At 65.0% G+C, this 56,050-nt stretch carries 54 protein-coding genes (1 of these 54 only partly in view); 24 read left to right on the top strand and 30 right to left on the bottom strand.

Going from position 1 to position 56,050, the window contains the following annotated elements; translation table 11 throughout:
- Window positions 1–136: 136 nt before the first annotated feature.
- Window positions 137–259: a hypothetical protein gene (locus AC1VNY_RS10930; RefSeq protein WP_304499952.1), complete on the bottom strand. Its 123-nt coding sequence runs from the start codon at window positions 257–259 to the stop codon at window positions 137–139.
- A gap of 34 nt (window positions 260–293) precedes the next feature.
- On the opposite strand from AC1VNY_RS10930, the gene AC1VNY_RS10925 reads away from it, so the two are divergent.
- Window positions 294–614: a hypothetical protein gene (locus AC1VNY_RS10925; RefSeq protein ID WP_482405143.1), complete on the top strand. Its 321-nt coding sequence runs from the start codon at window positions 294–296 to the stop codon at window positions 612–614.
- A 20-nt stretch (window positions 615–634) separates the two neighbouring features.
- On the opposite strand, the gene AC1VNY_RS10920 is transcribed toward AC1VNY_RS10925, so the two are convergent.
- A complete protein-coding gene (locus tag AC1VNY_RS10920; protein WP_482405142.1) occupies window positions 635–1,888 on the bottom strand; it encodes a class I SAM-dependent methyltransferase in 1,254 nt (417 codons plus the stop codon).
- A 258-nt stretch (window positions 1,889–2,146) separates the two neighbouring features.
- Here AC1VNY_RS10920 and AC1VNY_RS10915 point away from each other — a divergent pair, with 258 nt between their 5' ends.
- The 3 genes from AC1VNY_RS10915 to AC1VNY_RS10905 all read left to right on the top strand — a co-directional run bounded on the left by AC1VNY_RS10915 (window position 2,147) and on the right by AC1VNY_RS10905 (window position 4,234).
- Window positions 2,147–3,079, top strand: coding sequence for a hypothetical protein (locus tag AC1VNY_RS10915; protein WP_482405141.1), 933 nt, complete (start codon window positions 2,147–2,149; stop codon window positions 3,077–3,079).
- 91 nt (window positions 3,080–3,170) lie between these two features.
- Window positions 3,171–3,776 (top strand): TetR/AcrR family transcriptional regulator, encoded by a 606-nt coding sequence (locus AC1VNY_RS10910; RefSeq protein ID WP_482405140.1) that lies wholly within the window; start codon window positions 3,171–3,173, stop codon window positions 3,774–3,776.
- Complete coding sequence (locus AC1VNY_RS10905; RefSeq protein WP_482405139.1) at window positions 3,773–4,234, top strand: PaaI family thioesterase; 462 nt, start codon at window positions 3,773–3,775, stop codon at window positions 4,232–4,234. The genes AC1VNY_RS10910 and AC1VNY_RS10905 overlap by 4 nt, the downstream gene beginning before the upstream one ends.
- Before the next feature lie 130 nt (window positions 4,235–4,364).
- Here the strand turns inward: AC1VNY_RS10905 and rplI are convergent, their stop codons facing one another.
- The 4 genes from rplI to rpsF all read right to left on the bottom strand — a co-directional run bounded on the left by rplI (window position 4,365) and on the right by rpsF (window position 6,827).
- Window positions 4,365–4,967 (bottom strand): 50S ribosomal protein L9, encoded by a 603-nt coding sequence (gene rplI, locus AC1VNY_RS10900; protein WP_212057593.1) that lies wholly within the window; start codon window positions 4,965–4,967, stop codon window positions 4,365–4,367.
- Between the two features lie 51 nt (window positions 4,968–5,018).
- Window positions 5,019–5,987, bottom strand: a complete 969-nt coding sequence (locus AC1VNY_RS10895) for a YybS family protein (protein WP_482405138.1) — start codon at window positions 5,985–5,987, stop codon at window positions 5,019–5,021.
- A gap of 126 nt (window positions 5,988–6,113) precedes the next feature.
- Window positions 6,114–6,353 (bottom strand): 30S ribosomal protein S18, encoded by a 240-nt coding sequence (gene rpsR / locus AC1VNY_RS10890; protein ID WP_016844287.1) that lies wholly within the window; start codon window positions 6,351–6,353, stop codon window positions 6,114–6,116.
- A 6-nt stretch (window positions 6,354–6,359) separates the two neighbouring features.
- Window positions 6,360–6,827, bottom strand: a complete 468-nt coding sequence (gene rpsF / locus AC1VNY_RS10885) for a 30S ribosomal protein S6 (protein ID WP_026192679.1) — start codon at window positions 6,825–6,827, stop codon at window positions 6,360–6,362.
- A 338-nt stretch (window positions 6,828–7,165) separates the two neighbouring features.
- On the opposite strand from rpsF, the gene AC1VNY_RS10880 reads away from it, so the two are divergent.
- From AC1VNY_RS10880 to gmk, 9 genes are all read left to right on the top strand, one after another.
- Window positions 7,166–7,882 (top strand): TetR/AcrR family transcriptional regulator C-terminal domain-containing protein, encoded by a 717-nt coding sequence (locus AC1VNY_RS10880; RefSeq protein ID WP_482405137.1) that lies wholly within the window; start codon window positions 7,166–7,168, stop codon window positions 7,880–7,882.
- Window positions 7,879–8,904, top strand: a complete 1,026-nt coding sequence (locus AC1VNY_RS10875) for a fatty acid desaturase family protein (RefSeq protein ID WP_038383697.1) — start codon at window positions 7,879–7,881, stop codon at window positions 8,902–8,904. The genes AC1VNY_RS10880 and AC1VNY_RS10875 overlap by 4 nt, the downstream gene beginning before the upstream one ends.
- Before the next feature lie 265 nt (window positions 8,905–9,169).
- Window positions 9,170–10,123 (top strand): ACP S-malonyltransferase, encoded by a 954-nt coding sequence (fabD, locus tag AC1VNY_RS10870; RefSeq protein WP_482405136.1) that lies wholly within the window; start codon window positions 9,170–9,172, stop codon window positions 10,121–10,123.
- Window positions 10,124–10,144: 21 nt separating this feature from the next.
- Entirely contained in the window at window positions 10,145–10,882 is a 738-nt protein-coding gene (gene fabG, locus AC1VNY_RS10865) for a 3-oxoacyl-[acyl-carrier-protein] reductase (RefSeq protein ID WP_024581467.1), read from the top strand.
- Between the two features lie 289 nt (window positions 10,883–11,171).
- The gene (locus tag AC1VNY_RS10860) at window positions 11,172–11,411 is read left to right on the top strand and encodes an acyl carrier protein (RefSeq protein ID WP_002716125.1); all 240 of its coding nucleotides are present in this window, start codon (window positions 11,172–11,174) and stop codon (window positions 11,409–11,411) included.
- 96 nt (window positions 11,412–11,507) lie between these two features.
- Window positions 11,508–12,773, top strand: coding sequence for a beta-ketoacyl-ACP synthase II (gene fabF, locus AC1VNY_RS10855; protein WP_482405135.1), 1,266 nt, complete (start codon window positions 11,508–11,510; stop codon window positions 12,771–12,773).
- Window positions 12,774–12,900: 127 nt separating this feature from the next.
- The gene (mltG, locus tag AC1VNY_RS10850; RefSeq protein ID WP_482405134.1) at window positions 12,901–14,151 is read left to right on the top strand and encodes an endolytic transglycosylase MltG; all 1,251 of its coding nucleotides are present in this window, start codon (window positions 12,901–12,903) and stop codon (window positions 14,149–14,151) included.
- Window positions 14,152–14,365: 214 nt separating this feature from the next.
- Window positions 14,366–15,253, top strand: coding sequence for a YicC/YloC family endoribonuclease (locus AC1VNY_RS10845; RefSeq protein ID WP_482405133.1), 888 nt, complete (start codon window positions 14,366–14,368; stop codon window positions 15,251–15,253).
- Between the two features lie 3 nt (window positions 15,254–15,256).
- Window positions 15,257–15,910 (top strand): guanylate kinase, encoded by a 654-nt coding sequence (gene gmk, locus AC1VNY_RS10840; RefSeq protein WP_482405132.1) that lies wholly within the window; start codon window positions 15,257–15,259, stop codon window positions 15,908–15,910.
- 61 nt (window positions 15,911–15,971) lie between these two features.
- On the opposite strand, the gene AC1VNY_RS10835 is transcribed toward gmk, so the two are convergent.
- Complete coding sequence (locus AC1VNY_RS10835) at window positions 15,972–17,036, bottom strand: hypothetical protein (RefSeq protein WP_482405131.1); 1,065 nt, start codon at window positions 17,034–17,036, stop codon at window positions 15,972–15,974.
- A gap of 139 nt (window positions 17,037–17,175) precedes the next feature.
- Here AC1VNY_RS10835 and AC1VNY_RS10830 point away from each other — a divergent pair, with 139 nt between their 5' ends.
- Window positions 17,176–17,703 carry a hypothetical protein gene (locus AC1VNY_RS10830; protein ID WP_482405130.1) on the top strand — a complete coding sequence of 176 codons (528 nt, stop codon included), beginning with the start codon at window positions 17,176–17,178 and terminating at the stop codon, window positions 17,701–17,703.
- A 46-nt stretch (window positions 17,704–17,749) separates the two neighbouring features.
- Here the strand turns inward: AC1VNY_RS10830 and AC1VNY_RS10825 are convergent, their stop codons facing one another.
- The 8 genes from AC1VNY_RS10825 to lptF all read right to left on the bottom strand — a co-directional run bounded on the left by AC1VNY_RS10825 (window position 17,750) and on the right by lptF (window position 28,007).
- Complete coding sequence (locus AC1VNY_RS10825; protein WP_482405129.1) at window positions 17,750–19,072, bottom strand: caspase family protein; 1,323 nt, start codon at window positions 19,070–19,072, stop codon at window positions 17,750–17,752.
- Window positions 19,073–19,259: 187 nt separating this feature from the next.
- Window positions 19,260–20,318, bottom strand: a complete 1,059-nt coding sequence (locus tag AC1VNY_RS10820) for an alcohol dehydrogenase (RefSeq protein WP_212057601.1) — start codon at window positions 20,316–20,318, stop codon at window positions 19,260–19,262.
- A gap of 19 nt (window positions 20,319–20,337) precedes the next feature.
- Window positions 20,338–21,192 (bottom strand): 16S rRNA (adenine(1518)-N(6)/adenine(1519)-N(6))-dimethyltransferase RsmA, encoded by an 855-nt coding sequence (rsmA, locus tag AC1VNY_RS10815; RefSeq protein ID WP_482405128.1) that lies wholly within the window; start codon window positions 21,190–21,192, stop codon window positions 20,338–20,340.
- Window positions 21,193–22,194 (bottom strand): 4-hydroxythreonine-4-phosphate dehydrogenase PdxA, encoded by a 1,002-nt coding sequence (pdxA, locus tag AC1VNY_RS10810; RefSeq protein ID WP_482405127.1) that lies wholly within the window; start codon window positions 22,192–22,194, stop codon window positions 21,193–21,195.
- A gap of 17 nt (window positions 22,195–22,211) precedes the next feature.
- The gene (locus AC1VNY_RS10805; protein ID WP_482405126.1) at window positions 22,212–23,159 is read right to left on the bottom strand and encodes a SurA N-terminal domain-containing protein; all 948 of its coding nucleotides are present in this window, start codon (window positions 23,157–23,159) and stop codon (window positions 22,212–22,214) included.
- Between the two features lie 86 nt (window positions 23,160–23,245).
- Complete coding sequence (locus AC1VNY_RS10800) at window positions 23,246–25,669, bottom strand: LPS-assembly protein LptD (protein ID WP_482405125.1); 2,424 nt, start codon at window positions 25,667–25,669, stop codon at window positions 23,246–23,248.
- Between the two features lie 77 nt (window positions 25,670–25,746).
- Window positions 25,747–26,844, bottom strand: a complete 1,098-nt coding sequence (gene lptG, locus AC1VNY_RS10795; protein WP_028335173.1) for an LPS export ABC transporter permease LptG — start codon at window positions 26,842–26,844, stop codon at window positions 25,747–25,749.
- Complete coding sequence (gene lptF, locus AC1VNY_RS10790) at window positions 26,841–28,007, bottom strand: LPS export ABC transporter permease LptF (RefSeq protein ID WP_016847429.1); 1,167 nt, start codon at window positions 28,005–28,007, stop codon at window positions 26,841–26,843. The genes lptG and lptF overlap by 4 nt, the downstream gene beginning before the upstream one ends.
- 371 nt (window positions 28,008–28,378) lie before the next feature.
- Here lptF and AC1VNY_RS10785 point away from each other — a divergent pair, with 371 nt between their 5' ends.
- The 3 genes from AC1VNY_RS10785 (at window position 28,379) to AC1VNY_RS10775 (ending at window position 31,009) form a co-directional block, all read left to right on the top strand.
- A complete protein-coding gene (locus AC1VNY_RS10785) occupies window positions 28,379–29,884 on the top strand; it encodes a leucyl aminopeptidase (protein ID WP_482405124.1) in 1,506 nt (501 codons plus the stop codon).
- A 15-nt stretch (window positions 29,885–29,899) separates the two neighbouring features.
- Window positions 29,900–30,352 (top strand): DNA polymerase III subunit chi, encoded by a 453-nt coding sequence (locus AC1VNY_RS10780; protein WP_482405123.1) that lies wholly within the window; start codon window positions 29,900–29,902, stop codon window positions 30,350–30,352.
- Between the two features lie 102 nt (window positions 30,353–30,454).
- Complete coding sequence (locus AC1VNY_RS10775; protein ID WP_375764465.1) at window positions 30,455–31,009, top strand: hypothetical protein; 555 nt, start codon at window positions 30,455–30,457, stop codon at window positions 31,007–31,009.
- A gap of 252 nt (window positions 31,010–31,261) precedes the next feature.
- Here the strand turns inward: AC1VNY_RS10775 and AC1VNY_RS10770 are convergent, their stop codons facing one another.
- The 3 genes from AC1VNY_RS10770 to AC1VNY_RS10760 all read right to left on the bottom strand — a co-directional run bounded on the left by AC1VNY_RS10770 (window position 31,262) and on the right by AC1VNY_RS10760 (window position 33,890).
- Window positions 31,262–33,124: an ABC-F family ATP-binding cassette domain-containing protein gene (locus AC1VNY_RS10770; protein WP_482405122.1), complete on the bottom strand. Its 1,863-nt coding sequence runs from the start codon at window positions 33,122–33,124 to the stop codon at window positions 31,262–31,264.
- Between the two features lie 107 nt (window positions 33,125–33,231).
- The gene (locus AC1VNY_RS10765; protein WP_482405121.1) at window positions 33,232–33,402 is read right to left on the bottom strand and encodes a hypothetical protein; all 171 of its coding nucleotides are present in this window, start codon (window positions 33,400–33,402) and stop codon (window positions 33,232–33,234) included.
- Between the two features lie 224 nt (window positions 33,403–33,626).
- Window positions 33,627–33,890, bottom strand: a complete 264-nt coding sequence (locus tag AC1VNY_RS10760) for a hypothetical protein (RefSeq protein ID WP_018271306.1) — start codon at window positions 33,888–33,890, stop codon at window positions 33,627–33,629.
- Between the two features lie 347 nt (window positions 33,891–34,237).
- On the opposite strand from AC1VNY_RS10760, the gene ndk reads away from it, so the two are divergent.
- Window positions 34,238–34,660 carry a nucleoside-diphosphate kinase gene (gene ndk / locus AC1VNY_RS10755; protein WP_016847423.1) on the top strand — a complete coding sequence of 141 codons (423 nt, stop codon included), beginning with the start codon at window positions 34,238–34,240 and terminating at the stop codon, window positions 34,658–34,660.
- Between the two features lie 110 nt (window positions 34,661–34,770).
- Window positions 34,771–35,610, top strand: coding sequence for a TerC family protein (locus AC1VNY_RS10750; RefSeq protein ID WP_028344814.1), 840 nt, complete (start codon window positions 34,771–34,773; stop codon window positions 35,608–35,610).
- Between the two features lie 24 nt (window positions 35,611–35,634).
- On the opposite strand, the gene ppx is transcribed toward AC1VNY_RS10750, so the two are convergent.
- The 4 genes from ppx to AC1VNY_RS10730 form a co-directional block, all read right to left on the bottom strand.
- Window positions 35,635–37,137, bottom strand: a complete 1,503-nt coding sequence (gene ppx / locus AC1VNY_RS10745) for an exopolyphosphatase (RefSeq protein WP_304499968.1) — start codon at window positions 37,135–37,137, stop codon at window positions 35,635–35,637.
- A 12-nt stretch (window positions 37,138–37,149) separates the two neighbouring features.
- Window positions 37,150–39,354, bottom strand: coding sequence for an RNA degradosome polyphosphate kinase (locus tag AC1VNY_RS10740; RefSeq protein WP_482405120.1), 2,205 nt, complete (start codon window positions 39,352–39,354; stop codon window positions 37,150–37,152).
- Between the two features lie 132 nt (window positions 39,355–39,486).
- The gene (locus AC1VNY_RS10735) at window positions 39,487–40,164 is read right to left on the bottom strand and encodes a P-loop NTPase family protein (RefSeq protein ID WP_482405119.1); all 678 of its coding nucleotides are present in this window, start codon (window positions 40,162–40,164) and stop codon (window positions 39,487–39,489) included.
- Window positions 40,165–40,252: 88 nt separating this feature from the next.
- Window positions 40,253–40,795 (bottom strand): CDP-alcohol phosphatidyltransferase family protein, encoded by a 543-nt coding sequence (locus tag AC1VNY_RS10730; RefSeq protein WP_016847415.1) that lies wholly within the window; start codon window positions 40,793–40,795, stop codon window positions 40,253–40,255.
- Between the two features lie 160 nt (window positions 40,796–40,955).
- On the opposite strand from AC1VNY_RS10730, the gene purM reads away from it, so the two are divergent.
- Together purM and purN are read left to right on the top strand one after the other, a co-directional pair.
- On the top strand, window positions 40,956–42,041 hold the full coding sequence (gene purM, locus AC1VNY_RS10725) for a phosphoribosylformylglycinamidine cyclo-ligase (RefSeq protein WP_461193177.1): 1,086 nt from the start codon (window positions 40,956–40,958) through the stop codon (window positions 42,039–42,041).
- Window positions 42,038–42,688: a phosphoribosylglycinamide formyltransferase gene (gene purN, locus AC1VNY_RS10720; RefSeq protein WP_482405118.1), complete on the top strand. Its 651-nt coding sequence runs from the start codon at window positions 42,038–42,040 to the stop codon at window positions 42,686–42,688. Before purM ends, purN begins: the two co-directional genes overlap by 4 nt.
- A gap of 79 nt (window positions 42,689–42,767) precedes the next feature.
- Here purN and AC1VNY_RS10715 read toward each other — a convergent pair whose 3' ends face one another.
- Window positions 42,768–42,971, bottom strand: coding sequence for a cold-shock protein (locus AC1VNY_RS10715; protein WP_016847412.1), 204 nt, complete (start codon window positions 42,969–42,971; stop codon window positions 42,768–42,770).
- Window positions 42,972–43,331: 360 nt separating this feature from the next.
- A complete protein-coding gene (gene rnd / locus AC1VNY_RS10710; protein ID WP_482405117.1) occupies window positions 43,332–44,480 on the bottom strand; it encodes a ribonuclease D in 1,149 nt (382 codons plus the stop codon).
- Window positions 44,481–45,255: 775 nt separating this feature from the next.
- On the opposite strand from rnd, the gene AC1VNY_RS10705 reads away from it, so the two are divergent.
- Window positions 45,256–48,720, top strand: a complete 3,465-nt coding sequence (locus AC1VNY_RS10705) for an ATP-binding protein (protein ID WP_482405116.1) — start codon at window positions 45,256–45,258, stop codon at window positions 48,718–48,720.
- Window positions 48,721–48,869: 149 nt separating this feature from the next.
- On the opposite strand, the gene AC1VNY_RS10700 is transcribed toward AC1VNY_RS10705, so the two are convergent.
- From AC1VNY_RS10700 to AC1VNY_RS10680, 5 genes are all read right to left on the bottom strand, one after another.
- The gene (locus tag AC1VNY_RS10700) at window positions 48,870–50,018 is read right to left on the bottom strand and encodes an acyltransferase family protein (RefSeq protein WP_482405115.1); all 1,149 of its coding nucleotides are present in this window, start codon (window positions 50,016–50,018) and stop codon (window positions 48,870–48,872) included.
- 76 nt (window positions 50,019–50,094) lie between these two features.
- Window positions 50,095–51,312: a chromate efflux transporter gene (gene chrA / locus AC1VNY_RS10695; RefSeq protein ID WP_482405114.1), complete on the bottom strand. Its 1,218-nt coding sequence runs from the start codon at window positions 51,310–51,312 to the stop codon at window positions 50,095–50,097.
- Window positions 51,313–51,758: 446 nt separating this feature from the next.
- A complete protein-coding gene (locus tag AC1VNY_RS10690; RefSeq protein ID WP_482405113.1) occupies window positions 51,759–52,280 on the bottom strand; it encodes an OsmC family protein in 522 nt (173 codons plus the stop codon).
- A gap of 175 nt (window positions 52,281–52,455) precedes the next feature.
- A complete protein-coding gene (locus AC1VNY_RS10685; protein ID WP_028344824.1) occupies window positions 52,456–52,950 on the bottom strand; it encodes a YciE/YciF ferroxidase family protein in 495 nt (164 codons plus the stop codon).
- A gap of 25 nt (window positions 52,951–52,975) precedes the next feature.
- A complete protein-coding gene (locus tag AC1VNY_RS10680) occupies window positions 52,976–53,179 on the bottom strand; it encodes a hypothetical protein (RefSeq protein WP_482405112.1) in 204 nt (67 codons plus the stop codon).
- A gap of 331 nt (window positions 53,180–53,510) precedes the next feature.
- Between AC1VNY_RS10680 and AC1VNY_RS10675 the strand changes: the two genes are divergently transcribed.
- Window positions 53,511–54,197: a hypothetical protein gene (locus AC1VNY_RS10675; RefSeq protein WP_482405111.1), complete on the top strand. Its 687-nt coding sequence runs from the start codon at window positions 53,511–53,513 to the stop codon at window positions 54,195–54,197.
- 50 nt (window positions 54,198–54,247) lie between these two features.
- On the opposite strand, the gene AC1VNY_RS10670 is transcribed toward AC1VNY_RS10675, so the two are convergent.
- A complete protein-coding gene (locus AC1VNY_RS10670) occupies window positions 54,248–55,720 on the bottom strand; it encodes a protein adenylyltransferase SelO (protein WP_482405110.1) in 1,473 nt (490 codons plus the stop codon).
- Window positions 55,721–55,921: 201 nt separating this feature from the next.
- Here AC1VNY_RS10670 and aspS point away from each other — a divergent pair, with 201 nt between their 5' ends.
- Window positions 55,922–56,050 carry the start of an aspartate--tRNA ligase gene (gene aspS, locus AC1VNY_RS10665; protein WP_482405109.1) on the top strand. 1,647 nt of this gene lie beyond the right edge of the window, so the window shows 129 of its 1,776 coding nt (coding positions 1–129); its start codon is at window positions 55,922–55,924; its stop codon lies beyond the right edge, outside the window.

Below are 56,050 nucleotides of genomic sequence, written 5' to 3'. Positions count from 1 at the left end.
TTGACGGGGGTTTTGTCCGAAACCGGGCGGGACCCGGCCGATCAGCACCGTCGTTGGCAAAAATCGGACGCAGCCTGAACCTTTTGCCAGGCGAGCGGACCCATGGAGAGGCGAGGCGGCTGTTGGCGTCGATTTCTCAGACCAAAATGAGGAAGGCCAGCGCGATCAAGGCGGCCACCACGCCAGTGGCGATCAGGGCGTAGTCGGTCGCGATATCGCGCTGCGGGTCCAACATCGTCTGGCGTGTTTCTCGGGTCATTCCGGACCACTACGACAGCCCGGGACAGACCTCTGTGAAGCAGATCACATGCGCCGCACTTTTTTTGCGGCAGGTTCGCGGGAACGACCCGGCGGATTCCGGGTTGTCTCCGCTCAGGGAAGATACGGCGGCGATGGCTCGAGAGTTTCAGACAGCGCGATCAAGGCTTGGCCGGGCAGGTGGCATGGACCGCCGCTGGCTGGCGGCGCTTGTCGATGCCATGGAGCAGGCGGCGCGTCCGGAGGTCCGCAATGTTCCCTGCGATGCCCGGTTGATTTCTGCCGCGGCGGCCCATCTGGCGCGTCCCGCACCGACCTTCGTCCATTGCAGGTCGGTCTACAGCCTGCGCAACTAGCAGCACCTGTTCCTTCAGGCCTATTCGCCGGCGAGTTGCAGCCGGGGCTTGGCCGCGCCGGCCTCCTTCAGCCGCAGACGGGCTTCTTCGCCGCCGATATAGTCGCGGGTGATCGGGACGATGCCCTGGCGCTTGGTGAGCTGCAGCTGGAAGTTCATCATGTTCTGCACGCGGAACGACATCTCCGAGGCTGCCAGATAGAATTCCCACATCCGGGCAAAGGTCTCGTCGTAGAGCCGCACGGCCTCCTCGCGCCGCGCCATGAAACGCTCGCGCCACGCCTTCAGCGTCTCGGCATAGTGCAGGCGCAGGATCTCCATGTCGCAGATCAGCAAACCGGCCTTCTCGATCGCCGGCATGACCTCGGAGAGCGCCGGAATGTAGCCGCCGGGGAAGATGTATTTCCGGATCCAGGGGCTGGTGACGTCGGGGCCGGTCGAGCGCCCGATCGAATGCAGCACCATGACACCGTCGTCGCTCAAGAGTTCGGCGCAGCGCGCAAAGAAGGTTTCATAGAAGGCGACCCCGACATGCTCGAACATGCCGACCGAGACGATGCGGTCGAACGGTCCGGGGATGTCGCGGTAGTCCTGCATCAGGAAACGCGCGGAGTGCGCCAGGTTCCGCTCCGCCGCCCGCGCGCTGGAAATCTGCAGCTGCTCGGTCGACAGCGTGACGCCGGTGACGTCGGCGCCGCTCATCTCGGCGAGATAGAGCCCAAGGCCGCCCCAGCCGGAACCGATGTCGAGGATGCGGTGGCCGGGCTTGATCAGGAGTTTTGCGGCGAGGTGACGTTTCTTGGCGAGCTGGGCATCGTCCAGCGTCGCGTCCGGTGTCTCGAAATAGGCGCAGCTGTATTGCTTGTCCGCGTCGAGGAAGAGGGAATAGAGGCGGCCGTCGAGATCGTAATGACGGGCGACATTGCTCCTGGATCGGCCGCGCACATTGATCTGCTGGGCGCGGCGTCCGAGGAAGCGCACCCAGGCCTGCAGCCGGGCAAAGTTCGGCAGCATGGCTGCCTGACCCATCAGGACCGCCAGCACGTCGGCGATGGTGCCTTGCTCCACCACGAACGTACCGTCCATGAAGGCTTCGCCGAGATAAAGTTCGGGATCGACCAGGATGCGGAGTTCGGCCGCCCGCGTCATGAAGCGCACGGCGACCGGTACGCCCGTGCCGTCACCGCAGCTGAATTGAGCGCCGCTCGCGGTCGTGAACGTGATCGAACCGCGGCGGATGAAGCGCCCCAAGAAGTATCGCAACAATCGGTCCATCGAAACACCAACGGAACGGCAAGCTGCACACCGACACCACCGGAGCTGATCACCCCAATGTGTCCCCAACCTCAAGATAGGCAGGGAATTAGATCGCGCTATTGCGTTGTGGTCAAAGCCGATATTCCAAAATGTGACAATTGCGTGGATGCGTCATGGGCGCGCTTCCATTCGCGCGATAATCGGCTAAAAGGTGACCGCCGCGGCCGATCCATCAGGCGCTGGCGGCGATTTTTCCGGAATCTGGAGACTTAAGGAATGTTGAGCCGAGCCCTCAGTCTGGCGACGGTGGCGCTTCTGATTGGCTGCCTGTCAGCCGTTTCGGCGCAAGCGCAAAACCTCGAGGCCGGCAAGAGCCCCTCCCAGATCTTCGCAAGCACCTGCACAGCTTGCCACAAGAGCCCGCGCGGCCTGCTGAAGTCGGTGCCGGCCGGTTCGCTGCCGGGTTTCCTGCGCCAGCACTACACGACGTCCAGCGACATGGCCGGCGTGCTTGCGTCCTTCCTGATTTCGAACGGCGCCAACGACCCGCGCTATCAGGCCAAGGATCAGCCCAAGGGGGCCAAGGGACGGGACGGCCGGCAGGAAGCCAACCAGTCACCTGACCAGTCGTCCGAGCGTCCGGCCCGCCGACGGCACCAGGATGCAGCGCCGCAGGAAGGTGCCAAATCCGACGCCGATGGCTTGAATCCCGAAGGGCGTCCGGGTCGCCACGGCAAGCGGATGGCGCGCCCGAGCGAGACGCCGGAAGGCGCGAAGCCGGACGACGGCCAGACGCCGCAGGCCGTGGGCGAGGGCAAGCCGTCGCGTCAGAAGCACGGCCGTCGCGGCAAGCCCGTCGACGAGCCGAAGTCCGAGGATGGGTCCAAGAGCGGGGCTGCGACCAGCGACGAGCCCAAGGCAGCCAACAAGCGCGAGGACAAGGGTGAGGCCGAGAAGCCGGCGAAGCCCGCCGCTGAGCCCGACACGGCAAAGGTCGACGCGCCGAAGAGCAATGGCGGCGGCGAACCTGCTGCCGTGCGATCCGATCCGGTTCCGCAGGTCACGCCGGCGCCAGCAGCGGCTGCGCCTGCCGCGTCCGAGCCGGCCGCTCCGGCGCCAGCCGCGCCGCCAGTGACTGCGACCGCGCCGCCGCCACCGCCGCCCACGACGCCAGGCTCCGGCCCACCGGAAGCCCCGACCTCGAAATAATCGCCGACGCCGGGCCGCAAGGTCCGGCGTATTCGTTTGACCACCGTTAGAGTAGTGCTCTAGAGTGTTAATCTAATCAGGAGAGGACGACTTGAGCACGGCGCGCGAAGATCTGCTGGCGGCGGGACTGGTGGTGTTCGACCGCGACGGGTTCGAGGGCGCGACGGTGGCCGAGATCCGCTCCCGCGCCCGCGCGTCCAACGGCAGCTTCTTCCACTTCTTCGCCTCGAAGAAGGAGCTCGCCGGGTCCCTGTTCCTGGAAATCCTGCAGGCCTATCACGCCGCGATCATCACCTCGGTCGACGACAGCTGCGGCGCCGGCGAGGGCGTCGCGCGGCTGATCCACGCCCATCTCGATTGGGTCGTGAGCAACCGGCGCGAGGCGCGCTTCCTGTTCGAGATTTCGCGCAGCGAGTGGGGCGAGGAGGTGCGCGGCGCGCAGCGCAGCGAGAATTCGCGGCTCGCCGATGGCATCGAGCGCTGGCGCGCGCCGCTGCTCGCGCGTGGCGAATTGCTGCCGATGAGCGCTGTGCTGTTCTTCAGCCAGATCATCGGGCCGGCGCAGATCTTCTGCCGCGCCTGGCTGTCGGGCCGCCATACCGGCGATCCGCGCGAACAGGTGGAGACGCTGATCGCCTGCGCGATCCGCGCGGTGGCAGCGCCGGGTGCGCCGGAACGAACAGGAGGAACGTCATGAGCGAGACCGATCCGGACTTTGCGCCGATCGCGACACGAATTCGCGACAATGTCGGCCGGCAGGGCTTCATGGGTCTTGTCGGTGCTGAGGTGGCCGAGCTGTCGCGCGGCACGTGCACGCTCGCGGTCGACCGCCGTCCGGAGCTGTTGCAGCAGCATGGGCTGTTTCACGGCGGGGTGACGGCGTTTCTGGTCGACAACGCCACCACGATCGCAGCGGCGACATCGCGCGGCCAGCCGGCGCTGACGGCGGAGTACAAGCTGAACCTGCTGTCGCCGGCGTCGGGCGATCGCCTGATCTGCCGGGCGCGCGTGATCAAGCCGGGACGTCAGGTCGCCGTCGTTGCGGCCGACGTGTTCTGCGTCATCGACGGCAAGGAGAAGCACACCGCGACCGCTTTAGCGTCGATCGCCATGCTCGACGACAAGGCGGCGGCACGAATCCGAAGCCCGGCCTGATCGAGGCCGGGCTTCGTAGCTTTTTCGAGCGAAGTGGATGCCGGTTCGCGTGAAGAACACGCGTCAAAACCAGAATCGAGAGCATCGGTTCAGAACCGATGCTCTCGTCGGTTGAGCGATGCAGAGAAGCTTACTTCTCTTCGGCGGCCGGAGCCGGCGCGGCTTCCTCGTCGTGCTGGGCTTCCGGATCGAAGAATTCGCCGGCGGCGGCGAGCGCCTCGGCGGCAGCGTCCTGGTCTTCCTGGCGGGTCGAGATGTCCTCGCCGCGCTTGATCCGCTCGGCCTCTTCGGCGGAGCGGGCGACCGTCACGGTGACGCTGGTCTCGACCTCGGGGTGAACCGCGATCGTCACCTTCTGCGCGCCGATCACCTTGATCGGCGAGTCGAGCCAGACCTGCGGGCGGGAGACCGTCACGCCGTCGGCGGCGAGCGCGGTGACGATGTCGCGCACCGTGACCGAGCCGAACAGCTGGCCGGACTCGGAAGCCTGGCGGATGATGACGATGTCGCGGCCGTCGATCTTCTCGGCGACCACGGACGCTTCGCCCTTGGCCTTGATGTTGTTGGCCTCGAGCTCGGCCTTCATGCCGTCATACTTGGCGCGGTTCGCCTCGGTGGCGCGCAGCGCCTTGCCGCGCTTCAGCAAGAAGTTGCGGGCGAACCCGTCCTTGACGCGCACGACTTCGCCCATCTGGCCAAGCTTGGCAACGCGTTCGAGCAGAATGACTTCCATTTTCGTTCTCCTTTAGATGCTAAGTACGGGTTTAAGTGGTTGGATCGAATCTCAAGCCGCGGGCAAAGGCGGCGGTCTTGTTTGCAGATAGCGCTGGCGCAGCCCGAACACGGCGTCGGCGATGCCGAGCGCGAACATCGCAACGATTGGCCAGCCGAACATGGCGACGACGGCGTAGATGCCGCCGAGCCAGAAGCCGCGATTGGCGAGCGACAGCGTCAAGGTGTGCAGCACCGCGAAGCCGACCAGCGCATAGGCGATCACGAGCGCCGTCGCGATGATCTGCGCCAGCAGCGCAAGCATGCCGCCGACGAAGCTGGCGCCTACCGCCACGATCAGCGCGACCAGCGTCACGGCGGGGAGCGCGGTGCGACGGAACTCCGGCCACGGTCGGTTCAGTCGCCCGGAGGTTTGCGTGATCTTGCCGGCGAGCCAAAGGTTCAGCGTCAGCGTCACCATGGAGATGACCGTCGCCGCGAGCGGCGCGAAGATCACCAACGCGTCGACCAGCCGTTCGATGTCACCGCTGGGCTGCGCTTCGCCGGCGCTGAGCATCTTGAGCAGGCCGCGCCGCAGCGTGCCGGTGATGGTGTCGGTATCGGTGCCGAGCGTGAGCAGCGCGGCGGTCGTGGTAATGACGGCGAAGGCTGCAATCCAGAGCAGGATGCGGCCGACGGGGTACCATTCAAGCGCAGGCGGCTGCTGCTTGGCGCTGTCGCCGGTTGCGCCCGCGATCGGCCGTCCGAGCAGGGCGAGGTGGCCGAGCCACCAGCCGGGCACGGCGACCATCATGGCAAACGCGATGCTGTAGGGAAGGCCGAAGATCGTGCCGAGCACGGATGCCGCACCCACTCCACCAATAGCGGCGGTGAGGGGACCCCAGCCGAGCGCCGCCACCATGATCGGCAGCGATGCGAGATAGAACAGCAATATCGAGATCAGCGCGCCCGAACTGATCGAGGCGAACATCAGCGCCGACGCGGCGCCGGCTGCGAGTGCAACGGTGAATATTCCGATCATCAGCTGTCCCGCCCCCTTCGAGCGGTTAGGGGTCCTGCATCGAGAACCCCAACCATCGGCGACCGGACGACCCGGAAGCCTTATGAGAATGAGCGGCCGGCGGCGCGTGCCGCCGGCCGTCGTCAATTAGCGAATGACGTAAGGCAGCAGGCCGAGGAAGCGCGCGCGCTTGATGGCGCGGGCGAGCTCACGCTGCTTCTTGGCGGACACGGCCGTGATGCGGCTCGGCACGATCTTGCCGCGCTCGGAGACGTAACGCATCAGCAGCTTGGAATCCTTGTAGTCGATCTTCGGCGCATTCGCGCCCGTGAACGGGCAGGACTTGCGACGACGGAAAAACGGACGGCGGGCACCAGCATCAGCCATGATTCATTACTCCTCGGTCGCAGCTTCTTCTTCGCGCGGACGGCGCGGGCCACGGTCGCCACGGAAACCACCACCATCGCGGTCACCTCGGAAACCGCCTTCGCGGTCGCCACGGAAGCCACCACCACGGTCATCGCGCTCGCGATCACGGTCGGCCTTGCGCATCATCGCGGACGGGCCTTCCTCGTGCTCTTCGACGCGCACGGTGAGGTAACGAATGACGTCTTCGTTGATGCGCTCCTGACGCTCGATCTCGGTGACGACAGCCGAGGGTGCGTCGATGTTCATCAGCACGAAATGCGCCTTGCGGTTCTTGTTCATGCGGTAGGTGAGGGAGCGCACGCCCCAGCTCTCGGTCTTGGTGACCTTGCCGCCGCCCTGTTCGACGATCCCCGTCATCTGGGCCGTCAGTTCATCCACCTGCTGGGTGCTCGCATCCTGACGCGCGAGAAAAACATGCTCGTAAAGAGGCATGGTTGTCCTTTCCTGTGTTGGCGCGGTTTCCGGCGACAAGCCCTTCGAGACCTTCGGAAAGGACTCGAGCTGCTCAGAAGGCGGGAGCACGGGACGACGGGCCGACTGGCCCTGCCACATCAAAATCAACGGGTGAATTTGCTGAGACCGTCCGTTCAGCTCCCGGCCGGAGCCCACGAATGGCGCGCTTATACGGGTTTTGGCCGCGAAAGCAAGGGTTCTCGGCCTCCGGATGCGCGAGGCGTCGTAGCCCTCCAGGCCGTTTGACGCAACCTCAGGCGTTTTCCCGTTGATTTCTTTGTTTGTATGCCATACAAATATCTCTGGGAGGACGAGATATGGGTTCGGAGACCGCCGGCGGCATGTCTGCGCCCGATCCGAAGCACGCGGTCCGCGCGACGCGGTCGGCGGGGCGCAAGATGCGCTCGCTGCTGCTCGATGCCGCCAGCCGCCTGTTCAAGGAGCGCGGGCTGTCGGGCACCTCGATCTCCGATATCGCCGCGGCGGCCGACGCCTTTCCGAGCCAGATCACCTATTACTTCCGCACCAAGGAAGCGCTGTTCGTCGAGGCGGCCAGCCGCGACATGCTCTATCTCGCGCGCGCGACCGAACAGGCCGCCCTGAATGCCCACACCCCGCGGGACTACACCCACGCCCTGGCCGAAACCGTGACCGCGACCGACACGGTCGCCTTTTTCGCGGAGGCCTTGACCCTCACTCGGCGCCGGCAGGATCTCGCGCCGCTCGTCGAGCGCACCATCGAACGCCTGCACAGCGAGGGCGCGCGCGCCTATGCGGGCCAGGTCGAGCGCCATGGCTGGCGGTCGCTGCGCGCGCCCGAGGAGAGCTCGCGGCGGTTCTGGGCGATTGCGATCGGTGTGATCGTCGAAGGTTTCGCGATGGGCCGCGCTGCCGACGAGATGTGCCGCGAATTGCTGCGCGCGCTCGGCGAGCAGGCGACATCAACTTCGACGTCGGCCAATGATGCGACGCGGTTGCGCCTGGTCGGCGATCCCAACACTTCATCCTCAACGGACGGGGAGACAAGCAGATGACCGCGCTTCGCATGCGAGCCCGCGATTTCCTGACCGAGGACGAATTGGTCGCGGTGCGCGAGCGCACGACGTGGAAGGGCGCAGCCCTGATCGTGCACGCTTGGGCGCTGATCCTGGGCGCGATCGCGCTGGTCGCGTGGTGGCCCAATCCGCTGACCTATCTGCTCGCGGTTGCGATCATCGGCTCGCGCCAACTCGGGCTCGCGATCCTGATGCATGACGGGGCGCACGGCTGTCTGTCGGCGGACGAGAGGACCAATCTGACGCTGAGCCAGTGGTTCTGCGCCTATCCGATCTTCGCGGAGACCCGCGGCTATCGCCGCTATCATCTGCAGCATCATGCGCGGACGCAGCAGGAGGATGATCCCGATCTCGTGCTGTCGGCGCCGTTTCCGATCACGAAGATGAGCTACCGCCGAAAGTTCTTCCGCGATATCACCGGGCAGACCGGCTACCAGCAGCGCAAGGCGCAATTGCTCAATGCGATCGGGCCGAAGGAGTGGCCGTTGTCGCGGCGCGCCGCCAACTTCTGGCAGAAGCTCGGGCCGCAATGCGTCACCAACGCGCTGCTGTTCGCGGGGCTCGCCGCCGCGGGCGTGTGGTGGGCCTATCCGCTGTTGTGGCTGGTGCCGCTGCTGACCTGGATGATGGTGATCACGCGCATCCGCAACATCGCCGAACATGCCGTCGTGCCTGACAGCTCCGATCCCCTGCGCAACACCCGCACCACGCGGGCCAACGTCCTCGAGCGTCTGTTCATCGCGCCGTACTACGTGAACTATCACCTCGAGCATCATTTGCTGTTCTACGTGCCCTGCTACAACCTGCCGCGCGTCCACCGCATCCTGAGCGAAAGCCGCTATGCCGGCCGGATGGAAGTGCAGCCGGGCTACGCCGCCGTGCTGCGGCTCGCGACCGCCAGGCCCGCCAACGAGGATCGTCCGGGGCAGCTGGTCAACAGCGCACGCCGGGCGAGGGCCGGCGCCAAGGTTAACGCCGACCAGAATGCCGGCGGGTTCTAGCCCGAGGCCGGACCGGCATCCCCAGGGTTCCTCCGTCGCGGCTTGACAGCACCGCCTCCGTCAGTGTCTTACGGCCCGGTCCGAGGCCGGTTGCAAGGCTGGGCTGCCATGGCTTGGTTGCCGAGGCCCGATTGCTCAGGCTTGGTTTGCAAGGGATTGGCCCGGACCCGCTGTGGCGCGTTTTGCGCGACGCGGATACCGTTTTCCCCTGGGCAGGCCTAAAGCGCCTGCGCGGAGATCACGCTCAACTAGGTAGGGATCGCCGATGACGGCAGCATTTACGTTTCCCGGGCAGGGCTCGCAGGCGGTTGGCATGGGCAAGGCCCTGGCCGACGCCTTTCCGGCGGCCAAGGCGGTGTTCGACGAGGTCGATTCCGCGCTGGGCGAGAAGCTGACCGCGATCATCTGGGATGGTCCCGGCGAGACATTGCAACTCACCGAAAATGCCCAGCCGGCGCTGATGGCGGTGTCGATCGCCACTTTGCGCGTGCTCGAGAGCGAAGCCGGCTTCTCGGTCGGCCGCAACGCGGCCTTCGTTGCCGGGCACTCGCTCGGCGAGTATTCGGCGCTGGCCGCCGTCGGAAGCCTCTCCGTCAGCGACACCGCGCGGCTGCTCCGCACCCGCGGGCTCGCGATGCAGAAGGCGGTGCCGGTCGGCGTCGGTGCGATGGCCGCGCTGCTTGGTCTCGACTACGAAACCGCCGTGGCGGTCGCCAACGAGGCGGCGCAGGGACAAGTCTGCCAGGCCGCCAACGACAATGGCGGCGGCCAGGTGGTGGTCTCCGGCGACAAGGCCGCCGTCGATCGCGCGGTCGAAATCGCCAAGACCAAGGGCGCCAAGCGCGCCATGCTGCTGCCGGTGTCGGCGCCGTTCCATTGCAAGCTGATGCAGCCGGCGGCCGATGCGATGGCAGAGGCGCTGTCCGGCGTGACCATCAAGGCGCCCGCGGCGCCGCTGGTCTGCAACGTGCTGGCCTCCGCCATCACCGATCCCGACGAGATCCGCCGCCGCCTGATCGAACAGGTTACCGGGACGGTTCGCTGGCGCGAGTCGGTTGCCTATATGGCAGGGCACGGCGTGACGCGGTTCTTCGAGATCGGCGCCGGCAAGGTGCTGAGCGGCCTCGTCAAGCGGATTGCCGACGGCGCGCTCGGCGTGTCCGTCGGCGGTCCGAACGATATCGCTGCGGCCAAGGACGCGCTCGCAGCTTCGGCTTGAAGCAGCCGGAAGGAGAATTCGATGTTTGATCTGACTGGCAAGACGGCGCTCGTCACGGGCGCAACCGGCGGCATCGGCGGCGCGATCGCGCAGGCGCTGCATGCGCAGGGCGCGACGGTCGCGATCTCGGGGACGCGGCGTGAGGTGCTGGACGGCTTTGCGGCCAAGCTCGGCGAGCGCGTGCACGTGCTGCCCTGCAATCTCTCCAGCAAGGATGATGTCGAGGCGCTGGTGCCGGCAGCGGAAGCTGCGATGGGGCAGGTCGACATCCTGATCGCCAACGCCGGCATCACCCGCGACAATCTGTTCGTGCAGCTGCGCGACGAGGACTGGGATGACGTGATCGCGGTCAACCTGACCGCGACGTTCCGGCTTGCGCGCGCCGCGACCAAACTGATGATGCGCAAGCGCTTCGGCCGCATCATCGCGATCACCTCGATCGTCGGCGTCACCGGCAATCCGGGGCAGGGCAACTACACCGCGTCGAAGGCCGGCATCATCGGCCTGATCAAGACGCTGGGCGCCGAATACGCCAAGCGCGGCGTGACCGCCAATTGCATCGCGCCGGGTTTCATCAAGACGCCGATGACGGATGCGCTCAACGACAAGCAGCGCGAAACCATCCTGGCGAAGGTTCCTGCGGCGCGTCTCGGAACGCCCGAGGACATCGCCGCTGCGGCGGTCTATCTGGCCTCGAACGAGGCCGCCTACGTCACCGGACAGACGATTCACGTCAACGGCGGGATGGCTATGATTTGAGCTGCTTGCTGGCTCTCGCAATGCGGCGAAAAGCCGTTTTCGAGAGCCGGTTCAGGCGTGTAGTCAAGGCTTTGGAAGTATGGTAGCTGAACCCCCCATGGATGGGCAAAGAACGCCATTGCAGGATTTTGAAACCCTGTATATTGGCGTGGCGACGCCTGCCGTTCGCCGGGGCTTTAATCGGCTACGACCGGGCCGAATCAAGACTATGCGCGACTGAGTAATCGAGACGACCACGATGGCTCGTATCGTCTTGGGGTCGGGTCCAATGGAACAACGAGGTTGAACGATGAGTGAGATTGGCGAGCGGGTTAAGAAGATTGTGGTCGAGCACCTTGGTGTCGAACCCGAGAAGGTGGTCGATAGCGCGAGCTTCATCGATGACCTCGGCGCCGACAGCCTCGACACGGTCGAGCTCGTGATGGCATTCGAAGAAGAATTCGGTTGCGAGATTCCCGACGACGCGGCGGAGACGATTCTGACCGTCGGCGACGCGACCAAGTTTCTTGAGAAGAACGCGAAGAGCTGACGCCGATCGCGAATTTGACGGGGCCGGACGGACCGTGATCGAGCGGTCCCCCGGCTTCTTATTATCAGCCGCGCATTGCTGGCCGGAGACGTGGAAATGAGACGAGTTGTCGTCACGGGGCTGGGCATGCTTACACCGCTCGGCTGCGGCGTTGACGCAACTTGGGCGCGCATCCTCGCCGGAGACAGCGGCGGCAAGAAGATCGACACGTTCGACGTGTCCGACCTGCCGAGCCAGGTCGCCTGCTACATTCCGCGCGGCGACGGCTCCAACGGTACCTTCAATCCCGATCAGTGGATGGAGCCGAAGGACCAGCGCAAGGTCGACGACTTCATCCTCTATGCGATGTGCGCGGCCAAGCAGGCGCTGGACGATGCCAACTGGCATCCGAAGTCGGATGAGGACCAGTTCGCCACCGGCACGATGATCGGCTCCGGCATCGGCGGTCTCACCGGCATTGCCGAGACCGCGGTGCTGCTGAAGGAGCGCGGTCCGCGCAGGGTCTCTCCCTTCTTCATTCCGGGCCGCCTGATCAATTTGGCTTCCGGTTACGTCTCGATCGAGCACGGCCTGAAGGGGCCCAATCATGCAGTGGTCACGGCGTGTTCGACCGGCGCGCATGCGGTCGGCGACGCAGCGCGGCTGATCGCGCTCGGCGACGCCGAGGTGATGGTCGCGGGCGGCGCCGAATCGCCGATCTCGCGCATCGGCATCGCCGGCTTCTGCGCGGCGCGTGCGCTGTCCACCGGCTTCAACGACACTCCGCAAAAGGCATCGCGGCCGTATGACAAGGATCGCGACGGCTTCGTGATGGGCGAGGGCGCCGGCGTCCTCGTGCTCGAGGAATACGAGCACGCGAAGCGCCGCGGCGCGAAGATCTATGCCGAGGTCACCGGCTATGGCCTGTCGGGCGATGCCTTCCACATCACCTCGCCGCCGCCGGACGGCAACGGCGGCTTCCGCAGCATGAGCATGGCGCTGAAGCGTGCCGGCCTCGCGGCATCCGACCTCGACTACATCAATGCGCACGGCACCTCGACGCAGGTCGGCGACGAGATCGAGCTCGGCGCGGTCGAGCGTCTGCTCGGCAATGCGGCCTCGAAGGTTTCGATGTCGTCGACCAAGTCCGCTACCGGACATCTGCTCGGTGCGGCCGGCGCGATCGAGGCGATCTTCGCGATCCTGGCGATTCGCGATAACGTGGTGCCGCCGACCATCAATCTCGACAATCCGTCGGTGCAAACGGCGATCGATCTTGTGCCGCATACGTCGCGCAAGCGTGACGTCAATGTGGCGCTGTCCAATTCCTTCGGTTTCGGCGGCACAAACGCCTCCGTGATCGTGCAGCGCGTGACCAATTAGTAGGTCTTTAGAACTAGTCCACCGTTTTGCCGTATTCCGCGGTGACTCCTAATAGCGGGCGTATGCTATTGGCAGGGCAGGGGTTTGTCCGGCCACGATTCAACCTGCAGGATATTGGTTTGCATCGATGAGTGAGAGGCCGCCCATTTCACCGAGGAGTCCACGCGCCGCGCTGGAGCCCGAACAGCTTCCGCCGCCGCCCAAGCGCTCGGATCGCGCCCGCAATCCCTTCGTGATCGTCGGCAATGCCATCTTCACCATTCTGATCATCCTGATGATCGGCGCCGGAGCCACGTATTACTACGGCAAGCAGGCGCTGGAATCGCCGGGACCGCTGCAGGAAGACAAGATCGTCAACATCCCGGCGCGCGCCGGCAAGCGTGACATCGCCGACGTGCTCTCGCGTGAGGGCGTCATCAACGTCAATCCGTGGGTCTTCATCGGCGGCGTGTTCGCACTGAAGGCAAGCTCCGATCTCAAGCCCGGCGAATATTCGTTCCAGAAGAATGCCAGCCTGCGCGACGTCATCGCCACCATCGTCGACGGCAAGGTGGTGCAGCACGCCATCACGATACCGGAAGGCCTGACTTCCGAGCAGATCGTGACGCGGCTCTCCGACAACGACATCTTCACCGGCTCGGTGCGCGAGATCCCGCGCGAGGGCACGCTGCTGCCGGAGACCTACAAATTCCCGCGCGGCACCACGCGCGACCAGGTGATCCAGCGCCTGCAACAGGCGCAGAAGCGCGTGCTCGCCGAAATCTGGGAACGCCGCAACACCGACACGCCGCTGAAATCGCCGGACCAGCTGGTGACGCTGGCCTCGATCGTCGAGAAGGAAACCGGCCGCGCCGACGAGCGCAGCCGTGTGGCCGCCGTGTTCGTCAACCGCCTGCGCCAGCGGATGAAGCTGCAGTCCGATCCGACCATCATCTACGGACTGGTGGGCGGCAAGGGAACGCTGGGCCGTCCGATCAAGCGCAGCGAGATCACGCAGCCGTCGCCCTACAACACCTATGTGATCGACGGCCTGCCGCCCGGGCCGATCGCCAATCCCGGCCGCGCCTCGCTGGAGGCGACCGCCAACCCGGCGCGGACCCGCGACCTGTTCTTCGTCGCCGATGGAACCGGCGGCCACGCCTTCAGCGAAACCTACGACCAGCACGCGAAGAACGTCGCCAAGCTGCGCGCGTCGGAGAAGCAGATCCAGAACGACACGGTCGAGCCCGCGGATGATCCGGCGCCTGCCGCCGCGGCGCCCGGCGCCGACACCAATCCCACGGCGACGACGCCGAAGCCCACCAATCAAAAGAAGCCGCCGCGCGGTCGGCAGGGCGCAGCCCAGCAGACCAATTCGCCGCCGGTGGTGCAGCGCTAAAGCGCGATGCGATCGTCGCGCTTTAGCTTCTTGTTTGAGCACGATCTTTCGGAAAACCGCTTCACACTTTTCCGGATCATGCTGTAGCTCTGCGTTTCCGGAGGTGGAACGTAATTTCACTTTCACGGAATCCGTTTTAAGGTCGCACCGGCTCCCCACGAGTCTCGCAGGCTCCGGGTGAGTCCCATATCCTTCTGTTGGAGAGTTTCACGCGATGGCGCTGTCGAGCATGACTGGCTTTGCCCGAAGCCATGGCGCAAGCGGTCCCTATACGTTCGAGTGGGAGCTGAAGTCGGTCAATGCCAAGGGCTTTGACCTGCGGTTGCGGCTTCCGCCGGGCTGGGACGAACTGGAAGCGCTTGCCAAGAAGCGGGCCGGCGAACTGCTGTCGCGCGGCACGGTCTACGCCAATCTCAGCGTCAAGCGCACCGACGCGGCGCAGACGATCCGGATCAATGAGGACGTGCTCGCCGCCGTGGTGAAGGTCGCCGGCACGCTCGCGCAGCGGATCGACGCGGTGGCACCGAGCATCGACGGACTGCTCGGCATCAAGGGCGTCATCGAGGTGGTCGAGCCCGAGAGCAACGAGGACGAGGACAAGGCCGCGCGCGAGGCGGCGGCGATGGCCTTCGAGCAGGCGCTCGGCAGCCTTGTCGAGATGCGCCGCCGCGAGGGCGATGCGCTGGGGCAGACCCTGATGCAGCGGATGGACGAGATCGAGCGGCTCGCCAGGCGCGCCGAGACCGCTCCCGGCCGCAAGCCCGAGGCGATCAAGGCGCGGCTTGCCGAGCAGATCGCGGCCCTGCTCGAGACTTCCGACCGCTTCGATGCCGATCGCCTGAACCAGGAGGCGATCCTGATCGCCACCAAGGCCGATATCCGCGAGGAGCTCGACCGTATCGCCTCGCACATCGCCCAGGCGCGCGAGATGATCGGCAAGGGCGGTCCGGTCGGGCGCCGGCTCGACTTCCTCGCCCAGGAATTCAATCGCGAGGTGAACACCTGCTGCTCGAAGTCGAACGACGTCGAGCTGACCAACACCGGGCTTGAAATGAAGAACGTGGTCGAGCAGTTCCGCGAACAGGTCCAGAATCTGGAGTGAATGATGACGGCGCAGGGTTTTGACGGCGTTGAGCGGCGCGGACTGATGTTCGTCCTGTCGTCGCCCTCGGGCGCCGGCAAGACCACGCTGTCGCGCATGCTGCTGGAGCGCGAGCCGGGCCTGAAGATGTCGGTGTCGGCGACGACGCGGCCGATGCGACCGGGCGAGGTCGGGGGCCGCGACTATTTCTTCGTCGACAAGAAGAAGTTCGAGACGATGGTCGAGCACGGTGAACTGCTCGAATGGGCCACCGTATTCGACAACCGCTACGGCACGCCACGTGCGCCGGTCGAGGCCGCCCTGTCGGTGGGGCAGGATGTTCTGTTCGATATCGACTGGCAGGGCACGCAACAGCTCCACCAGAAAGCCAGCGCCGATGTGGTGCGGGTGTTCATCCTGCCGCCGTCGGCCGCCGATCTCGAGAAGCGGCTGCATACCCGGGCGCAGGATTCGGAAGAGGTCATCCGCGGACGGATGAGCCGCGCCAGTCATGAGCTGAGCCATTGGGCGGAATACGACTACATCGTCGTCAACCACAACGTCGACGACGCCTTTGCCGAGGTGCAGTCGATCCTGAAGGCCGAGCGCCTCAAGCGCGAGCGCCGCACCGGCCTCACCGAATTCGTGCGCGGCCTGCAGCGTCAGCTCGAGAAGTAGCTGGTCGGGATCGTGACGCGATCGCGGGGGATCGCATCACAGTCATTTCCTTGAGTGCACTCTAGTTCGCAGCGCTGCGCGCAAGCCGCTGCAGCATTGCGGCGATCTGCTTGTTGTCCTGCTCTCTTTGATCCCGATCACGCGCAGTCTCCCGGCGAGCAGCCGACGTCTCGGCGCGGCGTGGAGCGGGAGGCGTCTCGGCATGGCGCGGCACGGGTGTCTCCGCGCGGCGCGGCGCAGCCTCGGACAGACGCAGCGGACGGTCCCGGCTGACAACCGCCATCGGTGGCGCCGGCTCGGTGTGCAGCGAATCCCACGGCGCGTGCCACTCGTCCTCGGTCTGGTAGGGCGCCGAGCGCCTGCGGGTCAGCCCGAACACCAGCGCGCTGACCATGCCGGCCAGCGCCAGCGCGCCGACCATCACGATCAGCAACATCTGCGTCGACGACGATGATTTCTCCACCGACGCCTCGGCCGTGGCGGGGGCGGCAGGCGCCGGCGCGGCCGCCTGTTGCGGTGTCGCGTCAGCCTGCGCGACCACGGTCGGCGGGTCCGCGGCGCGCCGGGTTCCGTTGGTTCCGGCCATGCTCGAGGCATCCAGCCACCTGGCGTTCACATCGGACGGCTGGGCGTTGGCACCCTGTGCTGCCGGATCGGTCGCCGCTGCCGTTCCGCCGGCCTGGCTGGCGTCGGCGCTTGGCGCAGGCACGGCTGCGGCCTGCGGCGAGGGCCATTCGGCACGGGCATCGGCGACTGATTTGCGCATCGCCGGCTGCTGCGGCGCAGGCTGGCTCTGCGGCGCTGCCTGGCTCTGTGGCGGCGTCGCGTCGGCCGTTGTGGTATCGGGCGCGGCTGCCGCTGGCGGCTGCTGTGCGGTCGTGGTCGCCGTCTTGGCCGCCTTGTTCTTGGCCTCGCCGAGATACCAGCACTTCTTCTTGCTGCGATCGAGATGGTAGAACCAGTGGCTTCCCGCAGGCGCGGTTCCCTTGGGCGCGGACAGGCAGCTGTCCGCCGTGTTGGTGCTATTGGCCGTATTGGCGGCGGTCTGGGCCATGGCGCTGCAACTGGCGCCGGCCAGCATGCTGGCGGCAAGCGCCGCAGCGAATTTCGCTGAACGATTTGACATACGCGTCCCCGGTATCTCTTTTTTTACGCAAACGCTGGAGATCCCAATCTCGGCAAAGAGTTGGGTCGCAATGCGCCGCAAATCCGGAACGGGTAGGGCTTAATTGGGGCTACCGGCGTGCCGCAATTGCGGCACGCCGGTGGCCAAGGTGTTCGCTGGCTCGCTAGGCGCGGTTTATCGCTTGGACGCGGTCCAGTGGCCTTTGCAGCCATCGGATCGCACGAACGAGCCGGAACCGCTGCGGCCCGAGAAACGGCCCGAACTCGTCCAGCTCAAACCCCCAGCGGATCCGCTGCCGGTCGTGGATCCGTTGGGGCTGACATGTCCGGAGCTAAGCTCTCCTGAAATCGCGCCGCCTGATATCACCAGTCTTTCGGTGCTGGAGCCGCAAGGCGAACCCTGGGCGACAACCACCCATGAACCATCGAAATTGCTGCCACCGCCCTCGCTGCTGGTTTTCCGCGTGGCGCGGCGCGGCGCCTCCGAACTCTTGCTTTGCGCCGGCTTTGACGGCGCGACGGTGCGCGGCGCTGTGCGGGTCCCGGACAGCGACTTCTCGTCATTGCCGATACTGCCACCGCTGCTGCCGGACTGCGCCAGCGCGGCCGTGGACCCGAGCGCGGAAATGAGCAGCGCGGAAAGCAGCATGGGTCGAGGCAGCAAGTAAAACACGTTCTTCATTGCAACTGTGTCCAATGTGATCGTCATTAAATTCAATGTCCGGTGCCGTCGGCGCAGACGGCATCGATAATGCGACAGGATTTCCCGGCCTTGCCGCATTCGTCAAGCGCGGCAGTCTTGGCGCGATCAAGCGCGTCGCGCTGGATCAACGACCAGGACTTGGCTGATATCGCGAACGCGCCGCAGCGCGAGCCGTAAAAGGAAAGCTCGACGGTGCACTTGGCGCCGCCGCATTTGGCGCGCGCGTCCTCAACCGCGGCGCGGCGTGACGCATGCTTCCAGGAGATGCCCCATTTGTCGATGTCGGGGCCATAGACGATCGATCCCCAGGGCTGCAGGTCCTCCATCTTGCGCAGCCGTGTCAGCACGCCCTCGGTCGCTTCGCCGGTCGGCGTCATGGCGACCTTCTCCTGGAATTTGCTGATCGCCGCGCGCATTCCGTTCTTGCTGTCGAGCGGCTCGGGATCGAAATTGTGCTCATAGAGACGATCGCTCAATTCACGCAGCAGTGCCGGGTCCTTGATCGGAATACGATCGGGATCGGGCCGCAACGTGCTCGGCGACTGCGGCTCGGGCTGCGGCGCGACCGCGACCTTCTGCTCGGCCGGAGCCGCTGGCGGGACGAAATAGAAGGTGCCGTCGATCGGCGACGAGGACACCCAGGGCTGTTGCGAACCGCCGGTCTCGCGTTTCACGGCAAGCCCGACCTGATTGAAGGTCTGGAAGATGTCGAGACCGGCGAGCTTAATCGTGGCCGCCAGCGCCTTGGTATAGGGGCTGTGGCCGCCGGTGCCGTCCTGCGCGACGTTGCCGGGCTGCGTGGCATAGGAGATCAGCGTGCCCTCGGGGGCGCGCATCTGTGCCAAGCCGCCGTCGGCCGCGCGCAGCCCGCGTCCGCCGAACGGGTTGTTGCGGCAGGCATCGAGGATCACCATGTTGAGCCGCGTGCCGGAGCCTTGCATCTGCCTCAGCACCAGGTTGAGGTCGAGCATCTGGAAGTCGACGTCGGCCTCGCGGGTGGCGTTGGCGCTGACCGGCACAAGATAGTTCGCGCCGGACACCTGGACGCCATGGCCCGCATAATAGAACAGCGCGACGTCGGCGCCCTGCACCTGCCGGCCGAAGCTCTGGACGGCGATGTCCATGGCCGGCTTGTCGAGATCGAGTTGGGCGCGTCCGCCGATCAGGGTGAAGCCGAGGCCCGCCAGCGTCTCGGCCATCAGGGCAGCATCGTTGCGGGGATTGTCCAGTCGCGTCACGTTCTGGTAGGCGGAATTGCCGATCACCAGCGCAACGCGCTTTTCGGCTGCGGCCTGTGCCAAGCCAACGAGTGCCTGCCACAGCAGTATCAGCACCGCCGCAGCCGCCTGCCTTGCACAGCCCCGTGCATCCCGCGATCCTCTCAGCCTCGCTGGCAGATTACCAGCGCGCGCGGGAGGAAAAAAGCGGCAGTCAAGGCCGCAAGGCGCGGCCAATTGAGCTCGGAGACGTCACACAGGGAGTAATCCCGCCGGTGGTGGGCGGCCGGCGGGATTGCTTTGGTTAGTTCTTCAGGACGATGCGTCCCACGACCTTGCCGGCGCGCAGCTCGTCGATCCATTTCTGGACGTCGGCCATCGGCTCTTCCTTCATCGGCGTCGGCTTGATCTTGCCGGCGCGGGCGAGCGCCATCAATTCCTGACCTTCGGCCAGCGTGCCCACCATGAAGCCTTCGATGGTCATGCGCTTGTACACCCACTGCACCATCGGCAGCGTGAACTGGCCGCCCATCAGGCCGGACACCACGATCTTGCCGCCGCGCGCGACCGTCGACACCGCAAACGCCATCGACTTCTCGTTGCCGGCAAAGTCGACGACGCCGTCGAAGCCGCCGTCGCTCTCCTTCAGCATGCGCTTGACGACATCGGGCTCTGCCGGGTCATAGGCCGCCGCCGCGCCGTTCTTCAGCGCGGTCTCGCGCGCCGCGGGGCTGAGATCGGCAACCGTGATCGGCTGCTTGAACATCGCCTGCGCGAATGACAGGCCCATCATGCCGACGCCGCCAAGGCCGATCAGCAGCAAATTGCGCTGGCGCGGACGATCGACCAGGCGCTTCAGCGCGCCGTAGGCGGTGACGCCGGAGCACATCAGGGTGGCGGCCTGGTTGACCGGCAGCGGATCGTAATCGAGCAGGTATTTTGCGTCGGGCACCAGCACGTGGGTGGCGAAGCCGCCGTCGATCGAGACGCCGAGGAAGCGCTGCTTGACGCAGAGATTCTCGTCGCCGGCGAGGCAGTCACGGCACTGGCCGCAGCCGATCCACGGGAAGACGGCCTTCTTCGTCCCGATCAGATCCTTCGGCGCATCGGGGCCGACCTCGTCGACCACACCCGCGATCTCATGGCCGAGCGTGAAGGGCAGGGTCATGCCGCGGGTGGTATCGAGCTTCTTGCCGCCGCCGAGATCGGCGTAGCCGTCCTGGATGTGGAGATCGGAATGGCACAGGCCGCAGCGCTCGATGCGCACCAGCACTTCGCGTCCCTGGGGCCTCGGCGTGTCGACGATGGTTTCGCACAGCGGTGCATCGAATTTGACGAGGGATTGGCGAACCATACGCGCCATTACGTTTTCTCCTGTTGTTCTATTTTGTGGCCCGTATATCGGCCAATTCCCGGGCCATGGCAACAAAGCCCGCGACCGGAATGGTTTCGGCGCGCCGTGTCGCGTCGATACCGGCTGCGGCAGCAAGCCGCGCCGGATCGACCGACAGCGATTTCAGGCTCTGGCGCAACATCTTGCGGCGCTGGCCGAAGGCGGCGGCCGCGACCTGCTCGAGCATGCGGCGGTCGCACGGCTCGGGCGCGGCGCGCGGTATCAATCGTACCACCGAGGACGTGACCTTCGGTTGCGGCACGAAGGCCGCGGGCGAGATGTCGAACAGGATCTTGGTCTCGGCGCGCCAGTTGGCGAGCACCGCGAGCCGGCCATACGCCTCCTCGTCCTCATGGGCGACGATGCGCTCGGCGACCTCGCGCTGGAACATCAGGACCATCATGTCGTACCAGGGCGGCCACGGCTCGATCGACAGCCAGTCGACCAAGAGCTGGGTTGCGATGTTGTAGGGCAGGTTGGCGATGATCTTGGCCTTGGCGCCATCGAGCAAGGGACGCGGGTCAAAGTGCTGCGCGTCGCCATGCACGATCTCGATGCGGCCGGGATAGCGCTTGGCGATGTAGTCGAGCGCGGCCAGCGCCCGCTCGTCGCGCTCGATGGCGATCACGCGCTTGGCGCCCAGCGCAAGCAGCGCGCGCGTCAAGCCACCGGGACCGGGGCCGACCTCGATCACGGTGGAGTCTTCCAGCGGTCCCGCGGCGCGGGCAATGCGCGCGGTGAGGTTGAGATCGAGTAGAAAATTCTGGCCCAGTGATTTGCGCGCCGACAGCGAATGCTCGCGAATGATGTCGCGCAGCGGCGGCAGATCGTCGATCGTGCTCACTTAGCTTGATGCCGCGGCCATGCGCGCGGCGAGCCGGAGGGCGGCAATTAGGCTCGACGGATTGGCCTTGCCGGTGCCGGCGATATCGAACGCGGTGCCGTGATCGGGCGACGTCCGGATGAAGGGCAGTCCCAGGGTGACGTTGACGGCGTCCTCGAACGCGACGGTCTTGATCGGGATCAGCGCCTGGTCGTGATACATGCAGATCGCGCAGTCATAGGTCTTGCGCGCGGCTGCGTGGAACATGGTGTCGGCCGGCAGCGGGCCCCGGACGGCAATGCCATCGCGGCGCAGGATCTCGACCGCGGGCGCGACGATCTCGACGTCTTCCATGCCGAGCGTGCCGTCTTCGCCGGCATGCGGATTGAGGCCGGCAATGGCGAGCCGCGGCGCCGCGAGGCCGAACCGCGCCTTCATGTCCGCGACCACGATCCGAGCGGTCGACACGATCAAGTCGGTCGTCAATTGCGCCAGCGCTTCGCGGACCGACACATGGATCGTCACCGGGACGACGGCGAGGGCCGGCGACCACAGCATCATCACCGGCTGCGGCGCGCGCCCGCCGCTTGCGGCAAGCTCGGCCAAGAACTCTGTATGGCCGGGATGCCGGAAGCCGGCGCGATACAGCACGTTCTTGGCGATCGGATTGGTGACAACGGCGCTGGCCTTGCCAGCGGCGACATCGGCGACGGCCTGCCGGATCGACGCCAGCGCCGCATCCGCACTCGTGCCGTCGGGCTGGCCCGGTCGCGCCGTCGCCGTCTTGCCGGTCGCAACCACGGGGAGGGCGCGTGCGAACGCCGCGGATGCCTCCTCGGCGCTGACCTCGGCCAACTCGACGGCAAGCCCGAGCGCCTTGGCGCGTTCGGCAAGCGCGGCGCGGTCGCCGAGCAGATAGAACGGGGGGAGATCGAGTTCGCGGCGTCGCAGCCACGCGGCGAGCGTGATGTCGGGGCCGATGCCTGCGGGCTCGCCGGATGTCAGTGCGAGAGGTTGAGCCATGCGTCAACGATAGTCGATCATCGCCCGCCTGGATATTCGATCATCGCGGCTTTTCGGACTTCCTGCAGGTAGGCCTTCGACTTCGCCTCGTACTTCTGCACGTACATCTTGTCGCGCATCTCACGCTTCTTCGGCGTGTCGACGGTGGTTGCCTTCCGGCCGCAGAGGGCGACCATTTCGATGCCCTGCTTGGTGACCTCGGGAGGGGTGAGGTGGCCGACCGGGGTCTTGTCCAGGATGTCGCGCAGCGACTGCGGCAGGTCGGCCGAGGTCTTCACGACGATCTCGCGGATCGCGGCGTTGCGCATCGACTTGAAGGAGGTGTTGGCTTCCTCGCAGCTGGTGACGCGCTCGCGCAGGCTGTCCGCTTCCTTGCGGCGTCCCTCGAACTCCGACTGCGGCGCGCCGCGGGGCACGATCAGAACGACCGGCTGCATCCTGTATTCGAATGCCTCGGCCTCAACCGCCCCTCCGGTCTCCTTGACCGCGTTGGCCACGTCCTTTTCGCCAACCTGCAGGCTTTCCTTGAAGCGGCCGCGGACCAGGCTGGTCCAGACCATGTCGGCCCTGATGCGCTGCTTCAGCGTGTCCGGGCGGATGCCCTTGCCCTCGAGCACCTTGGTGAGCTGGTCGCCGGAAAGCCGCATCCGCTGCGCCATGCCGCCGAAGGACTGGTCGATATCGCCGGCTGAGGGATCGACGCCGAATTTCTTGGCTTCCTTGATCTTCAGCTTCTCGTCGATCAGTTCGTCGAGGACGGTCTTCCGATCGGGCGTCTTGCCGCCGGTCAGCGCGTTCAGCTTGGCGCGCTGCTCGATGTCGTAATTGGTGATGGGCTCGCCATTGACCATCACGGCGATGGTCTGGGCATGCAGTCGCGCACCGCCTCCGAGCAGGAGGAAAAGAGCCAGCAGGAAACTCAACACTAGCTGATAGCGGCGCGTTGGCAGGCTAGCGGTCGTCATTATCGTCATGTCAGCCGTTTAAACCAATTCAAGCCGGAGCCACAGGCCCGCAGGCAATCCAAGCCCCCCGCCAGACCGCTCGCTCACTACTGCATGCCAGCCGAACTGCTGGTCGTGGAGGTTTGGGCGATCGTCCGCAGCCCGATCTGGAACATGAACGCGTGGCTGAGGACGGGCGGCGTCGAGCCGGCCTGATAGGTATAGGACGTGACATAGTTGGCGGCCAGCACGAAGCAGTCGTCCACATAGCCCGCGCCGAACGCGTACTGGTTGATTTTGTTCGCTTCAAGGTCCCAGCGCGCTGCGCCCTGAACCACCCAGTTCGCCGCCACCTTGATCGATCCGCTGGCGAGGATGCCCTCGCGGCGCGTCAAATAGCCAAGTTCCGGCTGCGCGGCATAGTCGCCGTACATCAGGCTGACCGACCAGCGGTCGAAGTTCGCGCTGGCCTGGGCCTCGAACCGGTTGATATTCCAGGTCGCCTCGTCCATCCGCGAGCGGACGCTGAACGTGTAGGTGCGGTTGGGCGAGTAGGCGAGGCTCGCGACATAGTCCGAGCGCGGATTCTGCAGGCCGGAGTCGACGCCGGTGTTGGTGACGTCCGCGACTGCAAACGAGTTCAACCCGAACATCTGGTAGGACTGTCCGAACATCGCCTTGACGCTGCCGCCGCGATCGAACTGCGTGGTGGCCTGCACGCCGACATTGGCGCGACTGCCGCCCTCGACGCGGTCGTATCCGGAGAACTTGTCGACCGCGAACAGGTTCGAGGTATCGAACACCAGGCTCTGCGCGTCCTCGTTCGGAAGCCTGCCGGCGTCGGGCTCGTTTGGCCGGATGATGACCTGCGCGATCGGCTCGACGGTCGTCGTGCCCCACGGCTGCACGTTGATGAAGGGGTAGCGGTATTCGAAGCCGACGGTCGGCATCAGGCGGACCGTCTGGGTGTCACCGACCGGCAGGAAGTTGGAAACGCCCGGCTGGTTCGAGATGTCGGCGTTGATGGCATCGGCGCGGACGCCGACGAACGGCGTCCAGATCTGGCCGAGCGGGTCGGTATAGGATTTACGCCACTGCGCCTCGGCGGTCAGCCTTGTGTAGGTGCCCGGCATGCCGCGCAGCAGGCACTGCGACGGCGTGCGCGCCATCGGATCAGCGGACGTTGTCGTGCACAACGGGTTAAGAGGGTTGGCGGCCTGTGCCGTGATCGGGTCGAACACCGCGGTTTCGCGGGTCAGGTTGGTGAAGTTCACCTTGTAGCTGAACTCGCCACCGAAGATCGGGCTGTTGATCACGTTGTTGTAGTCGATGACAGGCGCGACCACCGGAACCTGGTTCTGGTTACCGGAGTAGCTGAGATAATAGATCGCGCGCGCGTCGAAGAAGCTGCGGTTGCCGACGCCGGTCAGATAGAGCTGCGAGATCGCCTCGGTCGGCAGCGACAGGAACGATCCGAACGGGTCCTTGTACTGGGCGAGCCGGTAATCGGACATGAAGTAGTAGTCGGACAGCAGCACGCCGTCCCAGCCCCAGGTCCACTTGTCGTTCAGCGCGAACTGACCCTTGGTCTCGACACCGCCGCGGAACTGGCGGTCGCCGGGCTGGCCGGCGAAGGCGCCTTGATCGAGCTGGTCGATGCCGTAGAGCCGGATCTGATAGGCGCCGTTCGACAGACGCTGACGGAATTCGCCCTGGAACAGCACGCCCTGCTTCGACGTGATGCGCGGATTGAAGGTCGCGTCGAAGTCCGGCGCGAGCGCGAAGTAATAGGGGATTTCGACGCCGACGCCGAACGCCGAATACGTGGTGAAGCCCGGCATCAGGAAGCCGCTCTTGCGCTTCACGGTCGGATCGGGCGTCGAGAAGTAGGGCAGATACGCCATCGGAACGCCGAAGAATTCGAGCTGGGCGTTCTCGAAATAGAGCATCTTCTCGGTCTGGTTATGGATGATGCGCGCGCCCTTGACCTGCCAGAGCGGCGGCTTCTTCGGATCATCCTTACAGGGCGCGCAGGCGGTATAAACGCCGTTGTCGAACACCGTGTAATTGCCGCTGGACCGATCGGCGCGGGTCGCCGCCATGCGGGTCTGGTCTTCAGTGTCGACGCGCAGCGAATCGACGAAACCGTCGCGGTAGTCGTCGCTGAGATCCAAGATGTTGGCGTAGGTGATCTTGCCTTCCGCATCGGTCATGCGGATGTTGCCTTCGGCATGAAGACGCTTGGTCTTCTGGTCGTAGATGACCTTGTCGGCCTCGACGCTGGTGCCGTTGTAGAACATCTGGACGTTGCCGACGGCCGAGATGCGCTGGTTGTTGTAGTCGTAATCGACCTCGGTCGCCTGAACCAGCATCTGCCCGTCATTCTTGGCCGGCGGGCGGGGCGGCTTCGGCGGACGCGGATTGTAGGTGAAGGCCTGCGCGGCAGCCGGCGTCGACGCGACCACATCGAGCGCGCTGACCACGACAAACGCGGCGAGGAGAGCTGAGATCGAAACGCCAAACGCGGCCATGCGGCTCCGTTGACGGCGCAGGGCACTGCGCCGCCCGAGAGCAGGCGACCTCAACTGGCGGGCGGCGACGATAGCCACTACCCGTCCTCCTGGTACAGCAAGGCTAAGAAACCGGTGAGGCTGCCCACAACGACGGGCAACCACGCCGCAGCGATGGGATGCATCAACTCAGCCTTGCTCAAATCTTCAGTTACTTTCGACAGCACGTAGAGCAGAAAGCCTGCGCCCACGCCACTCAAAACCATCTTCTGCACGCCGCCCATCCGAAAGAAGCGGAGGCTCACAGAAGCCGCCAACATCACCATCGCAGCCAGCAAAAACGGCTGTGCGATGAGCTTGTGATACTGCAAGCGATAGCCAGCCGTCGCGAACCCTGAGCTCTCCGACGAACGGATGTAGTTCGGCAGTTGCCAAAAGGACACAGTTTCCGGGGTGGAGAAACTGTTGCGCACCTGTGCCGGGGTAAGGGTGGTGGTCAGGTAGAAGGTGTCCTGGTCCACCGGAGGCTTATCGAGGGTGAATCGGCGTACTCCCTTGAACACCCAACGGCCGTCTTCGAGCGCTGCTTCGCGCGCTTCGATTCGCTCCTTGAACTGGAGCGCCGTATCGAATCGGAACACGGTGAGTCCGGTCAGCCGGACGCCCTGCTGCTCGCTGCGGGCCGCGTTGATGATCGCCTGACCCTCGTCGTTGATCTGGTTCAGCCAGAAGCCGGACGCGTCCTGAATGCCGCCGCCGGGCGCCGAGCCGAACAGTTCGGCCTCCATCCGTTTGGAGAGCTCGCGCAGATTAGCCGATACCGGATTGTAGGCGGTGGTCGCGAAGATGCCGAGCATGATCGCGCTGGCCAGCGCCGGTGAGATGAATTGCCAGGCCGAGACGCCGGCGGCGCGTGCCACGACGAGCTCCAGCCGCCGCGACAAGGCGAGGTAGCAGGTCATCGCGCCGATCAGCACGCAGAACGGCATCAGCTTCTCGAGCAGCTGCGGTACCCGGAATAGCGAAGTCTCCGCGACCGTGATCGCGGAGGCCGAGACGAGGCCCGACGTCTTGCGCACCATCTCGATGTAGTCGACCAGCACGAGCAGCACGAAGATGCCCGCGAACACGCCCACCGCCGCGACCACGAAGCGGCCGGCGAAATAACGCCCGAGCGTGTTTGTGACCATGCTCATGCGGTTGCCGGCCTCCGGAAGAGGCGCGCAATGCGCTCGTTGTTCCTGTTGATCGCCTCCATCAGCCGCGGCGGCGGTTCGACGACCACGCCGCCGACGATCATCCAGATGCCGATGCCGATGCCGCCGAACAGCATCAGATACTGCACCAGCGCTGCGAGCGGCGTCTTCACCGCCATGACGGAGCAGGCGAACCCGACCATGCGCAGGCCGAACACCGCGAATACCGAGCCGCCGATCGAGAAATTGCGGCTTTGGCGCGTGGTGCGCGGCGCGCCGAGGAAGGCAAAGGTGAGGGCAGCGAACGCAAACGGATAGATCGGCGCCATGAAGCGATCATGCAGCTCGGCGAAGAACTGGCCGGACAGCTGCTGATAGGTCTTGTCTTCCTCGTCCGGCCACATCAGCTCCCAGAGATAGCGCTCGCGAATCCCGAGCGTGACGTCGCGGCCCTGCGAGAATTTCGACATGTCGAAGGCGTAGCGGGCGAATGCGACCAGCGCCGGATCGCGCTTGCCAACCTCGAACCGTTGCAGATTGCCGTCATAGAGCACGAGGTACGAACCTCGATCGGTCTTCTGCACGGTACCGTGGTCGGCGATGATGGTGACGCGCTCCTGCGGATCGCGGCGATCGTCGACGAAGACGCCGCCGAGCACGCCGCCGGGCAGGCGCTCGCGGATGCGAATCGTCAGGTTCTGGTCGAGCTGGGCGAAGCGGCCGGGCTGCAGGATGTTGGTCAGCACGTCGGCGGTGATCTCGGCGTCCCACTGCTTGATTCGGCGCATGCCGTCGGGGGCGAGATAGGCGCCGATAAAGGCGACCAGGGCGGCCACCACGCAGGTGGCGAGGAAGAACGGCCGGAACAGCCGGATCGGCGAGAAGCCCGCCGCGTTCATGACGATGATTTCGGAATCGGTCGCGAGCTTGTTCAGCGTATGGGAGATCGCGATCATCAGCGCGATCGGGGCGATGATCAGCACCAGGGCGGGAATCACGAGACCGGTGATGCCAAGGAAGGTGAGGATGGTCTGACCCTGGCTGGTCATCAGGTCGATGCCGCGCAGCGCCTGCGTAATCCAGATCACGCCGGTGAGGCTGACCAGGACAAGCGCAAACGACGCCAGCGTCGTTTTGAAGATGTACTTGTCGATCGACCCCATCGCTACCGCACGACCCCCAAAGGCCCCCTGCACGCAACCAAACGCACGGCTTTCGACCATCCCCGTCAACCCGGGTTCCCCTATGGTCGAGCCGCGGACCCGTCCGGCTCACTCTCTAGTCACTCTCTCACTACCATCCCTTTGATCCGTCAACAAAATGGCCGGGCCAAGGCACGCTTAATTTATGGTTAATTAATCGCTTTTGTGGCCTTCCGGCCACTCCGGCGCTTGGCAGCGACGCAGCCGACAGGTCATAGTGCACGACAAGCCCGGTCCGGGCTGGTTCCGGACTGCCATCGCAATGCTCACCCCGCGTGCCGGAAGGACCGCCTCAGGTCCGAGCAACACCCTGAGTTCTGGAGGATTTTCCTATGTCCGACGCCGTCAAGGTCGGCTTTGTCCCATTCTCCGCGTCCGCTCGCGGCATTCTGGTCGCCTTTTGCGACGAGCAATTGAAGCTGGGAGCCGCCACCCGGAAGGCGCTGGGAGCCGCCGCCGAGACGGTCAAGCGGGCTGCGGCCGCCAACCAGTTCAAGGGCAAGAGCGGGGCAATCCTCGACATCCTGGCGCCGGAAGGAATCAAGGTCGAGCGGCTGATCGTGATCGGCACCGGCAAGGCGGCCGACCTCAAGGAGAAGGATTTTCTCAAGTTTGGCGGCGCGGTGGCCGGCAAGCTCAATGCCGGCAGCGGTTCGATGACCGTGGTCGCAGAACTGCCCGATGCCGCGATGGCCGCCGGCGAGGCCGCCGCGATCGCCACCGGCATCCGTCTGCGCGCCTACAAGTTCGACCGCTACAAGACCAAGAAGAAGGACGGCGAGGACGGCGCCGCCCTGCGGGCCGACGTCTCGATCGCCGTCGACGATGTTGCCGCCGCCAGGAAGGCCTATGCGCCCGAAGCGTCCGTCGTCGACGGTGTGAATTTGGCGCGTGAGCTCGTCAACGAGCCGCCGAACGTGCTGTATCCCGAGGAATTCGCGCGCCGCGCCAGCCAGCTTCGCAAGCTCGGCGTCAGCGTCGAGGTGCTCGACGTCAAGGCGATGACCAAGCTCGGCATGGGCGCGCTGCTCGGCGTCGCGCAGGGATCGGCGCGGCCCGGCCGCACCGTGATCATGCGCTGGAACGGCGGCAAGAAGAGCGAGGCGCCGGTCGCGTTCGTCGGCAAGGGCGTCTGCTTCGACACCGGCGGCATCTCCATCAAGTCGGCAGGCGGCATGGAGGATATGAAGGGTGACATGGGCGGTGCGGCCTGCGTGGTCGGGCTGATGCACGCGCTCGCGGCGCGCAAGGCCCGCGTCAATGTGGTCGGCGCCATCGGCCTTGTCGAGAACATGCCCGACGGCAATGCGCAGCGTCCGGGCGACATCGTCACCTCGATGTCCGGCCAGACCATCGAAATCATCAACACCGACGCCGAGGGACGCCTCGTGCTCGCCGACGTGCTCTGGTACGTCGCCAAGAAGTTCAAGCCGAAATTCATGGTCGATCTGGCCACGCTGACCGGCGCGATCATGGTCGCGCTCGGCACCGATCACGCCGGCATGTTCTCCAACAACGACGAACTCGCCGAGCGCCTGGCCAAGGTCGGCCTCGAGACCGGTGAGAAGGTGTGGCGCATGCCGCTCGGTCCCGAATACGACAAGCAGATCGATTCGCAATTCGCCGACATGAAGAACACCGGCGGGCGCAACGGAGGCTCGATCACGGCAGCGCAATTCCTGCAGCGTTTCGTCGACGGCACGCCGTGGGCGCATCTCGACATCGCCGGCACCGCGATGGGCGCGCCGAAGACCGAGATCAATCAGAGCTGGGGTTCGGGTTATGGCGTCCGGCTGCTCGAGCGGCTGGTCTCCGACTATTATGAAGCCGGGAAATAGAGTGTCGGCCGGCGCATGACCGAGGTTCTGTTCTACCACCTGCAGAACATGACGCTGGAGAGCGTGCTGCCGCCGCTGCTCGAGAAGTCGCTCGAGCGCGGCTGGCGCGTGGTCGTGCAATCGACGTCGCAGGAGCGCGCCGAGACGCTCGACGCGCATCTGTGGACCTACAGCGACGATTCATTCCTGCCGCACGCGACCTCGCGCGTTGCCGACGTGCAGGACCAGCCGATCATCCTGTCGATCGAGGAGGGCAACCCGAATCGGGCCAATGTCCGCTTCCTGGTCGACAATGCGGCGCTGCCGGCCGACTGCGACAGCTACGAGCGGGTGGTCCTCGTGTTCAATGGCGACGACCCTGACGCGGTGGCCTCGGCCAGGGAAAGCTGGACTGCTTGCAAGGCGCGCGGCTTCGAGGTCACCTATTGGCAGACCGACGAGCGGGGACGCTGGCAGCGGCGCCAATAGCGATAGCTACTAATTAATGATAATTCGACGTTTCTTGGGGCGGGCCACGGTCATGCCGCAAAGTGATGTTCGGACAAGCCCTTAGGTGAAGGGGTAGGAGCTTTGTCGATCGTGCAGGACGGAACATTCAGTCGGAAGTCGCTGCTGGCCTTGCTGGTGCTTGCACCGGGACTTGCCGGCTGTTCGGGCGCCGGATCCGACTTGTTTTCGCGCGATGCGGAATGGTTCTCGCGTCCCGGGCGGGTGTTCATCCGCAACATCTCGATCGAATCGCCGCCGCTGACGCCAGACAAGCCGGTGACGAACGACGATCTCGTCAGTGCCGACGGCAGCTGTCCAGGCATGGCACCGCCGCCGGGGGCCGCCGATGCCAACGCACAGGCCGGCGGTGCACCGCCGCCGCAGCCAACCGGCGGCAGCGTTGCACTCGGCCACACTGAATGCGACGTCGTGCGCGGCATCGGTGCTCCCGACAGTGTGAACCTGTCCAATGGGCCGGGCGGCGAGCGTGTTGCGGTCGTGACCTGGTCGCGTGGCGCGCGCGCCGGCATCTACACGTTCTCCTCAGGGCGCCTGTCGTCCGTCGAGCGCGGTGCGGACCCTGTGCCGGAGCCGAAGCAGGCGAAGCCGAAGAAGAAAAAGACCTCGCACGGCTAGAGCATTTTCGCCGGCGGCACGTCGACGCCCGCATGCGCGGGCATGATACCGGAAGAAATGAGAGCCCTGGCTCCCTCCACACGTCCGTCCCTGCCTAGTACGCAATTGCGCACGGGAGCACGGACCCATACTCCGCGGCGGATGTGGTTAAAGGGACTCGTCGTTCGACGATCGGGCAACAATGACCATCTGTGGTTGTGGGTCCCTGCTTTCGCAGGGACGACACCGAATATGTGGCTCGGTGAGTCAAATCTAATTCGCCGCTTCGTCGAGTTCGCCGCTGGCTTCCAGCCAGTCTTCCTCGGCGCGCTGTAGCGCGCTCTCGGCGCCGGCGCGCGCCTTGGTCAGTTGCGCGGCCTGCTTGGGGTCGCGCGTAAAAATATCGGGCAATGCGAGCGCGGTTTCGATCTTGGCGATGATGCCGTTGATGCGCTCGATCTCGGCCTCGGCTTGCTGGACCCGCTGCCTGGGTGAAGCGCGCTTCTCGTTGCGGGCGCGCTCCAGCTTGGCGGGCTCCTTGACGCGCTCGCGCGAGGCCGGCCGGCCGTCATTGGCCGACAGGATCATGCGTCGATACTCGTCGAGATCGCCGTCATAGGCCGTCACGGTCTGGTTCGCCACGACCCACAGGCGGTCGGCGCAGGCCTCGATCAGATAACGATCGTGCGAGACCATCATGACCGCGCCGGGGAATTCGTTGATCGCCTCCGCCAGCGCCGCACGGCTGTCGATATCGAGATGGTTGGTCGGCTCGTCCAGGATGATCATGTTCGGGCCGTAGAACGTGGCAAGCCCCAGCAGCAGGCGTGCCTTCTCGCCGCCCGACAGGCTCCTCACCAGCGTGTCGCCGGCCTTGCCGGAGAAACCGATCGCGCCGACGCGGCCGCGCACCTTGCTCTCCGGCGCCTCCGGCATCAGCTTGCGGATGTGATCATAGGGCGAGCCGTCGAGATTGAGCTCGTCGACCTGGTGCTGGGCGAAATAGCCGACCGACAGCTTGTCGGCCCTCGTGATCCTGCCGGCAAACGGCGCGAGCTTGCCCGCCAGCAGCTTGACCAGCGTCGACTTGCCGTTGCCGTTTGCCCCGAGCAGCGCGATGCGGTCGTCGGTATCGACGCGCAGCGTCACGCGATTGAGAACGGGCTTGCCGGGTTCGTAGCCGACCGAGACGTCGTCGACCGCGATGATCGGCGGCGACAGCAGCTTCTCCGGTGCCGGGAACGAGATCTCATGAACATCCTGGGTCACCAGCGCGGTGATCGGCTTCATCCGCTCCAGCATCTTCACGCGCGACTGCGCCTGCCGTGCCTTCGAGGCCTTGGCCTTGAAGCGGTCGACGAAATCCTGCAGGCGCTTGCGCTCATCGGCCTGCCGCTTGGCGTGCTTGGCGTCGAGCAGTTCGCGCGCGGCGCGCTGCTCCTCGAACGAGGAATAGGTGCCTTTGTAGAGCGTCAGCTTGCCGCGATCGAGGTGCAGGATCTGATCGACCGAGGTGTCCAGGAGATCGCGGTCGTGGCTGATCACGATCACCGTGCGCGGATAGTTGGCGAGGTGGTTCTCGAGCCACAACGTGCCTTCGAGATCGAGATAGTTGGTCGGCTCGTCCAGCAGCAGAAGGTCGGGCGCCGAGAACAGCGTCGCCGCCAGCGCGACGCGCATGCGCCAGCCGCCGGAAAATTCCGCGCACGGCCGCGCCTGGTCTGATGTCGAGAAGCCGAGGCCGGAGAGGATCGCCGCGGCGCGGGCGGGCGCGGAATGGGCGTCGATGTCGACCAGCCGGGTCTGGATTTCGGCAATCCGGTGCGGATCATGCGCCGTCTCGGCCTCGCGCAGCAGCGCGTCGCGCTCGAGATCGGCCTTCAGCACGACGTTGATCAGGCTTTCGGGCCCGTCGGGCGCTTCCTGCGCGAGGCTGCCGATACGCCAGCGCGGCGGGAGCGCGATGCTGCCGCTCTCGGTCGGGATGTCGCCCCGGATGGCGTGAAACAGCGTCGATTTGCCGACGCCGTTGCGGCCGACAAATCCGACGCGGGCTCCGGGCACAATTTGTACCGAACTGTGATCGATCAACAGCCGTCCGGCGATCCGGACCGAGATGTCAGTGATGGAGAGCATGCAGCGTTGTCACCGGACCCGCCGCCAAACGCAACCCGTCTGTTTGTAAAATCTCTCCCGGACGCTGTTGCAAAAACGCAATTGGGCTGCTGGTCAGCCCTCAACATCTAATGGTGATCGCGTTCCCGTCGTTGCATCTCGTCGAGGAGCTGCTGCAGGCGGGACGAAAGCGCGGGCTCTGGCCGCATGCTTTGCTGAAGCCGTTCACCCACCGCATCGCAGATGTAACGGCAGGTCTTGTGATCAATCTGATCGGCGTCCTTGTCGATCTTGCTCATTGTCATCGTCATGGCACATCTCTTGGCGAGTTCCACCTCGCGTGTTCGAGTAGCTCCTCGCCATGACAAGTCGCGACCCCGAATTTGGTTTCCGCGCCTTACTCTCGCCTTGAGGTAGTGGGCCCCATCATATGCCTGGGTTCCCCGGCGGACCTGAAAAAAAGCCCCGGCGCGAGGGCCGGGGCGAGAAGCAAGTCAGGGGAGCAGTCGACAGATTCGATGGATCAGTAGCAGCGGTTGACCAGGCGCCAGCGGGGGCCCCACGGGGTCGGCACGACGCGGCGCACGTAGCAGCCGCCGCCATAGCCATAACCGCCGTAATATGCCGGGCCGCCGACGATGACGCGTGGGCCGCCCCACCAGCCGTGGTGCCATCCACCGTGCCAGCCGCCATGCCAACCACCCCACGCAGAGGCGGAGGTCGGGGCGAGCGCGGCGGCACCGAGCGAAACCGCGGCGACGGCGGCAAGCGAGAGTTTGCGTAACATGATCGTCTCCTCGAGGTATGGGCGCGCGCGACGCGCCCGCGGTGACATTTCCCGAGACGTCCTGTGAGGCTTGCGGATGGGGGGCCAGCAAGGCGTCCGATCACTGCAGAGCCTATCTGGCTGGAGCTGAACGCCAGCGGCACGGCGCTGACAGAATGGGTTCACCTAGGTGAAATCGCGGTAAGTTGGCCGAGCCGGCCGCTGGTCCGGAGGGCACCCAAACGACGGTTTTCGTCGTGAAAATCCGTCAAAACTAAAGGCTAACGCGTCACAGGGTCGCTTGCCGTTACCCCATCGCGCCGATATAAGCCCCGGCAACTCCCAGCCACGTTTACAAGGACGAAATCATGGCGATTGAACGCACCTTTTCGATCATCAAGCCCGACGCCACCGAGCGCAACCTGACCGGCGCGGTCAATGCGGTGATCGAGAAGGCGGGCCTGCGGGTCGTGGCGCAGAAGCGCATCCGCATGACCCGCGGCCAGGCCGAGACCTTCTACGCCGTTCACAAGGCGCGTCCGTTCTTCGGCGAGCTGGTCGACTTCATGACCTCGGGCCCGGTCGTGGTCCAGGTGCTGGAAGGCGAGGGCGCCATCCTGAAATATCGCGACGTGATGGGCGCGACCGACCCGTCGAAGGCCGCCGAAGGCACCATCCGCAAGCTCTATGCGAAGTCGATCGGCGAGAATTCGGTGCACGGTTCGGATGCGCCGGAGACCGCCGTGATCGAGATCGCGCAGTTCTTCGCAGGCAACGAGATCGTCGGCTAACGCCGTATTGGTGAAGTGGCGCGGTCTCCCGAGGGGACCGCGTCGAAACAAACCGGGGAGCGGCGGACGATCGCCGTCAGGGGCGGCCGCAAGGCCGAATAGGACTCGCTGTGGACTGGCTGTGGCAGATCTTTGATCCGGCGTACATCGGCGCGTTCTTCACCGAATTCAAGAACGAGATGGCGACGCCGACCTTCTGGGTCGCCGTCGGCAAGATCATCTGGATCAACGTCCTGTTGTCGGGCGACAACGCGCTCGTGATCGCGCTCGCCTGCCGCGGGCTCGCGCCGCGCCAGCGCCTGTGGGGCATGATTCTCGGCGCCGCCGCGGCCGTGCTGCTGCGCGTCATCTTCACCGGCATCGTCGCCAGCCTGATGGAGCTTCCCTATTTGAAGCTGGTCGGCGGGCTGGCGCTGATCGTGATTGCCGCCAAGCTGCTGGTACCGGAGCAGGAAGACGAGGACAGCGTGCACGCGGCCTCGCATCTGTGGGCCGCGGTTCAGATCGTCGTGGTCGCCGACATCGTGATGAGCCTCGACAATGTGATCGCGGTGGCCGCCGCCGCCAATGGTAGCGTGCCGCTGCTGGTGCTCGGCCTTGCGATCAGCGTTCCCCTGATCGTTGCCGGCGCGGCGCTGATCATGGCGCTGCTCACCAAGCTGCCGGTCCTGGTCTGGGCCGGTGCCGCGCTGCTGGGCTGGATCGCGGGCGATGTCATCGCGACCGATCCGGCCGTGCATCCGAAGCTGGACGCGCTGTTCGCCGGACCGCTCGGTGCCAAGCTCGATTCCTGGCTGACGTCGGTCGGGATGTCGCCGCAATTCGCCCATGGCGGCAATGGCGGCGAGATCGCGCTCGCGGTGCTCGGCATCATCGTGGTGCTGGTCGCGGGGTCGATCTGGCGCCGCCACGCACTCCGCAAGGCAAAGCACGCCGCCAAGGCGGCGTGAGCCCTGACCAAGGCGGCGTGAGCCCTAGCGCCGCACGATCGAGCCGACGCGCCCGACCAGCCGCGCCAATTGCTTGAAGCGGCTGCCGACGCGATCGGCGACCAGATCTACCATCCGGTGTTCGAACACCAGCATCAGCTTGCGGCCCTGGGTGCGGAAATGGGTTGCCGGCAGCACGCCGGTGCGCGCCGCCGTGATCAGATGCGCCACGCGGAACGCGGCGCCGAGCACGCGGGCGCGCTCGTCCATCGCCGGCGTCACCAGCGCGCGGATCTGCGGCGGCGGCTCGTTTTCCTCGCTGAGCCCGGCGTAGCGATAGAACACCGAGAGCGCGACGAAGGCGCGGCCCTGATGCGTGATCGAGCCGAAATTGCCGTTCATGATCAGGCTGAGGGTTTCCTCGCCGCGATGATCGGGATGCACCCGCCAGCCGATATCGGAGAGCAGGCAGGCGACGTGCCGCAGCCTGCGGTCTTCCTCGGTCTCGCGCAGCCTGACGACGCGCACCAGCCGGTCGGTCCACGCCGTCAGCTCCTGGGCATGGCGGGCCGAGCGCGACAGCAATTCGTTGAGGTTCTGCGCGGCGCAGAGCAGTCCGTCCTTGGCGCGTTCGGCCGGCGGCAGCATCTCGTAGAGCAAGCCCTCGCGCACGCCGAAGGTCGAGAACACGATGGTCTTCGGCTGGGCCACGCGGATGATGTATTCGAGTACGAGCGCGGCGTAGGCCAATAGCGGCCGCCGGGCGTCGGCGACCGATTCGATATTGGCCAGCATGTTGGTGGCCGCCAGCCGTCGCAGCCGCTGCGCGAAATCGAGCGCGTCCGCCGCCGGGATCGAATAGCCGTGCATCACCTTGAGCGGGTAGCCGCTCTGGATGATGTGAATGCGCGCCAACGCACGCCAGGTGCCGCCGACCGCATAGAAGGTGCGGCCGCGGCCGGTCTTGAGCTGGGCGACGCCAAGCAACTCGTTCTTGACGATGCGTTCGGCGCGCTTGAGCGATTTGTTGGAGAGGTCCTGCAGCGCGAGGCTGCCGAGCGGCAGCGTCACGCCGCTGCGCACGCGGTTGCCCTTGACGTCGATCAGTTCAAGCGAGCCGCCGCCGAGATCGCCGACGATGCCGTTCGGATTGTGCACCCCCGAAACGACGCCGAGCGCGGACAGCTTTGCTTCACGCGGCCCGGTGAGAATCTCGATCTTGGCGCCGCAGATGCGCTCGGCCTTGGCGATGAAGTCCGGACCGTTCTTGGCGTCGCGGCAGGCCGCGGTCGCGATTGCGTAGACGCGGCCGACCTGTTGGATCCTGCACAGCGCGCGAAAACGGCGCAGCGCGGTGAGCGCCTTGTTGACGGCATCGGTTGCGAGCAGGCCGGTGCTCTGCACCTCGCGCCCGAGCCCGCACAGCGCCTTCTCGTTGAAGATGGTGATGAGGCTGCGCGCCATCGCCTCGTAAACCACGAGACGAACCGAGTTCGAGCCGATGTCGATGACAGCGACGCTGGAAGCGCGCTTCCGCGGTCGCTTCACCGTAAGGCCCCCTTAAGACGATGACTGCTGTCGCTCGTTGCGACGCGTGAGACGGCGCGGTGAAGATTCCTTGAGAGACTTACCACGGCCGGACAGACTCGGATTTGTCATGAAGTAGTCATGCAGATTGAAGGGCTCTTCGCCTTTCGCGGCCTTCATACGCGTTGACGACCCATCCGGCAACAATTGCCAGCTCTGCTCGGTGTCCTTCAGATTCGCGACCATGATCTGCTCGAGAACCTGCTGATGCACCGTGGGATTTTGCAGCGGACAGAGAACCTCGACGCGGCGGTCGAGGTTCCGCGGCATCATATCAGCGGACGAGATATACACAGCAGCTTTTGTGCTCGGCAGGCCCTGGCCCATGCCGAAGCAATAGATTCGGCCGTGTTCCAGGAACCGGCCGATCACCGATTTGACGCGGATGTTCTCGGACAATCCCGGCAGCCCCGGCCGCAGGCAGCAGATGCCGCGCACCACGAGCTCCACCGAGACGCCGGCCTGCGAGGCCTCGTACAGCGCGTCGATGATGTCGGGATCGACCAGCGCGTTCATCTTCATCCAGACCGCGCCGGGCCGGCCATGCTTGACGTGGGCAATCTCGCCGTGGATGTGCTCGATGATCCGCTTGCGCAGCGTCAGCGGCGACACCGCCATCTTCTCGATGTCGCTCGGCTCGGCATAGCCGGTGATGTAGTTGAAGACCCGCGCGACGTCGCGGCCGATGATCGGATCCGAGGTGAAGTAGGAGAGGTCGGTGTAGATGCGCGCGGTGACCGGGTGATAGTTGCCGGTGCCGGTGTGCACATAGGTCGTGAGATTGCCGCCCTCGCGGCGCACCACCATCGACAGCTTGGCATGCGTCTTCAATTCGATGAAGCCGTAGACCACCTGCACGCCGGCGCGTTCGAGGTCGCGGGCCCAGCGGATGTTGGCTTCCTCGTCGAAGCGCGCCTTCAGCTCGATCAGCGCGGTCACCGACTTGCCGGCTTCGGCGGCCTCCGCCAGCGCGCGCACGATCGGCGAATTGTTCGAGGTGCGATAGAGCGTCTGCTTGATCGCGACCACGTCGGGATCGCGTGCCGCCTGCTGCAGGAACTGCACCACGACGTCGAAGGATTCGTAGGGGTGATGGACCACGAGGTCCTTCTGGCGGATGGCGGCGAAGATATCGCCGCCATGATCGCGCACCCGCTCGGGATGACGCGGCACATAGGGCGGGAATTCGAGGTCGGGGCGATTGAGGCGGGTGAGCTGCGACAGCTCGTTCATCGCCAGCACGCCGTCGACCAGGATCACTTCGTCGTCGGCGGCCGACAAGGCGTGCTGCACGAAGATGCGCAGCTCCTCGGGCATCGTGGCCTCGATCTCGAGCCGGATCACCGACCCGCGGCGGCGCCGCTTGAGCGCGGTCTCGAACAGGCGAACGAGGTCTTCGGCCTCTTCCTCGATTTCGAGTTCGGAGTCTCTGATGATGCGGAATGCGCCCTGGCCCTTGACGGTGTAGCCGGGGAACAGGCGGCCGATGAACAGACCCGTAGCCTGCTCCAGCGTGATCAGCCGCGCCGGCGCGCCTTCCTTGGTTGAGGGGATACGGATGAAGCGATCGATCTTGCCGGGCATGCGGATCAGCGCGTTCATCGCCTTGCCGTCGGCGATCCGCGACAATTGCAGCGCCACCGTGAAGCCGAGATTCGGGATGAACGGGAAGGGATGCGCCGGGTCGATCGCCAGCGGCGTCAGCAGCGGGAAGATGTTGTGGAGGAAGTGATCCTCGATCCAGCTGCGCTCGGACTTGGTGACGTCACGGCCGTCGACGAGCTGGATGCCGACCTTGGCCAGGATGTCCCGCAGGTCGCTCCAGATCGCCTGCTGATCGGAGGCGAGCTGCGAGACGGTCTTGTTGATCATCACGAGCTGTTCGGCCGGCAGCAGGCCGTCCGGGCTGCGCTCGGTAATGCCCTCGCGGACCTGCGCCTTGATGCCGGCGACACGGACCATGAAGAACTCGTCGAGGTTATTCGCCGAAATCGACAGGAAACGAACCCGCTCCAGCACGGGATGACCGAGATTGACCGATTCCTCGAGCACCCGCCGGTTGAAGTGCAGCCAGGAGAGCTCCCGGTTGATGAAGCGCTCGGGGCTGGTCGCGATTGCGGGGATGGCAGGAAATTCCGCCTCTTTTTCTTTGATTTCAGTAGCTTGTACCGAGTCCATCAAGTGCTGGTCCAATTCAGGGCAGGGGCCGGGGCGGTCTAGCCGAGAGCCGCAGAAACCATGTGATATTGCGATGACGTTTCGATGACATTGATGTTCCGCTCGCCTGCGCCGTCAAGCCGCGGGGACCGGTCAGGCATCGCGCAACAGCTCCGCCGCCAGCGCCCGTGTGACGGGACGGCCGAGCCGGAGTGCCTCGGTATCGAGCAGCTCGACCGCCTGCCGGACGGCAACGTAGGAACGCTCGATCCGGTTGCTCAGATAGCTGACGAGCGGTTCGTCCACGCTCATCTGGCGGTCGGCGCAGAACTTGACGATCAGGCCGCGGAACAGCTGGTCGTCCGGCGGCAGCAGCGTCACGGTCGGCACCGCGCGTAGCCGCGACCGCAGGTCGCGCAATTCGATCTCGAACGCCGACGGCGGAACGCGCGCCGTGATCAGCACGTAGGCATCGTCCTGGCGCGCCAGATTCATCAGATGAAACATCGCGCGCTCGTCGAAATCCGCCGGCCTCAGGTCTTCGACGACGAGCGCACCGGTCGCAAGCGCGGTCGGCACCGTGTCGGCGGTCAGCGCATGCGCCGCGGTCGAGCGCGCGCCGGCGCTCTCGGCCCAGATCGCGGCGAGGTGGCTTTTGCCGGCGCCGTTAGGCCCAACCAGCAGCATGATTCGGTTCGGCCAGTCGGGCCAGCCGTCGATCAGCGCCAGCGCGGCTTCATTGGCAGGGCCCTCGAGGAAATCGTCGCGGGTCAGCTTCTCCTCGTGCGGCAGGGCCAAGGCCAATTGACGAGGTTGAACGCTACTGGCCACACAAGTCTCCAAACCACCTTATTTTAGCTATGCGCAAGCACGTCGCGTTTGTCGCGGGAAAACCGGCTTCGACTTTTCCGGATCCCGCCTACCGAGCTTCGATCGTGCTCATGTGCCGCACCCACTCCACGAGATAGAGGGACACCGAACCCAAAGTAAAGATCGTGACCAGGCCCATCAGGATCCAGTCGTAAGGATGCGGCTCGAAGCCGAAGCCGAGCGAGGCCAGCACCAGCGCCGCGAACGCGACCTGCGCCACCGTGTTCAGCTTCGACACCATCAGCGGCTTCATCTCGACCGGCTTGTCGAACAACCATGACACAATCACGGCGGAGACGATCATGATGTCGCGCGACACCACGAGAATCACGATCCAGCGCGGCACCGCGCCCCAGATTCCGAGCGCGACATAGATCGACACCAGGAGCGCCTTGTCGGCGAGCGGATCGAGCAGGGCGCCGAGCTCGCTCGTCATGTTGAAGCGCTTGGCGAGGAAACCGTCGACCGCGTCCGAGACGCCGGCGATCACGAAGATCGCGAACGCAATCTCCATCTGGCTGGACACGATGGCCCAGACGATCACCGGCACCAGGATGATGCGGCCGAGGGTGATGATGTTCGGAATGCTCAACTTGGATCGCTTCCCGGCTAGAAGCCTGATTTTACTCGATATCCGGCTCTTTTGCGCAGCCGCCTTGTGTTATCTACATAGTATCGCGGCAGCAGCGCCGCGAGCCATTGCGCGGGGGCGGAATTCCTCGTAACCAGCCCCTGATCATCTGGAATTGGGCATGACCGAGCGCAAAAACGGGCTCACTTACGCGGATTCGGGTGTCGATATCGACGCCGGCAATCGACTGGTCGATCTGATCAAGCCGATGGTGCGGGCCACCGCGCGGCCTGGCGCGGACGCCGAGATCGGCGGTTTCGGCGGGCTGTTCGACCTCAAGGCCGCCGGTTTCAAGGATCCGGTTCTGGTGGCCGCGACCGATGGCGTCGGCACCAAGCTGAAGATCGCGATCGAGACCGGCATTCATGGCGGCATCGGCATCGATCTGGTCGCGATGTCGGTCAACGACCTCGTCGTGCAGGGCGCGGAACCGCTGTTCTTCCTGGACTATTTCGCCTGCGGCAAGCTGCACCCGGAGGCCACCGCGCAGATCGTGGCCGGCATCGCCGAAGGCTGCCGGGAATCCGGCTGTGCGCTGATCGGCGGCGAAACCGCCGAGATGCCCGGCCTCTACAAGGATGGCGACTACGACCTCGGCGGCTTCGCCGTCGGCGCGGCCGAGCGCGGCACCTTGCTGCCGACCGCGGATATCGCGGCGGGCGATGCCGTGATCGGGCTGGCTTCCTCCGGCGTGCACTCCAACGGCTATTCGCTGGTGCGCAAGATCGTCGAGCAGTCCGGCGTTGCCTATGACGCGCCGGCGCCGTTCGCGCCGGTCATGACGCTCGGCGCGGCGCTGCTGACGCCGACCAGGCTCTATGTGAAATCCTGCCTGCGCGCGATCCGCGACACCGGCGCGGTGAAGGGCCTCGCCCACATCACCGGCGGCGGCTTCACCGACAACATTCCGCGCGTGCTGCCGAAGCATCTCGGCGTCGGCATCGATCTGGCGCGGCTGCCGGTGCTGCCGGTGTTCAAATGGCTGGCCGAGCAGGGCGGCATCGCCGAGCTCGAGCTGCTGCGCACCTTCAACTGCGGTATCGGCATGATCGCGATCGTCAAGGCTGATGCGGTCGACGCCGTGACCGAGGCCTTCACCGCCGGCGGCGAGACCGTGACGCTGCTCGGCGAGGTGATCGAGGCCAAGGGGACGCATGAGGGCGAGCATCGCGTGGTCTATAACGGTCATCTCGATCTCTCGCGATGAAGCGCCGCGTCGCCATCCTGATCTCCGGCCGCGGCTCCAACATGGCCGCGCTGATCGAGGCTGCGAGGGCTCAGGATTTCCCGGCCGAGATCGTGGCTGTGATCTCGAACCGTGCCGATGCTGCCGGGCTTGAGAAGGCGGCGGCGAGCGGCATTGCGACCATCGTCGTCGAGAGCAAGCCGTTCGGCAAGGACCGCGCCGGCTTCGAGGCCGTGCTGCAGCGCGCGCTCGACGACAGGCAGGTCGACCTGATCTGCCTCGGCGGCTTCATGCGGCTGTTCACCGCCGAGTTCGTACGGCACTGGTACGGGCGGATGCTCAACATCCATCCCTCGCTGCTGCCCTGTTTTCCCGGCCTCGATCCGCACGGCCAGGCGTTGCGCGCAGGGGTCAAGCTGTCCGGAGCGACGGTGCATTTCGTGATCCCGGAGACCGACGCCGGACCGATCGTGATGCAGGGCGCGGTCACGGTCGCTGACGACGACACGGCCGAGACGCTCGCCGCGCGCGTGATCACCATCGAGCATCGCATCTATCCGGAGGCGCTGCGGCTTCTGGCAAGCGGCCGGCTCAAGCTCGAAGGCGACCTCTGCAAGACGCTTGGGAGCGCACCGACGGACAGCACGCTGATCGCGCCGGCGCCTTAGCGCGCGGTTGCAGGAGACATCCCCCGGGGTGATGCGGCCGGGGGAGGCATCACAGGATGAATTCCGCTGGCAGCGGCGTTCAGTGAACCTTGAGGTTCTCGGCCGACGCCTTGCCGCGGTTCTCCACCAGCTCGTACTCGACGGACTGGTTCTCGTTCAATGTGCTGAGGCCCGCGCGCTCGACCGCCGAGATGTGGACGAACACATCCTTGTCGCCGACGGCTGGCTTGATGAACCCGTAACCTTTGGTCGGGTTGAACCATTTGACGGTACCCTTCGGCATCGTCTCTCTCCCAGTTTAGACATAAAAAAGACGCGGCCACGTTTTCCACGTGCCACGCCGCAAGCGGACTTTGCGCTGTCTGTTCACTTCCCGGGTCGTCAGATCCAAAGTCTTCAAGTCCGAAGTTTCGCCTCTCGAAGTCCTGTACATCGAAGCCTTGGATATCAACGTCGCGAAACGCACAGTCGAACGGCCGCAATCCGATTGTGAAGCGATTGCAACACGAAAATTGCGCCTTAGCAAGCGCGGTGGTTTTGCGTGACGCAACCTCAGCCTGTGCCGGTCGAACTCCGGCGCAACGCGTTCGGCCACTGGCCGACTGCCGGTGGAACCTGGCGCGCGCCGGGCGAACGGCGTGCGCTAGCCCCGGTCCACCCGCACCACGCGGCCCTTGTCGATCGCGAGCGCGAGCTGGCCGTGCTTGAGCTTGAGCGCGGCCTCGCCGAACAGTTCGCGCCGCCAGCCGTGCAGGGCGCCGACCTCGGCCTGATCGCTGGCCGCGATCTGCTCGAGATCGTCGACGGTGGCGATCACCTTGCTGGCGACGCCGTGCCGCTCCGAGGTCATGCGCAGCAGCACCTTCAGCAGCTCGACGGTCGCCGCACCGTTGGAATTGTTTCTCGGCTTTTCCAGCTTGGGCAGCGTGGCCTGGTCGCGGGCGAGGCCGCGCTGCACGGCAGCAATGATGTCGGCGCCCCATTTGGAGCGCTCGAAACCCTTCGGCAGCGAGCGCAGATTGCCGAGCTTCTCCAGCGAGGTCGGCGCGTGGGTGGCGATATCGCCGACCGCATCGTCCTTGAGCACGCGCGAGCGCGGCACGTCGCGGCTCTGCGCCTCCTGCTCGCGCCAGGCGGCAACCTCGATCAGCACCGCGAGCTCGCGCGGCTTGCGCACGCGGGTCTTGAGCCGCTCCCAGGCACGCTCGGGATGGAAGTCGTAGGTCTTCGGCGAGGTCAGGACCTCCATCTCCTCGCTGACCCAGTCGCTGCGGTCGCGCTTCTTCAGATCGGCGTCGAGCGCCGCGAACACCTCGCGCAGATGGGTCACGTCGGAGACGGCGTAATGCAGCTGCTCGTCGCTCAGCGGCCGGCGCGACCAGTCGGTGAAGCGATGGGTCTTGTCGGGGCGGTGGCCGGTGACGCGGTCGACGAGCTGGTCGTAGGCGATGCTGTCGCCATAGCCGAGCACCATGGCGGCGACCTGGGTGTCGAAGATCGGATGCGGGATCGTGCCGGACAGGTGCCAGACGATTTCGATGTCCTGCCGCGCGGCGTGGAATACCTTGAGCACGGCCTCGTTCGACATCAGGTCGAAGAACGGCTTGAGGTCGATGCCGGGTGCCAGCGCGTCGACCACGACGGCTTCTTCCGCGCTCGCCATCTGCACGACGCAGAGCAGCGGATAGTAGGTCGTCTCCCGCAGGAACTCGGTGTCGACAGTGATGACCTTGTGTTTGGCGAGCCGGTCGCAGGCGGCGGCGAGGTCGGAGGTCGTGTTAATCAAATCCATGAAGTGTCCATAACGGCTTGACCACACGCGTTCTGCCGAAAGGGCAGCTATGTCAAGGGTCTTGCAGGGATTTTGGCCCTGCGCGGGGCGAGGGATGGGCCATTTTTGAATTGATTGGGCGTGATTCGAGGGTGTTTTCGGCCCGGTCGTGCCGGGAATTCGGCGGTCGTGCGCGCGGAGGGCGGGACCCATAATCTTCGAAATTTGCTGGCCGGGGGATCGCGGCCCCGGCCTCGCGCGGCAATCGGCACTTGGGATAATGGGTCCTGGCTTTCGCCAGGACGACGATGAGGGTGGTTCTCGCGCGATACGGCGCATCGTCATTGCGTACTTCATCTCCGTGTCATCGCCCGGTCCCGTCTTCGCCAAGGCTTCGATGACGCTATGCATCCTTGGCGCGCCGAAGCTTCAGCGGAGGCGGCGAGCCGGGCGACGACAGTGCGGATGCCACACACGATCGTCGTCCTGGCGAAAGCCAGGACCCAGAACCACCGCATTTGATCATGAACGGGATCGTGGCCCCAGCGTCGCGCAACAACTCTCATTTGGGATAATGGGTCCTGGCTTTCGCCAGGACGACATTGAGTGTGTGGCGCGGTCTGTGAGTCACACATCCACATCCTCGGCGCTGACGCGTCCGAGTCATCGCGCGCAAAATCGAATGGCGCCGCGCGTTTCGCACTTTGTGAACGCGTCCAGTCTGGGGTAAACAAGCCCTTTGGCATCGTCGAACGAGGCCCATTGTCGCCAATGGCCCGCAATCGGACGGATCACAATGCCGGAGAAACAGCCAGGCGCCGCTATGGAGGCTGCTCTCAAGCACTGGCTCGAAACCGTTGATCTCGGCCAGTACAGCGACCTCTTCGTGCTGCATCGCATCGGTTTGGACATCCTGCCCGATCTGACCGAGCGGGATCTGGTCGAACTTGGACTTCCGCTTGGAGATCGCAAGCGCTTGCAGCGCGCGGTTGCTTCCCTGACCGGTTCGGCAAAAGGTCGCGCCGGCGGTAGGAGCGTCGCAGAAGGCGCAGCGGTGAGCGCCGAGCGGCGCCAGCTGACCGTGATGTTCTGCGACATGGTCGGTTCGACCTCGCTGTCCGAACAGTTCGATCCCGAAGACGTCCGCGACATCATCGCGAGCTTCAGGGAAAAGTGCGTCAGCGTGGTCAAGCGGTACGAAGGCTTCGCGGCCCGCTACCTCGGGGACGGCATTCTGGTCTATTTCGGCTATCCGAATGCGCATGAGGATGACGCCGAGCGGTCGGTGCGGGCGGCGCTCGAAATTGTACGGAGCCTGTCGTCGGCGAGAGCGAGTGACGCCCGCGACGTTACAAGTCATGGGCCCAGTGTGCGCATTGGGATTGCGACCGGCCTTGTTGTCGTCGGAGACCTGGTTGGACAGGACACCGAGGAGCACGATTCCGCAGTCGGCGAGACGCCAAACCTGGCTGCCCGTCTGCAGGCCTTGGCGCCTCCGGACGGCGTCGTCATTGCGTCTTCGACGCAATCCCTGCTGAGAGGAAAGTTCGACTACCAGGACTTAGGATTTCACGCGCTGAAGGGGATATCCGCGAAGGCCCAGGCCTGGCTCGTGGTTCGGCCCTGCCGCGCCGAGACGCGATTTGCCGCGGCCATGGGCTCCAGATTGACGCCGCTGGTCAACCGCACCGAAGAGGTGGCGTTGCTGCTCACGCGTTGGCAGCAAGCGAAAGCCCATGAGGGGCAGGTCGTGCTGCTGACGGGCGAGCCGGGAATCGGAAAGTCCAGGATCGTTCAGGAATTGCGGGAGCGGATCGCAGGTGATCAGCACGGACAAGTTTCGTTCCAGTGCTCTCCCTATTACAGCAGCACCGCTTTTCACCCCTTCATCGAGCATCTCAAATTCGCGCTCGGCCTTGACGGCGAGAACGCGTCTGCGCTTTGGCTGACAAAGCTTGAAGCCGGTGTCGCCGCCTCGAACGGCGAGATGGACACAGTGGTACCGATCCTTGCGGCGTTGCTTTCAATTCCGACGGGGGACCGCTATGCGACCCCGGATCTCTCGCCGCAACAGCTGAAGGATGCGACGATTGCCACGCTCGTCAACCATCTGCTCGCGCAAGCGCGCGGGCAGACGCTCCTGATCGATTTTGAGGACGCACATTGGATCGATCCCACCTCGCGGGCCGTGCTCGATCTGCTGGTGGAGAACGTTCGCAACGCGTCGATCCTCGTCGTGATCACCTGTCGTCCGGAGTTTCAGCCGGGCTGGAAGGACCACGCGCACACCATCAGTGCGAACCTCAAGCGTCTCGGCCGACAGGTCCGCACGATATTGGTCGAACGTGTGGCTGGAGAAAAGGAGCTTCCCAGAGAGGTGATTGAGGACATCATTGTCAAGACCGATGGCGTGCCGCTCTTCCTTGAAGAGCTGACCAAGGCCGTTCTCGAATCCGACGTCCTGACTGAGCAACATGGACGTTACGTCTTATCCGGTCCGTGGCATCAGCTCGCTATTCCCGCGACATTGAACGATTCCCTGATGGCCCGCCTTGACCGGATGGGATCGTTCAAGAAAATCGCGCAGATCGGCGCCACCATCGGCCGCGAGTTCTCTTATGAAATCCTTCGCGAGGTTGCCGAGGCGCCGGCGGACCAGATCGAAGCCGCCCTGAACCATCTGGAGGCAGCCGGATTGATCGTCCGCTTCGGCTTTCTGCCGGAGGCGCTGTACTCGTTCAAGCACGTGATGATCCAGAATGCGGCGCATGAAAGCTTGTTGCACAGGGAAAGAAGGACGCTGCACGCCAAGATCGCACGCGTGCTGGCCGAAAAATATCCGGAAAAGATCGAGCGCGAACCGGAGCTTCTCGCCTACCACCTGACCGAGTCTGGCCAAAGCGAGCCGGCTGCGGGTTTCTGGCTCAAGGCCGGAAAGCAGGCCGCAATGAAGGGTGCGACTCTGGAGGCGATCGGTCATTTGCGTCGTGGGCTCGGGGTTCTGCAAGCCTCACCCGGCATGCAGGGCCGAAACGAGTCCGAGCTTGAGCTTCGCATCGCCCTGGGCACCGCCCTGATCGCGGCAAAGGGATACGCCGTCCAGGAAGTCGAGGAGAACTATGTTCGCGCGCTCGAACTCGGGCGGCATCTTGACAACATGGCGAAGGTCTTTGCGGCGACGCGCGGACTTTGGGTGTGCCACTTTATCCGCGGCGATCTCGCACGGGCGCATGAGCTGAGCGCGGAGCTCCTGCAGTTCGCAAGGCGCGAGGCATCGAACCGAGGATCGTCTGCGACGCAGACGGGATATCTGATCGAGGCGCATCGGGCGATCGCGATGACCATGCTGTACCGCGGGCGGTTTGTCGCCGCCGAACATCACCTTCATCGCTTCAGGAACCTGTACAGTCCTGATCTACACGGCGCCCTGACGGCAACGCATGGCATCCATCCTGGCATCGTCTCGCTCTCGTATCTCGGGTACGTGTCGTGGTTTCTGGGCCGTCCTGACGCGGCGCGCCGATATAGCCAGCAGGCTATTTCGGAAGCTGAAGACCTTCGCCACCCCTTCACCTTGTCGTTTGCGCTGACATTCGGCGCTTACGTTTGCCAGCATCTCCGCGATGTCGAAGGGACCCACGACTACACCAACAGGGCACTGGCCCTCTCATCGGAACACGGCTTCCTGCATTGGAAGCATCAGACAACCATCCTGCGAGGGTGGGCGATGACCGAGCTTGGGAATGTCGATGAGGGATTGAACCAGATGCGAATGGCTATCGACGGCTACGAGGGCATGAGCGCCCGGCTCGCCAGTTGCTGGTTCAGGAGCCTGCTCGCAAAGGCTTATGCAAGTGCCGGCTTGCCGGATGCTGCCTTGCGCGAACTCGACAGCGCATTGGCGATCGGGAGAAGAACGGGAGAGCATTTTTACGAAGCCGAGATCTATCGTCTGCAAGGTGAGATGACGCTCAATTGCGCGAAATCATCGTCCGTCGAATCCGCCGAGCGAATGTTCCTCGCCTCGATCGAGCTGGCGCGCGGGCAAAGCGCGCGGTCCTTTGAATTGCGGTCGGCTGTCAGCCTGGCGCGCCTATGGCGACATTCCGGCAAACAGGCGCGAGCGGCCGAGCTGTTGCTACCAGTCGTGCGAACGTTCACGGAAGGTCTGTCTACGCCTGACGTCAAGGAAGCGCTCGAGCTGGCGAATGAACTGGCAATGGAAATGCCCGGAGATCATGAATGGAGCGGGCGGGTCTGAGGATATCGAGTCGCCCCCGGGCGCCATCCGCCCGCTTGCGCCTGACCGTCGTCACCACGCATCGCAGATGAATGACGGTGTTCGTTTCGGCCCAAGGTTCGCGACGGCGGCAACGTCGGATGCTGCTCCGGCGATGTGCGCCGGACTGATCAGCGGTTGGCGATGCTGCCGGCCTCGATTGGCGGGGCAACGTCGTCCCGATCGATCCGCGCTTCGCCCGCACGAATGCGTGACGGCCATCCGTGGCGCGAGGCCAGCATCGTCAGCTTGTCCCTGACCAGGTAATGCGCGGGACCTTCCAGGAAGCGCCAGACGAACCATGCCAGCACCACCATGCCCGTCACGACCAGCACGGTCGACAGCGCGTCCGGCGTTGGTGTGATCAGGAGCAGGATGACGTAGCCGAGCTGCAGATGCAGCAGATAGAGCGGGTAGGTGATGCCGCCGACGGCCCTGACGAGGCCCGCCGGCAGCGGCACCGACTTGATGCGGGTGGCGGCGAACACGATGCCGAGCGAGACGATGCAGATCGCCGTCACGACCATGGGATCGAAGCTGCCATGGGTGTGGACGCCGAGCCGCTCCAGCTTGTGCACCGCCTGGAATGTCGCCGTGCCCATCGCGAGCGTCAGCAGGCTGTACAGCCTGGTGTCGCGCCGTCCGCGGTAATGCTCATAGATCAGGAGGCCGACGGCGAAGAAGCCGCTGTCGTCGGCCACGAACAGTTTCTCGAACAGGGGAACGTCGATGGTGAGCTCGTTGGCGAAAGTGACTGCGATCCACGCCACGATGATCGTGTCGATCCGCCGCGGAAAGATGCCCCAGGCCAGGAACAGCGCGATCCAGGCGTAGAACACGACCTCGATCACCAGCGACCAATAGGCGTCGTCCATGTAGGGCTGACCGAGCATCGGGGCCGCGATGAACAGGTTTGCCAGCCATTGCCCCCACGTCACGTGGAAGTACGCGTGGCCCAGCAGCAGCGTCGCGAGAAAGGTCAGCGTCATGCAGATGACGAAGGTCGGATAGATGCGGCTGAAGCGGGCGATCGCGAAACCGATCGGCGTGCGGCCCTCGGCGGAATAGGCAATGACGAAGCCAGAGATCGCGAAGAACACGGGAACGCCGAGGAAGCCGTATTGCGCGACCGGGGCGAGGTACGGCATCGCCACCTTTTGCACGCCGTTCGATGCCACGCCCCAGAAGCCGTAGTGATACAGGATCACGGCCCCGACCGCGGCAAGCCGCAGCAGGTCCAGCACGGGAACCCGGGTTGGTTGTTTAGAAGCGCTCGGCATATATCCGCTATCGTGGCGGCGAGGCATGAAGGCGTTCTTAATCCGCGCGGCGAAACGACGGCGCGATCGTTCACGATTACAGGAGCCCCGTGGCGATGCCGGCGGCCGCGCTGAGCACCACCACCACGAGCGGCGGTGCGCGCCACGCCGTGAGCAGGACGAAGCCGGCCAGCGCGATGCCGAAATCGAGCGAACGGTGGACGCTGCTGGTCCACACCGGATTGTAGAGCGCGGCCCCCAGAATGCCGACGACGGCGGCGTTGACGCCGCGCATCATCGCCTGCGCCGCCGGCCGTTTGCGAAAGCTATCCCAGAACGGCAGCGCCCCGAGCAGGACGAGAATTCCCGGCAGGAAGATGCCGACGAGGCCGACGATCGCGCCCGGCATGCCGCCGATCACGGCGCCGAGGTAGGCGGCAAAGGTGAATAGCGGGCCCGGCACCGCCTGCGCGGCGCCGTAGCCGGTCAGGAACGCATCGTCGCCGATCCAGCCCGGCGTCACCACGGCTTCGCGCAGCAGCGGCAAGACGACGTGGCCGCCGCCGAACACCAGCGCGCCCGAGCGGTAGAAGGCTTCGAACAGGCCAAGGCCGGGCCATGTCCGCGACAGCAGCGGCAGTCCGACCAACAGCGCGACGAACAGGATCAGCGCTGCGACGCCAACGCGGCGCGATACCGGCATCGCGATATGGGTGACCCCGTTGGCCTGTTGGGCCCTGCAGAACCAGAACCCGGCGACGGCGCCGAGCACGATGGCGCCGATCTGCGCGATCGACGACGAACTTACGAGGATGACGAGTGCTGCGACCGTCGCGATCGAGGCGCGTTCGCGATCGGGACAGAGCGAGCGCGCCATGCCCCAGAAGGCCTGGGCGACGATCGCCACCGCGACCAGCTTGAGGCCGTGCACCAGGCCGGTACCCGCAGGACCGCTCAATCCGCTGGCGCCGAAGGCAAACAGCACCAGCGCGATCGCCGAGGGCAGCGTGAATCCGGTCCAGGCCGCCAGCGCCCCCAGGTACCCGGCGCGCATCAGGCCGAGCGAAAAGCCGACCTGGCTGCTCGCCGGGCCCGGCAGGAATTGGCAGAGCGCGACCAGATCCGCATAGGCCTGTTCGTCAAGCCAGCGCCTGCGGGTGACGAACTCGTCGCGGAAATAGCCGATATGGGCGATCGGGCCGCCGAAGCAGCTGACGCCGAGCTTGAAGAAGATGAGCAGCACCTCCAGCGGCGAGTGCGTCGAGCTCGCGGTGGCGGGCGCTGTGCCTGGCTGCGGGACGTCGGTGTCGTTCAAGCGTCGTCAATTCCCTGGCTGGCGTCCCAGGTCAGGACTCGTCAGCGCGAGCATATCGCCGTTCGATGATGTTTGAGCGCGCTATTTCCCGCGGCTCACTCGTAGCGGATGTTCTTCGACGGCCGGCGCGCGGCGGGCATCGCCAGCACGACGAGACAGAGCGCGATCATCGCCAATCCCATAAATTCGAATGCAAATGCGTCCACGGGCCATTCTCCCCCATCAGAAACAGTTAGACTTGTTGGGGGAGCGTTGACGCGCTGTTAAGCCTTATGGTTACCGCTGCCGGCCTCGGCGCATGGTGGAGAGTGAGTTAACGCTCACATGGGGGAACTCAAGCGCGGTGGTCACCGCGCTTGAGCTCTCTGTTTGCGCATGATCTCCGCGCAAACGCGTTCCGCGCTTGTCGCGCCGGAAAACCGCTTTGCACTTTTCCGGATCATGCTTTAGGCGGCCACGCTCAAGGGCCCGGTGCGCAGCTTAAGATTCACCGGCGTCGGGTTCCGCAGGATGTCCAGCACGGGGCAATGACGGTCGACGGTTTCCTTCAGCCGGGCGATGTCGGCCGCGGAGGCCGGACTGTCGATGGCGACCTCGGCCTCGATCTGCTGGAAACCAGCTCGCACGTCTGGATCGACGCTGAAGAAGCCGCGCAGATCGATGGCGCCCGACAGCTTGACGGATACACCGTTGAGGGGAATGCCGAGCGCGTCGGCATAGAGCCGATAGGTGATCTCCTGGCATGAGCCGAGCGCGGCGAGGATGTACTCGACCGGGTTCGGTGCGGTGTCCTGGCCGCCCAGCGCCGGCGGCTCGTCGACGCTGACGTTGAATTGCCGCACGGCAACGCGGCTATTGACGCCGTCGCCGAGTTGCGAAGTCGCCTGGAACACGGCCTGCGCCTGCGCCGGATCGGCGCCAAGCGCCTGCTGGGTGTCTGCGAAAACCTGCTTGAACCTGAAGCTCATCGTTCGTCTTCCCCATGGCATCGATGATGCGAGGCTGATCGAACGGCTCACGCGGGGCAATAGTCGCGGGATAAAAACGACAGCAGCTCCGCGAAGCGCGAAATTTTCAGCAGCATTTTTCCCGCGCGCGTAAATGCGTAGGATGAGTAGAGCCAACGGCTCTACACATCCGGCGTTACGCGGCGAGGGCGTCCTGGTTGATCTCGCCCTTGGCGAGCGCCGTCAGCAGCGTGTCGACGTGCCGCTCTTCGTCGAGACTGTCGTGCAGGAGCCGCTGGTCGTCGCGCAGGTTGAGCTGGCCGGCGAGGGCGGCCGCGCTGCCATAGGCGGCGATCTCGTAATGCGCGAGCTTCTGCGCCGACGCGACGAGGCCGGCATCGCGCAGATTGTCGTCGGGCAGCAGCGAGACCATCTTGGCGGTCTCGTGGATCAACGCCTGCATGGCCTGGTCGGTGTGCTCCAGCGGATCGGCGCCATGCATCCGCAGCAGCGATTTCAGCCGCTCGCCCTGCACGATGGTCTCGCGGTGATGGCGGCTGAACGCATCCTTGAGCGACGGATGCGAAGCGATCTCCGCCATCCGCGCCAGCGCCACGGCGAGTTGCTCCTCGACGCTTGCGAGTTCCTGAAGCTCGGCGACATACATGTCCTTGAAGCTGGTGATCCTCATCGTGAAACCCTTCTTGTTTCGGTGCTCAGGCGGTGTGGCCGCCGGAACCGGAATCGATCGGCGTTTTCTTGGCACGTTGTGGCGTCATCTTCGCCGGATCCGCTTGCCCGGGCACGCCGCGCGGCCCGAGTTGCCGGCGCTGCAGATCGTCCTCGGAGAAGGGCGGCTCGACGCCGTTCGGGTTGCTGCGCTCGATCGCGGCTTTCAGATCGTCGTCGCGCTGGTTCATGCTGGCGCTCCATCATCTCGGCGGCACGGAACCTGGATCGGACGAGGCCGCACGCTCCGCGCTGCCCGGCCAACGATGCGCGCGCGAAATCGTTGCAAACAAATCAGGGGCGCGGCGCCACGCCACCGGCCGGAATGCGCAGGACAGGGAGGGCCGACGGGAGCTGCGCGAGCGCCGATCGATTACTCGGGCGCGGACTTGAGCGTCGACCTGGCCTTCTCTTGCTCGCCGTTTGGTTGTAGTCTGGCATCATAGTTGAGCGATACGGGTCGATGTCCATTGTTGGAGCGTCGATGCCCGATTGAAACGCAAGTCTATTTTGGGATGGCAGATGAATTCCTCGACGGTTCGCATTGTGGCCACGCCGAGAACGGCTCAGTGGATCAAGAGTTCGTATGACGCCTATTTTCGCGCCGTGACCAAGAAGGAAATTCCTGTCCTGTCCTGCCCGGACGAACTGAAGCCAAATCGGGCAGATGATGCCAACGATCGTCTTTGGGTGATTACCGTGGCGGATCCCTCGCACGGTCATGTCATCGATTGGCACACGATGACCGCACTGCGCGCGCGCGATCGACGCATCGGAATCTGCCTTGTGGTTGCCTGGATCGCCGCCTTCTATGCTGCGATGTTCCTTGTCTTCGAACGCGGAGTGTGGATCACAATCCTCGCGTTTTGTGGTCTCATCTGCCTGAGCGCATTGATTGTCTGGTTTGCAGCGATGCCGAACAGGCGGATATTCGCGTCTCTCACGAGAGTGGAATTTCCGATTGAACTGACCCAGGCGATCAAGCAAACCGCGCGACGTAAGCAGGTGTCCTCCATGGTTGGGAAGATCGTCGGGGGCGTCGGTGGGCTGGCTGCGGGTGGCGCCGTGCGTGCCATCATCGATAGCGATGGCGCTGCAAAAGTTGCAGAGGAGCTATCGAAAGCGCTGCTCGAAGCTGGCGGCGAGGTGATGACCGAGACCCTGGCTCATCGTCCGGTGTCCTTAGAATCCGAGATGGGGGCGGGATAATTCGGCGGGTCGCCCGGCATTTGCGGCTGCTTTCTCGTGCGTGAGTGGCTTCACGTCCCGCAGAACGTCTGCGTCACGCGCTGCTCGGGGAGCGGCGGATCGGCATAGGCCGCGTATTGCGGCTGGTTCTCGTAGGGCTTTGCCAGCACCGTCAGCAATTCCTCGAACGGCGTGTAGTCATCCGAGTTCACCGCAGCCGCAATCACCGCCTCGATGCGGTGGTTGCGCGGGATGAAGGCCGGATTGACGGCACCCATCGCGGCCTTGCGCTCGGCCGGCGTTTGCTGTTCCAGCGCGAGGCGGGCGCGCCAGCGGGCGGCCCATTCGTCGAACGCTGCGGGATCGGTGAACTGCGCGCGGACGTCGGCGGTGTCATCGCTCGCGGCTTCGCCGAGATGGCGGAAGGTCAGCGTGAAGTCGGCCGCGTTCTTGGCCATCGCGTCCAGCAGATCCTGGATCAGCGCCTCGTCGCCGTCGCGTGTGGTGAACAGGCCGACCTTGGCGCGCAGCCCGGCGTTATAGGCTGCGGTGAACTTTTCGGGGAATTCGCCGAGGATCACTTGCGCCTGTTCGATCGCCTTCTCCTGCTCGTCAGCGAACAGCGGCAGCAGGCATTCGGCGAGCCGGGTCAGATTCCACAACGCGATGCGCGGCTGGTTGGCATAGGCGTAGCGGCCCATCTCGTCGATCGAGGAGAACACCTGCGCTGGGTTGTAGGCATCGAGGAAGGCGCAGGGACCGTAATCGATGGTCTCGCCCGAGATCGAGGTGTTGTCGGTGTTCATCACGCCGTGGATGAATCCGACCAGGAGCCAGCGCGCGACCAGCGCGGCCTGCCGCGCCACGACACCGGCGAGCAGGGCGTGATACGGCTGGGCGGCGTCCTTCAGCTCTGGATAGTGCCTGGCGATGACATGGTCGGCGAGCGCGCGCACGCCGTCGGTGTCGCCGCGGGCGGCGAAGAACTGGAAGGTGCCGACGCGGATGTGGCTCGCGGCGACGCGGGTCAGCACCGCGCCGGGCAGGGCGGTCTCGCGCATCACGGGCTCGCCGGTGACGACCGCCGCAAGTGATCTGGTGGTCGGGATGCCCAAGGCGAACATCGCCTCGCTGACGATGTATTCGCGCAGCACCGGACCGAGCGCGGCGCGGCCGTCGCCGCGGCGGGAGAACGGGGTCGGGCCGGATCCCTTGAGCTGGATGTCGCGGCGGACGCCGTCCCTGTCGATGACCTCGCCGAGCAGGATGGCGCGGCCGTCGCCGAGCTGGGGAACAAAGTGTCCGAACTGGTGGCCGGCATAGGCCATGGCGATCGGGTCGGCGCCGTCAGGCAGCCGCTTTCCGGCAAGGATTTCGGCGCCCTCCGGCGTCGAGAGCAGGTCCGGGTCCAGCCCGAGCTGGACCGCGAGCGCCCGGTTCAGCTTGATCAGCCGCGGGGAGGCCACCGGGGTCGGCGCGACGCGGGCGAAAAAGTTCGCCGGCAGCGCCGAATAGGTGTTCTGGAACGGGAAATGGATGGTCATATCCCGAAGATAGGCCTGCGGGCCGAATAGGCAAACGATTGGCGGCCACCTGGCGCTGGATCGCCGTAAAATGTGCGGTTTCGGGCCAAAAGTGGGCGTTCCCTTGGTTGCCGCCCCGAGCGGGCTCGGGTAAACCCAGCGCCTTCGGATAGGAAATTTCCTATCGCGATTCTCCTCCGACATCAGTTTTTTGGACAGACTATGCATCGCTACCGGTCACACACATGCGGCGCGCTCCGAGAGGGCGATATCGACCAGACGGTCCGGCTTTCGGGTTGGGTTCACCGGGTCCGCGACCATGGCGGCGTGCTGTTCGTCGATCTGCGCGAC

This window comes from Bradyrhizobium ferriligni (assembly GCF_056837965.1).
The sequence above is the reverse complement of the archived record's forward strand: the minus strand, read 5'-3'. Positions and strand labels throughout refer to the sequence as shown.

What these genes read in the sequence shown, in the direction of transcription:
- AC1VNY_RS10930 (WP_304499952.1), bottom strand. Translation starts at nt 259, where the DNA reads ATGACCCGAGAAACACGCCAGACGATGTTGGACCCGCAGCGCGATATC.
- AC1VNY_RS10920 (WP_482405142.1), bottom strand. Translation starts at nt 1,888, where the DNA reads ATGGACCGATTGTTGCGATACTTCTTGGGGCGCTTCATCCGCCGCGGT.
- AC1VNY_RS10915 (WP_482405141.1), top strand. Translation starts at nt 2,147, where the DNA reads ATGTTGAGCCGAGCCCTCAGTCTGGCGACGGTGGCGCTTCTGATTGGC.
- AC1VNY_RS10905 (WP_482405139.1), top strand. Translation starts at nt 3,773, where the DNA reads ATGAGCGAGACCGATCCGGACTTTGCGCCGATCGCGACACGAATTCGC.
- rplI (WP_212057593.1), bottom strand. Translation starts at nt 4,967, where the DNA reads ATGGAAGTCATTCTGCTCGAACGCGTTGCCAAGCTTGGCCAGATGGGC.
- AC1VNY_RS10895 (WP_482405138.1), bottom strand. Translation starts at nt 5,987, where the DNA reads ATGATCGGAATATTCACCGTTGCACTCGCAGCCGGCGCCGCGTCGGCG.
- rpsR (WP_016844287.1), bottom strand. Translation starts at nt 6,353, where the DNA reads ATGGCTGATGCTGGTGCCCGCCGTCCGTTTTTCCGTCGTCGCAAGTCC.
- rpsF (WP_026192679.1), bottom strand. Translation starts at nt 6,827, where the DNA reads ATGCCTCTTTACGAGCATGTTTTTCTCGCGCGTCAGGATGCGAGCACC.
- AC1VNY_RS10880 (WP_482405137.1), top strand. Translation starts at nt 7,166, where the DNA reads ATGGGTTCGGAGACCGCCGGCGGCATGTCTGCGCCCGATCCGAAGCAC.
- AC1VNY_RS10875 (WP_038383697.1), top strand. Translation starts at nt 7,879, where the DNA reads ATGACCGCGCTTCGCATGCGAGCCCGCGATTTCCTGACCGAGGACGAA.
- fabD (WP_482405136.1), top strand. Translation starts at nt 9,170, where the DNA reads ATGACGGCAGCATTTACGTTTCCCGGGCAGGGCTCGCAGGCGGTTGGC.
- fabG (WP_024581467.1), top strand. Translation starts at nt 10,145, where the DNA reads ATGTTTGATCTGACTGGCAAGACGGCGCTCGTCACGGGCGCAACCGGC.
- AC1VNY_RS10860 (WP_002716125.1), top strand. Translation starts at nt 11,172, where the DNA reads ATGAGTGAGATTGGCGAGCGGGTTAAGAAGATTGTGGTCGAGCACCTT.
- fabF (WP_482405135.1), top strand. Translation starts at nt 11,508, where the DNA reads ATGAGACGAGTTGTCGTCACGGGGCTGGGCATGCTTACACCGCTCGGC.
- mltG (WP_482405134.1), top strand. Translation starts at nt 12,901, where the DNA reads ATGAGTGAGAGGCCGCCCATTTCACCGAGGAGTCCACGCGCCGCGCTG.
- AC1VNY_RS10845 (WP_482405133.1), top strand. Translation starts at nt 14,366, where the DNA reads ATGGCGCTGTCGAGCATGACTGGCTTTGCCCGAAGCCATGGCGCAAGC.
- gmk (WP_482405132.1), top strand. Translation starts at nt 15,257, where the DNA reads ATGACGGCGCAGGGTTTTGACGGCGTTGAGCGGCGCGGACTGATGTTC.
- AC1VNY_RS10835 (WP_482405131.1), bottom strand. Translation starts at nt 17,036, where the DNA reads ATGTCAAATCGTTCAGCGAAATTCGCTGCGGCGCTTGCCGCCAGCATG.
- AC1VNY_RS10820 (WP_212057601.1), bottom strand. Translation starts at nt 20,318, where the DNA reads ATGGCGCGTATGGTTCGCCAATCCCTCGTCAAATTCGATGCACCGCTG.
- pdxA (WP_482405127.1), bottom strand. Translation starts at nt 22,194, where the DNA reads ATGGCTCAACCTCTCGCACTGACATCCGGCGAGCCCGCAGGCATCGGC.
- AC1VNY_RS10805 (WP_482405126.1), bottom strand. Translation starts at nt 23,159, where the DNA reads ATGACGACCGCTAGCCTGCCAACGCGCCGCTATCAGCTAGTGTTGAGT.
- AC1VNY_RS10800 (WP_482405125.1), bottom strand. Translation starts at nt 25,669, where the DNA reads ATGGCCGCGTTTGGCGTTTCGATCTCAGCTCTCCTCGCCGCGTTTGTC.
- lptG (WP_028335173.1), bottom strand. Translation starts at nt 26,844, where the DNA reads ATGAGCATGGTCACAAACACGCTCGGGCGTTATTTCGCCGGCCGCTTC.
- lptF (WP_016847429.1), bottom strand. Translation starts at nt 28,007, where the DNA reads ATGGGGTCGATCGACAAGTACATCTTCAAAACGACGCTGGCGTCGTTT.
- AC1VNY_RS10785 (WP_482405124.1), top strand. Translation starts at nt 28,379, where the DNA reads ATGTCCGACGCCGTCAAGGTCGGCTTTGTCCCATTCTCCGCGTCCGCT.
- AC1VNY_RS10780 (WP_482405123.1), top strand. Translation starts at nt 29,900, where the DNA reads ATGACCGAGGTTCTGTTCTACCACCTGCAGAACATGACGCTGGAGAGC.
- AC1VNY_RS10770 (WP_482405122.1), bottom strand. Translation starts at nt 33,124, where the DNA reads ATGCTCTCCATCACTGACATCTCGGTCCGGATCGCCGGACGGCTGTTG.
- AC1VNY_RS10765 (WP_482405121.1), bottom strand. Translation starts at nt 33,402, where the DNA reads ATGAGCAAGATCGACAAGGACGCCGATCAGATTGATCACAAGACCTGC.
- AC1VNY_RS10760 (WP_018271306.1), bottom strand. Translation starts at nt 33,890, where the DNA reads ATGTTACGCAAACTCTCGCTTGCCGCCGTCGCCGCGGTTTCGCTCGGT.
- ndk (WP_016847423.1), top strand. Translation starts at nt 34,238, where the DNA reads ATGGCGATTGAACGCACCTTTTCGATCATCAAGCCCGACGCCACCGAG.
- AC1VNY_RS10740 (WP_482405120.1), bottom strand. Translation starts at nt 39,354, where the DNA reads ATGGACTCGGTACAAGCTACTGAAATCAAAGAAAAAGAGGCGGAATTT.
- purM (WP_461193177.1), top strand. Translation starts at nt 40,956, where the DNA reads ATGACCGAGCGCAAAAACGGGCTCACTTACGCGGATTCGGGTGTCGAT.
- purN (WP_482405118.1), top strand. Translation starts at nt 42,038, where the DNA reads ATGAAGCGCCGCGTCGCCATCCTGATCTCCGGCCGCGGCTCCAACATG.
- AC1VNY_RS10715 (WP_016847412.1), bottom strand. Translation starts at nt 42,971, where the DNA reads ATGCCGAAGGGTACCGTCAAATGGTTCAACCCGACCAAAGGTTACGGG.
- rnd (WP_482405117.1), bottom strand. Translation starts at nt 44,480, where the DNA reads ATGGATTTGATTAACACGACCTCCGACCTCGCCGCCGCCTGCGACCGG.
- AC1VNY_RS10705 (WP_482405116.1), top strand. Translation starts at nt 45,256, where the DNA reads ATGCCGGAGAAACAGCCAGGCGCCGCTATGGAGGCTGCTCTCAAGCAC.
- AC1VNY_RS10700 (WP_482405115.1), bottom strand. Translation starts at nt 50,018, where the DNA reads ATGCCGAGCGCTTCTAAACAACCAACCCGGGTTCCCGTGCTGGACCTG.
- AC1VNY_RS10690 (WP_482405113.1), bottom strand. Translation starts at nt 52,280, where the DNA reads ATGAGCTTCAGGTTCAAGCAGGTTTTCGCAGACACCCAGCAGGCGCTT.
- AC1VNY_RS10685 (WP_028344824.1), bottom strand. Translation starts at nt 52,950, where the DNA reads ATGAGGATCACCAGCTTCAAGGACATGTATGTCGCCGAGCTTCAGGAA.
- AC1VNY_RS10680 (WP_482405112.1), bottom strand. Translation starts at nt 53,179, where the DNA reads ATGAACCAGCGCGACGACGATCTGAAAGCCGCGATCGAGCGCAGCAAC.
- AC1VNY_RS10675 (WP_482405111.1), top strand. Translation starts at nt 53,511, where the DNA reads ATGAATTCCTCGACGGTTCGCATTGTGGCCACGCCGAGAACGGCTCAG.
- AC1VNY_RS10670 (WP_482405110.1), bottom strand. Translation starts at nt 55,720, where the DNA reads ATGACCATCCATTTCCCGTTCCAGAACACCTATTCGGCGCTGCCGGCG.